At 43.9% G+C, this 48,498-nt stretch carries 44 protein-coding genes, 2 tRNA genes and 1 pseudogene; 38 read left to right on the top strand and 9 right to left on the bottom strand.

Going from position 1 to position 48,498, the window contains the following annotated elements:
- The 8 genes from Q4B79_RS06350 to mscL form a co-directional block, all read left to right on the top strand.
- A partial coding sequence (locus Q4B79_RS06350; RefSeq protein WP_303085585.1) for a Uma2 family endonuclease occupies positions 1–245 on the top strand: 245 nt, incomplete at its 5' end.
- Positions 242–889, top strand: a complete 648-nt coding sequence (locus Q4B79_RS06345) for a DNA repair protein RecO (RefSeq protein WP_303085584.1) — start codon at positions 242–244, stop codon at positions 887–889. The genes Q4B79_RS06350 and Q4B79_RS06345, both read left to right, overlap by 4 nt.
- Before the next feature lie 16 nt (positions 890–905).
- Positions 906–1,640, top strand: coding sequence for a pyridoxine 5'-phosphate synthase (locus tag Q4B79_RS06340; RefSeq protein ID WP_303085583.1), 735 nt, complete (start codon positions 906–908; stop codon positions 1,638–1,640).
- A 293-nt stretch (positions 1,641–1,933) separates the two neighbouring features.
- Positions 1,934–3,217 carry an OmpA family protein gene (locus tag Q4B79_RS06335; protein WP_303085582.1) on the top strand — a complete coding sequence of 428 codons (1,284 nt, stop codon included), beginning with the start codon at positions 1,934–1,936 and terminating at the stop codon, positions 3,215–3,217.
- Positions 3,218–3,437: 220 nt separating this feature from the next.
- The gene (typA, locus tag Q4B79_RS06330; RefSeq protein WP_303085581.1) at positions 3,438–5,285 is read left to right on the top strand and encodes a translational GTPase TypA; all 1,848 of its coding nucleotides are present in this window, start codon (positions 3,438–3,440) and stop codon (positions 5,283–5,285) included.
- A gap of 126 nt (positions 5,286–5,411) precedes the next feature.
- The gene (locus tag Q4B79_RS06325; protein WP_303085586.1) at positions 5,412–5,753 is read left to right on the top strand and encodes a 2Fe-2S iron-sulfur cluster-binding protein; all 342 of its coding nucleotides are present in this window, start codon (positions 5,412–5,414) and stop codon (positions 5,751–5,753) included.
- A 24-nt stretch (positions 5,754–5,777) separates the two neighbouring features.
- Positions 5,778–6,155 (top strand): hypothetical protein, encoded by a 378-nt coding sequence (locus tag Q4B79_RS06320; protein ID WP_303085580.1) that lies wholly within the window; start codon positions 5,778–5,780, stop codon positions 6,153–6,155.
- Between the two features lie 542 nt (positions 6,156–6,697).
- Positions 6,698–7,129, top strand: coding sequence for a large conductance mechanosensitive channel protein MscL (gene mscL, locus Q4B79_RS06315; RefSeq protein WP_303085579.1), 432 nt, complete (start codon positions 6,698–6,700; stop codon positions 7,127–7,129).
- A 332-nt stretch (positions 7,130–7,461) separates the two neighbouring features.
- Here mscL and rlmD read toward each other — a convergent pair whose 3' ends face one another.
- Complete coding sequence (gene rlmD / locus Q4B79_RS06310; protein ID WP_303085578.1) at positions 7,462–8,877, bottom strand: 23S rRNA (uracil(1939)-C(5))-methyltransferase RlmD; 1,416 nt, start codon at positions 8,875–8,877, stop codon at positions 7,462–7,464.
- An 84-nt stretch (positions 8,878–8,961) separates the two neighbouring features.
- Here rlmD and Q4B79_RS06305 point away from each other — a divergent pair, with 84 nt between their 5' ends.
- From Q4B79_RS06305 to Q4B79_RS06255, 11 genes are all read left to right on the top strand, one after another.
- Positions 8,962–9,141, top strand: a complete 180-nt coding sequence (locus Q4B79_RS06305; RefSeq protein ID WP_303085577.1) for a hypothetical protein — start codon at positions 8,962–8,964, stop codon at positions 9,139–9,141.
- The gene (locus Q4B79_RS06300; protein ID WP_303085576.1) at positions 9,138–9,707 is read left to right on the top strand and encodes a hypothetical protein; all 570 of its coding nucleotides are present in this window, start codon (positions 9,138–9,140) and stop codon (positions 9,705–9,707) included. The genes Q4B79_RS06305 and Q4B79_RS06300 overlap by 4 nt, the downstream gene beginning before the upstream one ends.
- 29 nt (positions 9,708–9,736) lie before the next feature.
- Positions 9,737–9,821, top strand: a tRNA-Leu gene (locus Q4B79_RS06295).
- A gap of 369 nt (positions 9,822–10,190) precedes the next feature.
- A tRNA-Met gene (locus tag Q4B79_RS06290) sits at positions 10,191–10,267 on the top strand.
- 220 nt (positions 10,268–10,487) lie between these two features.
- Complete coding sequence (rimP, locus tag Q4B79_RS06285) at positions 10,488–10,985, top strand: ribosome maturation factor RimP (RefSeq protein WP_303085575.1); 498 nt, start codon at positions 10,488–10,490, stop codon at positions 10,983–10,985.
- Positions 10,986–11,058: 73 nt separating this feature from the next.
- A complete protein-coding gene (gene nusA / locus Q4B79_RS06280) occupies positions 11,059–12,540 on the top strand; it encodes a transcription termination factor NusA (protein WP_303085574.1) in 1,482 nt (493 codons plus the stop codon).
- Positions 12,541–12,685: 145 nt separating this feature from the next.
- Positions 12,686–15,445 carry a translation initiation factor IF-2 gene (infB, locus tag Q4B79_RS06275; RefSeq protein ID WP_303085573.1) on the top strand — a complete coding sequence of 920 codons (2,760 nt, stop codon included), beginning with the start codon at positions 12,686–12,688 and terminating at the stop codon, positions 15,443–15,445.
- Between the two features lie 185 nt (positions 15,446–15,630).
- Entirely contained in the window at positions 15,631–16,482 is an 852-nt protein-coding gene (locus tag Q4B79_RS06270; RefSeq protein WP_303085572.1) for a hypothetical protein, read from the top strand.
- A gap of 12 nt (positions 16,483–16,494) precedes the next feature.
- On the top strand, positions 16,495–17,649 hold the full coding sequence (locus Q4B79_RS06265) for a hypothetical protein (RefSeq protein ID WP_303085571.1): 1,155 nt from the start codon (positions 16,495–16,497) through the stop codon (positions 17,647–17,649).
- A 403-nt stretch (positions 17,650–18,052) separates the two neighbouring features.
- Positions 18,053–18,235, top strand: coding sequence for an EndoU domain-containing protein (locus Q4B79_RS06260; protein WP_303085570.1), 183 nt, complete (start codon positions 18,053–18,055; stop codon positions 18,233–18,235).
- A gap of 13 nt (positions 18,236–18,248) precedes the next feature.
- A complete protein-coding gene (locus Q4B79_RS06255; RefSeq protein ID WP_303085569.1) occupies positions 18,249–18,671 on the top strand; it encodes a hypothetical protein in 423 nt (140 codons plus the stop codon).
- A gap of 7 nt (positions 18,672–18,678) precedes the next feature.
- Here the strand turns inward: Q4B79_RS06255 and Q4B79_RS06250 are convergent, their stop codons facing one another.
- A complete protein-coding gene (locus tag Q4B79_RS06250; RefSeq protein ID WP_303085568.1) occupies positions 18,679–18,813 on the bottom strand; it encodes a hypothetical protein in 135 nt (44 codons plus the stop codon).
- 8 nt (positions 18,814–18,821) lie between these two features.
- Here Q4B79_RS06250 and Q4B79_RS06245 point away from each other — a divergent pair, with 8 nt between their 5' ends.
- From Q4B79_RS06245 to Q4B79_RS06235, 3 genes are all read left to right on the top strand, one after another.
- Positions 18,822–19,256: a hypothetical protein gene (locus tag Q4B79_RS06245; protein WP_303085567.1), complete on the top strand. Its 435-nt coding sequence runs from the start codon at positions 18,822–18,824 to the stop codon at positions 19,254–19,256.
- A gap of 14 nt (positions 19,257–19,270) precedes the next feature.
- Entirely contained in the window at positions 19,271–19,627 is a 357-nt protein-coding gene (locus tag Q4B79_RS06240) for a hypothetical protein (RefSeq protein WP_303085566.1), read from the top strand.
- A gap of 336 nt (positions 19,628–19,963) precedes the next feature.
- Positions 19,964–20,482, top strand: coding sequence for a DUF2247 family protein (locus Q4B79_RS06235; RefSeq protein WP_303085565.1), 519 nt, complete (start codon positions 19,964–19,966; stop codon positions 20,480–20,482).
- A 129-nt stretch (positions 20,483–20,611) separates the two neighbouring features.
- Here the strand turns inward: Q4B79_RS06235 and Q4B79_RS06230 are convergent, their stop codons facing one another.
- Positions 20,612–21,892 (bottom strand): dicarboxylate/amino acid:cation symporter, encoded by a 1,281-nt coding sequence (locus Q4B79_RS06230; RefSeq protein ID WP_303085564.1) that lies wholly within the window; start codon positions 21,890–21,892, stop codon positions 20,612–20,614.
- Positions 21,893–22,089: 197 nt separating this feature from the next.
- Between Q4B79_RS06230 and Q4B79_RS06225 the strand changes: the two genes are divergently transcribed.
- Positions 22,090–22,839: a TSUP family transporter gene (locus Q4B79_RS06225; protein WP_303085563.1), complete on the top strand. Its 750-nt coding sequence runs from the start codon at positions 22,090–22,092 to the stop codon at positions 22,837–22,839.
- Between the two features lie 13 nt (positions 22,840–22,852).
- Here the strand turns inward: Q4B79_RS06225 and Q4B79_RS06220 are convergent, their stop codons facing one another.
- From Q4B79_RS06220 to Q4B79_RS06210, 3 genes are all read right to left on the bottom strand, one after another.
- The gene (locus Q4B79_RS06220) at positions 22,853–24,478 is read right to left on the bottom strand and encodes a HAMP domain-containing sensor histidine kinase (RefSeq protein WP_303085562.1); all 1,626 of its coding nucleotides are present in this window, start codon (positions 24,476–24,478) and stop codon (positions 22,853–22,855) included.
- 56 nt (positions 24,479–24,534) lie between these two features.
- Positions 24,535–25,257 (bottom strand): response regulator transcription factor, encoded by a 723-nt coding sequence (locus tag Q4B79_RS06215; protein WP_303085561.1) that lies wholly within the window; start codon positions 25,255–25,257, stop codon positions 24,535–24,537.
- 132 nt (positions 25,258–25,389) lie between these two features.
- Positions 25,390–26,511: a biotin/lipoyl-binding protein gene (locus Q4B79_RS06210; protein ID WP_303085560.1), complete on the bottom strand. Its 1,122-nt coding sequence runs from the start codon at positions 26,509–26,511 to the stop codon at positions 25,390–25,392.
- 269 nt (positions 26,512–26,780) lie between these two features.
- On the opposite strand from Q4B79_RS06210, the gene Q4B79_RS06205 reads away from it, so the two are divergent.
- The 14 genes and pseudogenes from Q4B79_RS06205 (at position 26,781) to Q4B79_RS06140 (ending at position 45,007) form a co-directional block, all read left to right on the top strand.
- Positions 26,781–27,128 carry a PleD family two-component system response regulator gene (locus Q4B79_RS06205; protein ID WP_036388546.1) on the top strand — a complete coding sequence of 116 codons (348 nt, stop codon included), beginning with the start codon at positions 26,781–26,783 and terminating at the stop codon, positions 27,126–27,128.
- A 61-nt stretch (positions 27,129–27,189) separates the two neighbouring features.
- Positions 27,190–27,552, top strand: coding sequence for a PleD family two-component system response regulator (locus tag Q4B79_RS06200; protein WP_303085559.1), 363 nt, complete (start codon positions 27,190–27,192; stop codon positions 27,550–27,552).
- Positions 27,553–27,555: 3 nt separating this feature from the next.
- Complete coding sequence (locus Q4B79_RS06195) at positions 27,556–28,086, top strand: chemotaxis protein CheW (RefSeq protein WP_303085558.1); 531 nt, start codon at positions 27,556–27,558, stop codon at positions 28,084–28,086.
- A 158-nt stretch (positions 28,087–28,244) separates the two neighbouring features.
- On the top strand, positions 28,245–30,305 hold the full coding sequence (locus Q4B79_RS06190) for a methyl-accepting chemotaxis protein (protein WP_303085557.1): 2,061 nt from the start codon (positions 28,245–28,247) through the stop codon (positions 30,303–30,305).
- Between the two features lie 34 nt (positions 30,306–30,339).
- Positions 30,340–31,200: a protein-glutamate O-methyltransferase CheR gene (locus Q4B79_RS06185; RefSeq protein WP_303085556.1), complete on the top strand. Its 861-nt coding sequence runs from the start codon at positions 30,340–30,342 to the stop codon at positions 31,198–31,200.
- A 76-nt stretch (positions 31,201–31,276) separates the two neighbouring features.
- Positions 31,277–39,517, top strand: a complete 8,241-nt coding sequence (locus Q4B79_RS06180) for an Hpt domain-containing protein (protein WP_303085555.1) — start codon at positions 31,277–31,279, stop codon at positions 39,515–39,517.
- 13 nt (positions 39,518–39,530) lie between these two features.
- Positions 39,531–40,598 (top strand): chemotaxis protein CheB, encoded by a 1,068-nt coding sequence (locus Q4B79_RS06175; protein WP_303085554.1) that lies wholly within the window; start codon positions 39,531–39,533, stop codon positions 40,596–40,598.
- A gap of 14 nt (positions 40,599–40,612) precedes the next feature.
- On the top strand, positions 40,613–41,113 hold the full coding sequence (locus tag Q4B79_RS06170) for a hypothetical protein (RefSeq protein WP_303085553.1): 501 nt from the start codon (positions 40,613–40,615) through the stop codon (positions 41,111–41,113).
- A 92-nt stretch (positions 41,114–41,205) separates the two neighbouring features.
- The gene (locus Q4B79_RS06165; RefSeq protein ID WP_303085552.1) at positions 41,206–41,724 is read left to right on the top strand and encodes a cytochrome b; all 519 of its coding nucleotides are present in this window, start codon (positions 41,206–41,208) and stop codon (positions 41,722–41,724) included.
- Positions 41,725–41,896: 172 nt separating this feature from the next.
- Complete coding sequence (locus Q4B79_RS06160) at positions 41,897–42,214, top strand: helix-turn-helix transcriptional regulator (protein ID WP_303085551.1); 318 nt, start codon at positions 41,897–41,899, stop codon at positions 42,212–42,214.
- 70 nt (positions 42,215–42,284) lie between these two features.
- Positions 42,285–42,584 carry an LLM class flavin-dependent oxidoreductase gene (locus Q4B79_RS06155; RefSeq protein WP_303085550.1) on the top strand — a complete coding sequence of 100 codons (300 nt, stop codon included), beginning with the start codon at positions 42,285–42,287 and terminating at the stop codon, positions 42,582–42,584.
- Between the two features lie 3 nt (positions 42,585–42,587).
- Positions 42,588–42,815, top strand: a pseudogene (locus tag Q4B79_RS06150) (DMT family transporter); the annotation flags it as partial.
- Between the two features lie 226 nt (positions 42,816–43,041).
- On the top strand, positions 43,042–44,154 hold the full coding sequence (locus Q4B79_RS06145; RefSeq protein WP_303085549.1) for a hypothetical protein: 1,113 nt from the start codon (positions 43,042–43,044) through the stop codon (positions 44,152–44,154).
- 193 nt (positions 44,155–44,347) lie between these two features.
- Positions 44,348–45,007, top strand: coding sequence for an NAD(P)H-dependent oxidoreductase (locus Q4B79_RS06140; protein WP_303085548.1), 660 nt, complete (start codon positions 44,348–44,350; stop codon positions 45,005–45,007).
- Between the two features lie 350 nt (positions 45,008–45,357).
- Here Q4B79_RS06140 and Q4B79_RS06135 read toward each other — a convergent pair whose 3' ends face one another.
- Together Q4B79_RS06135 and Q4B79_RS06130 are read right to left on the bottom strand one after the other, a co-directional pair.
- A complete protein-coding gene (locus Q4B79_RS06135) occupies positions 45,358–45,582 on the bottom strand; it encodes a hypothetical protein (protein ID WP_303085547.1) in 225 nt (74 codons plus the stop codon).
- 56 nt (positions 45,583–45,638) lie between these two features.
- Positions 45,639–45,875, bottom strand: coding sequence for a hypothetical protein (locus Q4B79_RS06130; protein ID WP_303085546.1), 237 nt, complete (start codon positions 45,873–45,875; stop codon positions 45,639–45,641).
- Positions 45,876–46,284: 409 nt separating this feature from the next.
- Between Q4B79_RS06130 and Q4B79_RS06125 the strand changes: the two genes are divergently transcribed.
- On the top strand, positions 46,285–47,439 hold the full coding sequence (locus tag Q4B79_RS06125; protein WP_303085545.1) for an NADH-dependent flavin oxidoreductase: 1,155 nt from the start codon (positions 46,285–46,287) through the stop codon (positions 47,437–47,439).
- 51 nt (positions 47,440–47,490) lie between these two features.
- On the opposite strand, the gene Q4B79_RS06120 is transcribed toward Q4B79_RS06125, so the two are convergent.
- Positions 47,491–48,399, bottom strand: coding sequence for a LysR family transcriptional regulator (locus Q4B79_RS06120; protein ID WP_303085544.1), 909 nt, complete (start codon positions 48,397–48,399; stop codon positions 47,491–47,493).
- Positions 48,400–48,498 lie beyond the last annotated feature (99 nt).

Raw genomic sequence — 48,498 nt, 5'->3', positions numbered from 1 at the left:
AGATTTTTTCTAGCAATCGTGAAAATGATGTCAAAAAATTGGTGCGTTATAAAAACTGTCCGTCCATTAGCGAGATTTTGTTGATTGAGCAAACAAAGGCACAAATTATCGTGTATCGGCGTGGCAAATTTGGGCGGTGGTCTGACCAAATGTATCAAAATGGCGATGAAATTTTGCTGGACAGTATCAATTTCACTTTAAAAGTTGATGAGATTTATCAAAAAGTGGTTTTTGACAAACAATGACCCCCACCCTTTTAACAGGCTTTATTATCCATTCTCGCCCTTACCAAGAAAAAAGGGCGATTTATCAGTTTTTTAGCAAAGAATGGGGTGTGGTGCATGGCGTAGGTAAGCACGGATTGCCATCTTTTGTGGTGCTTGAACTTTTTGTTGGTGGTAAAAACTCGCTCAAAAATTTTAGCCAAATTCACCCAAAATCCACCTTATCATCGCCATCATTTGGACAAAGTCAGTACGCACTTTTGTACCTAAATGAGCTGATTTGTAAGCTCATTGCTCTTGAAAACCCTTGCCCTTCGCTTTGGTGTGCTTATCAAAAAAGTGTGTCAGATTTACAAAAAGCCAATGATTTGACTGCCATTAAGCGGATTTTGCGTGATTTTGAAACCAGTTTGTTTGATGAACTGGGGGTCAGTATTGATTGGCAAACGGACAATTTGGGGCAAGCCATAGAGCCGACCACCCATTATCAATTTACCCTCAATCAAGGCTTTGTCAAAACCCCCATTGGTATGATGGGCGAGGCAATTTTAAGCCCTGATTTGATGCTACTGGGGCAAATCCACCGCCAATTGATTGATTTTTTGCTGGACTATAAACCCTTAAACAGCCGAAAATTATGGGCGGAGCAGTTAAAATACCGTTAATTAAAAGGAAAAAATGATGAATACCCCCAGACTTGGCGTAAATATTGACCACATCGCCACCCTTCGCAACGCTCGGGGCGTGGACTATCCTTGCCCTATTAAAGGAGCATTGATTTGTGAGCAGGCAGGGGCGGACGGCATTACCTTGCATTTGCGTGAGGACAGACGGCACATCAAAGACGTTGATGTCTATGCAATGAAACAGGCGATAAGTGTGCCGATGAACCTAGAAATGGCGGTAACCGATGAAATGCTTGCCATCGCGACCGATGTCCGTCCAGCGTGGGTGTGTCTTGTCCCCGAAAAACGCCAAGAAGTAACCACCGAAGGTGGGCTTGATGTCATCAACAATGAAAAATTACCTAAGTTTATCAAAGACTTACAAAACTCAGGCATTAAAGTCTCGCTCTTTATTGACCCTGACACCACCCAAATCGCCAAAGCGATTGAATTGGGGGCAAATGCCATTGAGATTCATACAGGGGCGTATGCTGAGAGCTGGCTTGATGGCGATAAAGATAAAATCTCCCATGAGTTAGAACGAGTAAAGGCAGGCGTGGCGTTTGCTCTATCACAAAATCCTGACTTTATCGTCAATGCAGGGCATGGCTTAACGGTGGACAATGTTGCTCCCATCGCCCAAATTGAAGGCGTTCATGAACTTAATATCGGTCATAGTATCATTGCTGATAGTGTGTTTGTGGGACTTTTTGAGGCGGTGAAAAACATGAAAAACGCTTGTTTGGGTTAATGAGTGTTGCAGATATTTATTGTAAAATTTATCAGACTTTATGTAATAAACTGTATCTTTGCTCAAAAATCGGTTGTCAAAATCACATTTTGTCGTTAAGCTATTGTCATAATTTGGCAGAAAGTTAAATTTTTTATTGAAAAACATTTAGGCTTAATGTTAAAATACAAAGTGATAGTCTAGGCTTATCCTACTTTTAATTTATTTATGTCATGCTGATGAGTGTGTTGTGTGTGAAACTAAGTGGGATATGTCTTGTGTTTGACTTTATCAAATCATCCTTTGGAGGAATTATGAAACTTAACAAAATTACCCTAGCGGTACTTGCTACCGTTGCGACCGCTGCTTCTGCTGGCGTTACCGTAACTCCACTCGTTGGTTATCAATACCAAGACGAAGCCCACGACAAACAACGTGGCGTTTTCCATACTGGCAAACAGCTAAACAACACCGCCAACCCATCTGACACCGCTAACCCACGTAACGGTGGCGTTGCCCTAGAAAGTGACCTATACACTGGTCTTGCATTGGGTGTTGAACTAACTCCTGCTACCCAGTTCCAAGTAGAATACGGCATTACTGACACCGAAGCTAAGGCTTCTAAGCACTCAGCTAGCCTAGACCCAGCGAACACTTTTGATGCCAAAGAAGAAATCATCTCTGGTAACTTCCTAATTGGTCTAGACCAATTCACAGGCTACACCAACAGCAAGTTCAAGCCATATGTGCTTATCGGTGGTGGTCAAGCTAAATACAGCGTAGAAAACCAAGTTGCTTATAACACTCTTGCACTTGCAAACTCTGCTAACGGTGCAGGCGAGCTAGTACCAGCAGGTACAGAAGTTGCTGAGTCAAAAGACACCATCGGTAACATCGGTCTGGGTGCTCGTTACCTAATCAATGACGCTCTTGCTGTGCGTGGCGAAGTACGTGGTGTTCACAACTTCGATAACGAATGGTGGGAAGGTCAAGCCCTAGCAGGTCTTGAAGTAACACTAGGCGGTCGTCTAGGTAAAGCTGCTCCTGCGGTTGTTGCTCCTGTTGTTGAGCCTGTTGCCCCTGTTCAAATCATTGAAGATGTGGTTGTTGATAGCGACATGGACGGTGTTGCTGACCACCTAGATGCTTGCCCAGGTACACCACGCAATGTAGTGGTTGATGCTCGTGGTTGCCCAGTTGAGCGTCAAATCAGCGAAGAGCTACGCATGGAACTACGTGTATTCTTTGACCGTGATAAGTCAAACATCAAACCACAATTCCGTGAAGAAGTTGCTAAGGTTGCTGAAAAAATGCGTGAATTCCCGAACGCAACTGCTGCCATCGAAGGTCACGCTTCTAAAGACAGCAAACGTTCTAACGCTCGTTACAACCAACGTCTATCAGAAGCTCGTGCAAACGCTGTGAAATCTATGCTTTCTAACGAGTTCGGTATCGCACCTAACCGTCTATCTGCGGTAGGTTATGGCTTCGACCGCCCAATCGCACCTAACGACACCAACGAAAACAAAGCTCTAAACCGTCGTGTTTATGCTGTAATTCAAGGTGCTAAGGTAACTAGCGTTGTTGAAACCAAATAATCTTTATGATTGATAAAAGCCACCCTATTTGGGTGGTTTTTATTTTGTGTAAAATCATGGGTTTTGGGTAAAATTTGTGCTATAATGGTGCGTTTTCTATTTGTTCTTTTGTGTATTGACAAATCAACATGGTCTAATTTTTTAAATTGTACGCCCAAAATTAATATTGTGCGTTTAGGCTTAGTGTAGATTTTTCATGCCCCCAATTTTTTGAGTTTTTATGTCAAACAACATTCAACACCTACGCAACATCGCCATCATCGCTCACGTTGACCATGGCAAAACCACGCTGGTAGATAAACTTTTACAGCAGTCTGGTGCTTTGGGCGAACGTGCGGGCGAGATTGAGCGAGTCATGGACTCCAATGCCCTAGAAAGTGAGCGTGGTATTACCATTCTTGCCAAAAACACCGCCATCAAATGGACGGATAAACGCTCAGGCATCGAATACCGCATTAACATCGTGGACACCCCCGGACACGCCGACTTTGGTGGCGAAGTTGAGCGTGTATTATCGATGGTGGATTGCGTACTACTTTTGGTGGATAGCCAAGAAGGTCCAATGCCACAAACTCGCTTTGTTACCCAAAAAGCCTTTGCTCGTGGCTTAAAGCCGATTGTTATTATCAATAAGATTGACAAACCCGCTGCCCGTGCCGATTGGGTCATTGATCAAGTGTTTGATTTATTTGACAATTTGGGCGGTACGGACGAACAGCTTGATTTCCCCATTGTCTATGCCTCAGGCATTAACGGCATTGCAGGGCGTGAAGCGAATAACCTTGCCCCTGACATGACTCCACTTTTTGAGACGATTGTGGACATTGTTGAACCACCAAAAGTGGACGCAGACGGTGCGTTTCAAATGCAAATCTCATCACTAGACTACAACAGCTTTGTGGGCGTGATTGGCGTGGGTCGCATTCAGCGTGGTAGTGTCAAGACAAATACCCCTGTGGTGGTGGTTGATAAAGACGGCAATAAGCGTAACGGTCGTATCCTAAAAATCATGGGCTATCATGGCTTGGAGCGTGTGGACGTAGACAGTGCATCTGCTGGCGACATCGTGTGTATCACAGGCATTGATAACCTGAATATCTCGGACACGTTGTGCGACCCCAAAGAAGTCGAGGCGTTGCCACCACTTAGCGTGGACGAGCCAACCGTATCGATGACTTTCCAAGTAAACGACAGCCCCTTTGCAGGTAAAGAGGGTAAATTTGTTACCTCTCGCAATATCCGTGAACGCCTTGACCGTGAACTTATTCACAACGTGGCGTTGAGAGTGGAGGATACTGACAGTCCTGACAAATTTAAGGTGTCTGGGCGTGGCGAACTGCACTTGTCGGTACTCATTGAAAACATGAGACGTGAGGGCTTTGAGCTTGGTGTGTCTCGTCCTGAGGTCATCATCAAGGAAATTGATGGCGTTAAGTGCGAACCCTTTGAAAACGTTACTTTTGACGTTGAGGAACAACATCAAGGGGCGGTCATGCAAGAGATGGGTAACCGCAAAGGCGAGCTGACTAACATGGAAGTGGACGGCAAGGGTCGTATCCGTATTGAAGCGACCGTGCCATCTCGTTGTTTGATTGGTTTTCGTTCAGAATTTTTGACGATGACCTCTGGTACTGGGATTATGACATCTAGTTTTAGCCACTATGGTCCGATGAAAGAAGGGTCAGTTGCCAAACGCCAAAACGGCGTACTCATTTCGATGGTAACAGGCACGTGCTTGGGCTATGCTCTGTTTAGCTTGCAAGAGCGTGGTCGCCTATTTGCCAAGCCACAGCTTGAAGTGTATGAGGGCATGATTGTCGGCATCAACGCTCGTGGCGATGATATGGTGGTAAACCCCACTAAGGCAAAACAGCTGACCAACATTCGTGCATCAGGTTCAGACGATGCGATCATTCTAACGCCTGCCCTAGAATACACGTTGGAGCAAGCCCTAGAATTCATTGAAGACGATGAACTTGTAGAAGTAACACCAAAATCTATCCGTATCCGCAAAAAATATTTGACAGAAAACGACCGCAAACGTTTTGGTCGTAAAAAAGCTGATTAAATCAAATGAAACCACAAAATACCAAGTGTTTTGTGGTTTTTTGTTGTATAATAAAACAAGGCATATAGAGGGAGCGGAAATGACGGCGTATCGAATACACTTGATTGCACCAAGTAGGAGAGAGAGATTTCTTTTGATTGTTCTGATGATGAGACGATTTTAAATAGGGCGGATAAGATTGGTTTTGAATTGCCCTATGCGTGTCGCAATGGTACCTATACAAGCTGTGTGGGTAGACTAAAGAGTGGCGAGGTAGACCAAAGCGAACAGATGTCCTTAAATGATGGACAAATCCAAAAGGGCTTTGTATGCCTGTGTGTGGCTTATCCACGAAGTGATTGCATTATTTATACTGAGCAAGAGAAGCTGTTAGATGGCTTAACTGCTTGGGACTTGTATGATTACTATCAAGAAGGGGCGGGCAAAACTCGTACCCTAGATGACCTTGCAATGACTCAAAGGGTGTGAAAATTAGTAGTAACACCCAACACATTGGGCAAAAAGAATGGTCGTAGTGTGCAAGGGGATTTTATCAACCAAGTTTTGGGCGGTAGCAGAGACTTTCGTAATGCCTATCCTGGGGATTATTGGCAGGATATAGGGAGTGCTGAATGGGGGATTGGTGGTTTTACCTTGTCGGGGAGATTTGAAGGTGGCGTGGTGCAAATCGGAAATGGATACTACCTAAAAGGCGACATCTATTATGATGTTCATGATAGGTTTACTGATCCTTACAATTTGTTTAATATAAATTCTCCGTGGGGAGAATGGAATCCTGATGGTGTGTCATACGATATCATTGGTGGGTGGAAAGAAAGTATCTTGCACCCCATCACACCAGAACAATACCGTAAGTTCAAAAATAGATAATCACATGTCGTGCAGTGTTTACTTATTTACGTTTTTGCCGTATTGGTTAAACTGTGTATTGTTGTGGTGTCTTATGCCACTTATAGCAATAGGGGGCATTGCTTTTTTGGCACCTGGCATGCCTTTAAGGTATGGTGTGCCAGCTTGCATAGCCTTTTGGGTCATATTTACTTTCTGTGTTTTGTATTTTCGCCACTCCAAGAGGTGGTGGATGCGTATACTGTATTTTGGTACGATGACATGTGTATGGCTGATTGTAGCTTGGTTTCTTGTTATGTGGGCTGGTAGTGGATTTGGGTCTTTTGATTTAAAATTGTGGGTGCTAATCATCTGCATTGTTATGGGAGTGGCGATAGGTGTGCTAGCCAAACATGTGTTTGATGTGCTGTTGTCATATAGACGTGATTAATGGGTAATTATCAGAAGCCATCTTGTGAATTGTAATATAACACAATAAAATTGTTGCGTATTGTAAAAATGATTGTTTTATGTGGTAAAAGTGATTAAAATGAGCGACTTTTTAACCTCCATTTGAGTTTTTTATGAGTATTATCCAAGAATTTAAAGAATTTGCCCTCAAAGGCAACGTGATGGATTTGGCTGTCGGTGTCATCATCGGCGGTGCATTCGGTAAAATTACCACCTCTTTGGTTGAAGATGTGATTATGCCGATTGTGTCGTTTATTGTTGGTGGCGACATTGACTTTAAAAACATGTTTATCACGTTGGGCGAAGCACCAGAGGGCGTGGCGATGACCTATGATGCCCTAAAAGAAGCTGGCGTGCCTATGCTTGCGTACGGTAGTTTTATCACGGTATTAATTAACTTTGTAATTTTGGCGTTTATCATCTTTATGATGGTTAAAGGCATGAATAAAATGCGCAAACAAGCCGAAGCCGAGCCAGAAGCCCCAGCAGAACCATCAGAAGAAGTGCTACTGTTGCGTGAAATCAGTGCCAAACTGGACAAATAACCTCATCAAGTTACCAAGCCCATCTTTTTGATGGGTTTTTTATGGGCAGCGTTTTTGTTTTAAAATATATATCCACAATAGTGGAGATTTAATACAGTCGCCAGACCAAATAAGGCGAATAAATTTTCGTATTTATCTAATGATGTCAATAGGTTATCTTATTGTTAATGGATTGGGTATTAAGTGAATTTGTGGCACTTTTTGAGTGTGGAGGTATATTAAAATCATAATAAACTAAACTAAATAAAAACCATAAAAATGAAAAAAAAGGGGGGGGGGGGGCGTACCATTGGCTGATTTTGTCTTGATAATCAAGGTTTTTTGGAGTTGATCTAAACCCTCTCAAACCGTGCAATACTCTCCACATGCCCCGTATGGCAAAACATGTCCATGACCCCTGCGTGCGTCAGCCGATAACCCTGCTCGGCGAGGCGTATGCTGTCACGGGCAAGTGTGGCAGGGTCGCATGAGACATAGACGATACGGCTGGCGTTGAATTTACCCAGATAATTCATCACTTCCCACGCTCCTGTGCGTGGTGGGTCGATGAGTAGGGCGTCCACCTCGCCCACCCATGTCTCACCTGAGAAATCTTGGGTCAAATCTTGGGCGTAAAAGGTGGTGTTGGCAAGTCCATTATCAGTTGCATTCATCTTGGCACGCTCAACCATGTCCGATGAGCCCTCTACGCCCACCACACGACCTGTGTCGCCCACCAGTTTTGCCATGGCTAGGCTAAAATTACCCAGCCCACAAAACAAATCCAGCACCCGCTCACCCTGTTGTAAATCCAACAAATCACATGCCAACTTGACCATTTGTCTATTTACCGATAAATTCACCTGCGTAAAATCGGTCGGGCTACTTTGCAGGGTCAAGCCAAAATCAGGCAACTGATAAAATAGTCCGCCTGTCGGTGGTGTGGTGTGGCTCATGGGTAGCTTGGTTGTATCCGTCTCATCAATGCGGTGAATGCTGTCCGCTCCATGCGGTTGCAAAAAAATCTGCCAATGGACTGATTTGCCAAAGCCAATGAGCTGGGCGGTGTCTTTGCTGGACAAGGGTTTGACGTGGCGGACGATAAGGGCGACACGGGGCAAATCGCTTTGACCCATATTTTCACCAACGGCGATTTCTAGGTGGGTAATGTCGTTTTTACCCTTTAAGGCAGATAAAGTGGCTTTCAGGTTTGGCAAGGTATCATTGACCGCTTTGTCCAAAATCGGACAAGTGTCAATATCGGTCAAAAAGTTGCTCGCCCGCTCACGAAATCCCACGATGAGTTTATCCGCCTTTGGCAAATATCGCACTCCCAAACGGGCTTTGGTGCGGTAATGTGTCCGCTCACCGATGATGGGTGTTAGCCAGACATCGGGGGCAAGTCCTGCTTTGGTGAGGTGGTTTTGTAAAACAGATTGTTTGTGTTTGAGCTGTTCGTCCACATCAAAATGCTGTAAGGTGCAACCACCACACACCCCAAAATGCCGACAAATGGGGGCGGTGCGGTGTGGACTTGGGCTGATGAGGTGGGCGGTGTCAGCTTCGTCAAAGGATTTTTTGCTGTGGGTGAGTGTGGCTTGGACGGTCTCATCAGGCAGGGCAAAACTCACAAAAACCTTTTTACCTGCCTTATCGCCCTGTGTCTCATCATAGGTCGCCACCCCACGTCCGTCATGGGTGAGGGCGGTGATGGTGAGCGTGATGGGAGTGGGGTGGGGCTGTTTTTGTTTGGGGAACTTGGGTTTCATGATTGCCTGCCAAAAGGTGGGTGGCTTATTATATTGTGTTTTTGGGATTTTGTCTTTATAATGCTTTTATTTTTGGGGAAAATCATGTGTGAGCTGTGCCTATCGCCTTTTATTATCCATAGCACGAGCGATGTTCGTCATCACGATGAACAACAAGGCGATAAACATGAAAAAGACAAGAGCGACCACGAGCCGTCAACCACCATTCACCAAGAACCGCCCAGCGTGTCAGCCTCTGCCGTGCCACCTGTTGAGATGCTATGATGTGGGCGACTCATGAGCCATTTTTGCAGTCAAAGGCTCAGCTTTTGGTGCTACCGATGAGTGCTGATGGCAACATTTTTCACCCTGTGGCGGCACGCTGTAAAAGTCAGTTTTTGGACAATTATGATGAGTATCATAAAAAAGCGGTGGCAGGCGAGCTCAATGTGGGCGATGTGTGGATACATACGCTTACCAAGCAACTGACAGGGCTTGGCGTACAGACAAACAGGGCAGAATACATCGCCAATATCATCGCTCAAAAATCCCCCAAACACCCCATTAGCGTACGAATGTTTGAGCGGTGTCTGGTGGGTTTAAAACCACAAATTTACAACCTCATGCGATACAAGGGACTAAGGCGTGTGGCGATATTGGGGTCAGCTTTACTCATCGGTGATGACAACCCAAACCCAAACAGCCAAATCACATGGCTCACCCCTGAGCACATCTTACAAATCTGTCATCAGGTGCTGGGCGATGTCCCCAAACTGACCGTTGAAGTGCATTTTGGCAAAGATACACCCCTGCCAATTTTGCAAAATGCACAAAAAACACTTGAAAATTAAAAATGCTTCGGCTATAATGCACGCCACTTGCGAACGTGGTGGAATTGGTAGACACGCTATCTTGAGGGGGTAGTGCTTCACGGCGTGAGGGTTCAAGTCCCTCCGTTCGCACCAATGATGTTGTTTTTGGTAGGCAACATCGGTGTTTGTTCCAATATACAAACAATGTTGCTTTGCTGTATAAAGCTTGTGGAATGTTCTCATTCACTTTCCTGGTAGTCATGAGAACCGTGTTTTTAAGGTAATTTCAACAATGGTTGTACTCCGTACTGGATAGCCATGAAATTTGCTTTGATGACATAGACGGCTACCGAATTAGAATGGGGTCTAGTTTGGCTCTCTCAAATAGTACCGCAGGATTGGTAGTTGCTAGCCTCATTGATTGGGGCTTTCCCATTTATTTAAGTTTGAATTTTTTTATTTATTTTTAAAAATTTTCTTGACAATACCCAAATTTTTGCTATAATGGCAATCCTAAATTGATGCGGGGTGGAGCAGTCTGGTAGCTCGTCGGGCTCATAACCCGAAGGTCGTTGGTTCAAATCCAGCCCCCGCTACCACTTTTAAATCCTTATGATATTTTAAAAATAAATAACATAAGGTGTCTTATTTCAAATGCTAAGTAAGACATCGGCGAGCAAATAATCATTAGCCCACCAACTTGTTTTGTGGGTTTTTTTGTATTTAAAACTTGCCAAAAGTAGCTTATCAAGGCGTGCATGGTTAATGCATGTACACGTTGATAACTTCGTTTTAAATGATAGGATAAATCAAGCCAAAATGAAACCATCTAGCAAGATTGCTGAACTTACCCAAATCATCGCCCCTGCCGTGAGTGCGTGCGATGTGGAACTTTGGGGGATTGAATTTATGCCACAGGGTCGTCGCTCCTTGTTGCGTGTTTATATCGAAGCATTGCCAGAGGCTCGTGAACGTGGCGAACACGTAACCATCGAGGATTGCTCGGCGGTAAACCACCAAGTCTCAGGCGTGCTTGATGTGCATGACCCGATTGCAGGCGAATACATACTTGAAGTGTCAAGCCCTGGTTTTGACCGTCCGCTCTTTACCCCAGAGCAGGTGGGGCGTTTTGTTGGCGAAGTCGTCAATCTGCGTTTGATTCATGCCATCGGTCAAGGCGATGCCAAACGCCGTAAGGTGGTGGGGCGTCTTATCCAAGTGGGCGATTTTGGCATGACGGTGCTTACTGATGATAAGCTAGAATTTGACATTGCTTTTGATAATGTCGATAAGGCTCATTTGGTGTACCAAGACTAAATGCCCTAAGTTTACCAAGTTTTACTGGCAAATTGCCGTGTTTATTTTATTAATTTATGCCTGAGGATAACAAATGAGTCGTGAAATTTTGACCGTTGTAGAGACCGTCAGTAACGAAAAAGGGTTAGACCCTGAGGATATTTTTGGTGCGATTGAGCAAGCTCTTGTTTTTTCAACCAAAAAGAAGGTTTATACCGAACAGCCAGAAGTTGCCCTACGTGTGGCAATCGACCGTAAAACAGGCGATTATGATACTTACCGCTACTGGACAGTAGTGGCGGACGAAGACCACGAAATGCCAGCGTGTCAGCTTGCCATTAGTGATTTGGACGAAAATGAGTACCAGATTGGCGACATTGTCGAAGAACAAATCGAGTCTATCGAATTTGGTCGTATCGCTGCTACCCAAGCCAAGCAGGTCATCATTCAAAAAATCCGTGAGGCGGAGCGTTCGCTGATAGCAGACGCTTTTGAGGCACGTGTGGGCGAGCTTATTACAGGCGAAGTCAAAAAAGCAAGTCGTGACGGCTATGTGATTGATTTGGGCGATGGAGCAGAAGGCTATCTTGCCAAAGATCAAGCTCTGCCACGTGAAATACTTCGTCCAAAAAGCCGTGTTACCTCTATTTTATCCAAAGTCAATCGTGATGGGCGTGGTAGTCAGCTTGTGTTGTCTCGTGCCAGCAATGACATGCTGATTGCACTTATGTCAAAAGAAGTACCCGAGATTAGTGAGGGCATCATTGAGATTCGTGATGTGGCTCGTCTACCGGGGTTGCGTGCCAAAATTTCCGTCAAGACGGGCGATGGACGCATTGACCCTGTTGGAGCGTGTATCGGCATGCGCGGCACTCGTATCCAAGCGGTACAAAGCGAGCTTGACGGTGAGCGCATTGATGTCGTGGTATGGAGCGATGACCCTGCTCAGTACATCATCAGCTCGCTAGAACCTGCCGACGTATCTAGTATTGTGCTAGATGAGGATAATCGCACGGCTGACATTATTTTTGCTACCAACGACCAGTTGGCTCGCGCCATCGGCTCACAAGGGCAAAACGTCCGCCTTGCGTCTGATTTGACAGGCTACAAGCTCAACATGATGCTCGAATCAGAATATGCCGAACGCCAAAAGAGCGAATCTGAGGCAATCATCAATCTGTTTTATGAGCGTCTGGAAGTGGACAGAGATTTGGCGGAGGCACTGGCTGAGATTGGTTTTACCACCATCGAAGAAGTGGCGTACGTCCCTGCTGAGACTTTCTATGACATTGAAGGGCTTGATGATGAAGCCATTAGCATGATTCAAGAGCGTGCCAAAGAAGTCGTTATCAGCGATGAACTCATTAAGCAACAAAACATTAAAGAGCCTAGTGCTGAGCTTTTGGCATTAGAGGGTATGACGACCGCCATCGCTTATAAGCTGGCTGAACGTGATGTACTAACGCTCGATGATTTGGCAGAGCAAGCTGTCTTTGATATTGATGATATTGAGGGCTTGGACAGTAAACTGGCCGGCGAGCTGATTATGAACGCTCGCAAATCGTGGTTTGAATAACCATGCGTGCAATTTATCTAGGCGTATCGCAATGAGTACGCCAACTCATTAAATTTTTTGCCAAAGACCGATGGGAATTTGGCAAGGCGTGGGCGGTTTCATTGCACCAACCGCCCCGTGTCAAATTCATCAATTAGGTAATATTATGGCAGAAAAAACCGTCAAAGCGTTGGCAAAACTATCCAACAAAACCTCCGAAACTTTGCTTACCCAGCTTAGAGAGGCAGGACTTCAAAAACAAAGCGAAAATGACCTTGTTAGTGACAGCGAGCAAGAACAACTGCTTGTATTTTTACAACAAAGTCATGGACAAACCCAAAAATCTCGCATCAGTCTAAAAACCAAAACCACCGCCACCGCCAAAATCACAGACACCAGCGGTAAAGCCAAAAACATTAATGTTGTCAAATCCAAGAAAAAAGTCTTTGTCAAACCTGATACTGACAAAATCGCTGAAGAGATTGCTGAAAAGGCACGCCTTGCTGAAGAGGCTCGTTTAAAAGAGTTGGCAGTCAAGCAAGAAGAAGAACGTAAGAAAAAACAAGCCCAAGAGCAACAAGAGGCGGTGCTTGCCTCCATGCGTGCCAATAGTGGTGCTAGCCAAAAATCCACTCAAACTGCTACCGCTTCTGTGGTGGTGAAAAAAGCCAAAAAAGAAGAAGAGGCTTCTGACAGCGTGGTAACAGCCAGCGTGGTCAAAAAAGGAGATGTTGCAAAGGCGGACAAACCCAAAAAAGCCCCTGCCAAAACCGAAAGCCCTGCCGATAAAGAGGCTCGTAAGGCTCGTGAAGCTGAGGAGCAAAAACTGCGTGAAATCGAGGCAGAGAATCGCCGTAAGCTTGCCGAAGAAGCCCAAAAGCGTACGCTTGAACAAATGAAACAAATGGCGAGCCGTTATAGCGACAAAGAAGACGCTCCTGTGGCGGTGGTACGCAAAGACGAACCGCTTGCTAAGGGCTTGGTGGGTGCAGCGTTAGAGGAATCCTTTGAGCAAGAACGCCGTGAGATTAAGCGTGGCGGTGGTAGTGCCAATGCTCGTGGCAAGACCGCCAAGAAAAAAGGTAAAGAAGAGCTTGAAATCAAAACCAAATCCCGCGCCTTAAAATCCTCTCAGGCAAACAAGCATAAATTTGAAATGCCTGTTGAAAAAATCATCCACGATGTTGAAGTGGGCGAGTCTATCGTCGTGTCTGACCTTGCCCAAAAAATGGCGGTCAAAGTCCGCGAGGTCATCAAATCACTCATGAAAATGGGTGAAATGGCACGTGAAAGTGATGTCATCGACCAAACGACAGCAGCACTAGTGATTGAAGAGTTCGGGCATAATTTTATTGCAGTTAGCGATACTCAGTTAGAAGATGACCTGCACGAAGCTGCCAGCGAGCGACAAGGCAACGTCCAAACCCGTCCGCCTGTCGTTACCATCATGGGGCACGTTGACCACGGCAAAACCTCACTTCTTGATAAGATTCGTGAAACTAAGGTTGCCAGTGGTGAAGCGGGCGGTATTACCCAGCACATCGGTGCTTATCACGTTACCACCGATAGAGGCGTGATTACATTCTTGGATACACCTGGACACGCTGCCTTTACCGCCATGCGTTCTCGTGGGGCACAAGCGACTGACATTGTGGTGATTGTTGTGGCGGCCGATGATGGCGTGATGCCACAGACTGAGGAAGCAATCGACCACGCCCGTGCCGCTGGTGTACCGATTATCATTGCTATGAATAAGATGGACAAAGATACGGTAGACCCTGAACGTGTGCTAAACGAGCTTTCTGTCAAAGAAATCATTACCGAAGCGTGGGGTGGCGACACTTCATTGGTTAAGGTTTCTGCAAAAACTGGCATGGGCATTGATGAGCTATTAGAAACCATCAGTATTCACGCAGAAATCATGGAGCTTACCGCCCCCATCGATGGTGCTGCTCAGGGCGTGGTAATTGAGTCTCGTCTTGATAAAGGACGTGGTGTGGTGGCAAGTTTGCTGGTCAAAAAAGGTACGCTAAATCAAGGCGACCTAGTACTGGCGGGCGAGTTCTACGGTAAAGTGCGTGCCATGACGGACGAAAACGGTCAACGCATTAAATCAGCAGGACCATCAATTCCTGTGGAGATTTTGGGCTTGCCTGACGCTCCTATGGCAGGTTCTGAATTCTTGGTGGTCTCTGATGAGAAAAAAGCTCGTGAAGTGGCGGATTTTCGCATTGCCCGTGAGCGTGAGCGTGTCTTGGAACGCCAAAACAAAATGCGTCTTGAAAACATGTTCGACAGTCTAGGTAAAGAAGAGGCGGCTACACTCAATATTATCCTAAAAACAGATGTGCGTGGTTCGCTAGAAGCTTTGCTTGGAGCATTGGACGAGTTGTCTACCGATGAAGTTAAGGTGCGTGTCATCAGCTCTGGCGTGGGTGCTATTACCGAGTCTGATGTGATTTTGGCAGAGTCTAGCGAGGCGGTCTTGCTTGGCTTTAACGTGCGTGCGGATAACGCAGGCAAACGTAAAGCGGACGAGGCAGGGCTTGACATTCGTTATTATAGCGTCATTTATGGTCTGATTGATGATGTCAAGATGGCGATGAGTGGTATGCTTGCCCCTGAACACCGTGAGCAGATTTTGGGTATTGCTGAGGTACGTGAAGTGTTCCGTTCTAGTAAGTTTGGGGCGGCGGCAGGCTGTATGGTACAAGAAGGTACGATTTATCGCAACAAGCCAATCCGTGTATTGCGTGATGATAAGGTCATCTTTACAGGTCAGCTTCAATCACTTCGTCGCTATAAGGACGACGTTACTGAGGTTAAGGCTGGTATGGAGTGCGGTCTTGCTGTTAAAGGCTATGAAGTGGCGGTGGGCGACTTGATTGAAGTATTTGAGATTCACGAAGTCAAACGTACGCTGTAAGCCATATTGATAAATACCCCAAAGTTGGTTCGGCTTTGGGGTGTTTTTTGAGCCATACAAATAGAAGTGTTGATTGCAGTTGACTTAAAAATTTATATACACCAAATTTTCACTTGCCAATCCGTTTTTTGTTTTGATACAATGGGGATGTTATCTAAATAAGACTTGTTGTTACCCATAACATTATGAAAAATCTATTTTTACTATCAATGGTAGGGGTATTATTAACCGCCTGTGGCACACTCACAGGCATTCCCTCTCATGGCGGCGGTAAGCGTTTTGCCATTGAACAAGAACTGGTATCGGCCTCATCGCGTGCGACCGTTAAAGACATGGATTTGTCTGCTCTAAAAGGCAAAAAGGTCGCTTTATATGTATCCACCATAGGACATGAAGGTTCGGGTACGATGTTGGGTGGACGTTATTCTATCGATGCACTCATACGTGGAGAATACGCCAACTTACCCACCACGCGTACAGCCCATACCTATCCTACCTACCAAACACTTGCACAAACACAAAGTGGTGATATCACAGGCACCACCCAATCGCAATCCGTTTTAAACGCCCCAAGTTATAGTAATACCAATAATGATGGTCGTAGTGAACGCGGTCAACTCGGGCTTAACATCAATGGTATGGGAGAGTATCGCAACGATACCATGTTTGCCAACCTTGAAGACGGCTCATTTTTAAGCAATCTGATTCACACCATGTTCTTTTTACGGGGTATTGAGATTGTACCCAACCAACAAGCCGACGCTCATGTGTTTGTCAATGTCGATGTGTTTGGCACAATCAGAAGTCGTACCGAAGCTCATATTTATAATGCAGAAACACTAAAAGCACAAACCAAGCTAGAATACTTTGCCATAGACAAAACCCAAAACAGCCTATTAATACACCCCCAAACCAGCAGTTATGAAGCCACCTATAAGGAAAAATACGCCTTTTGGATGGGACCTTATCGCATCAAAAAGACCGTACAGCCTGCCGACCCCTTAATGGTGGATTTTGCTGATGTCATGCCGTATTAAGCGAGGCATGATATGTTTTATTTCATACGTTTATTAAGTGCTTTTGCAATATTCTCATTCATCATTAGTTTATCGCCAACCTCATTTGCAAACTCACTACCACCGCCCAAGATCGATGAAAATGGTAGATTAATCCTACCAAATCCTATACAATTATCTAAACTACCAACAAATTCTGAGCAATTCTTTAAAAACAACAATGCCTATGAATATGGGGCAAGATTATACATTCAAGAAGTTGGCGAGCAAGACAGAACACACGGTTACACAATATACAGTCAGCGTGCCTACAACGAAATAGAAAGTGTCTTGGGGCATACCCCAAAATGGGAGAGTTGGGCTGATAAAATAAAAGCACATGCAGAGTCTGATGGTTCTATCCAAATTGCCGGTCATTTAACCACAAATGGCGTACAGAAAAAGGGTGACTATTCAGGCTCAGCTGCCTTTCGCACCATCAGCAAGAATAGCCGTGATGGCACAAAAAATCATGCCTTTACCGAAATCCTACCTGAAATCAGAGCGCGCAATTATTTCATTGACCAGCTAGACAATCTTAATCTATCGCCACAAGATCGTGTTTGGCTCCATCAGGCGTACTTGGATCGCAGAGAACAAGCACAGCCGAATGAACATCGTGCACCTTATGGCTATGATTTTGAGAATCAAGACAAACCACAGCGAAAATCTCGTAATGACAGATATTCAGAACGCCCAAGACCAACTGATTTTGGCGATCTAGATGATAATGGTCAATACCCAAAACCAATCGATGATTTGATTAATCTTAGGGTGAATCGCGAATTGGAAATCGGATATACTGCTGGACTGGGTGTGATTGGACAAATGTCCTCTGGTTATGCAAGAGATACTAGTGGAAATGTATGCAAAACAGACACGGCTTGTATCGGTATCGGTCCGATGGCGGAAGTTTCTGTTGGTGCCAGCGTGCATGGAAATACAGGTATGCTCACAGAAAATAGTAGCAGTTGGTCTGTTACGGCGACTGGCGGAACACCAACCATCGGTTATGGTGGCGGTTTATCTGGCTCTGTGGGAATAGATGGTTCAACATCAGTTGGAGGAGGAGTCAAAACTGGTTTTGGTGTAGGCGCTTCCATATTAGCTTGCAAAAAGGAGATTAAAGAATGTCAAAAATTACAATAGACCTTGAAGTAGAAAAGAAGAGAATGTTTAAATACTTCTTTTATTTGGCGGTACATTTTGGTTTGAGTTTTTTGGTGAACGTATCTGACTATCCTGTGCTATATCGTTTTATGTTTTATAGTTGGATTATTATTCTTTTATATTTTCATTACTTTATCCTTGTCCCCTGTGTGGTGCTATCATTAAGAAAATTTAAAAAAGATATGTTTGGGTAATGTAGGGGTGTATATTCATTGGGATATTCAACAAAATGATGAGGATAAAAATGAACAATCAAGATTATGAACTACTTACTGTTGCAAGACATGTTGTGCGTTATCAAATAACATCTATTGCATATTGCAATGTTATGGTCTGCTGGATTTGTTACAAAATTTATCAAACTTGAGGTATATTCAGACCCATGACCAACCACTCCATGTTTCCTGCTCATTGGGATGAAGCGAGAATTAGAAGTGAGGTAACATCGGCGTGGGAGAGTAGACAGGTTGATGGTGATAAATGGGAGGGTAGGTCAGATTCTGGCGTTTTGATACGAGGGTACACTACTCCAAAAGGTACAGCATTTCCTGTTTATGATGAATAGTTAGGAGATTTATATGAGACATAAATATATTTTTAAATGTTTTTATCGACAACAAGGCAATCATGATGTGTGGAGTTCATGCGCATTCGTAGATGAAAATGGTAATAGAATTCATAATCCCAAAATATACGAATACCTAATTTATGTTATGACTGGAGATCTTTATTTAAAGAAAGATATAGATGAAAATTTAGATTTGATTTGCCAAGCTGAAAATAATCCTAACGAGGTTTTTTGGGGGGCAGGTCAGGGATTTGAGTGGAAAATTTCTGCCGAGAAAGTTACCTTTTACCATAACGAATTTGACGAAGAAGATGGCTGGCCTGATTTAAGCTGTTCTTTATCCATGTTTAAGAGTGTATTGATTGCATGGAATGCTTTTTTACAACTTCCTAAAAGCATCCATTCTGTATTAACCACAGAAATCAAAGAGTAAGTCAGCTTTATACGGCAAACAACCCAAATTCTGCACAAACCACCCAACTTGGCATTAATGTTGGCACAACAGCAGTAGGAGCTAGGGCGGGGCTACCCAAAGGAGTGGGTGGGGGTAGTGATGTGATGGGGGGGGGGTGCAAGTTTAGGTGTGCCACCTATTGATGAAAGGTTGGCAGGTAGCAATAAACCTCTTAAAACATCTAGCAACCATAATCAAGCACATAATTCACAATCTGGTCAAGCAGGTTTGGTAAATTATGATCCACATGAAGCAGTCAAACAATCTTTAAAAGGTGGTAGGGCTGATTTAGGCGTACTCAAAGCAATGATACCTAGTGATACTCCTAATACTTTTGCCCCTTCAGCGACAATTTCTGCTGGGTATAAGTATTCATTTGATATAAATGGTACAAAAGTAGAAATTAAATGGCATTCGCCAGATGTTAATGCAGCACAAAAGTATCCAAATAGTAATTCGGGTAGAGAGTGGACTGCACAGATTAAAGTGGGGAATAAATTATTGGGAAGTGATGGCAGGTTTTATAGAAAGCCAAGTAATATAACTCATATTCCCTTACAATAAATGGACGATGTCTTATGAGAAATATTGAAAATTTTTCCGATATTATCACTTATGATTTTTCAAATGATTTGTTTGAGCAGTTATATGAGCTTTCTGATGTGCAGTGGCATGAATATAACAAAATCTGTGATGATGTAAATGATAAGTTATCAATTTGGATTTTAAAGAATTTAGGTAATATATTGCAGTCAATTGATAATGTTGAAAAATTATCTTTTATTATAGGTGCTTTGGGTTTATCTAGTGTTTATGATTTTATTTATAATAATATAGAGATACTTGTTTTAAGCAATGATGTAAAAGTGGAGTTATTGGAAATGCTCTCTGAATTTAAAGATGATATTGATGATTGTTATAGCGGTATTAAGTAGTTTATAATATTTTTATAATACATAAAACTATGGTACCACCCAATCGCAATCCGTTTTAAACGCCCCAAGTTAGGTAGTGCTTTAAAAGCAGGTGAACTGCATGCTTTTAACAATATTATTGATAATTACGCAGGAAATGCAACCAAGTTCGGTTTAAAAGGAGGAGATGGCGTTGAGCGTGATTTGTATCAGATTGAAGGCTATCTTAATGGCAAAAGAGGAGTTTTTGAATGGATAATTGATCCAGATCCCACAAAAGGCGTTGTTCATCGCAGATTTGTTGGAGATGTGCAAATAACAGGAAGCCAAACGCAAGACCTCTAAAATAGGAGAAAAATGTACTCACTTTCCATTTTCAATGAAATCAACATGCCTTTGGATTGGTTTATTATATATTTTTGCATAGAACAAAATTTATTTGATCCAAAGATTGTAGATGAATATTTAGTGTGTAAAATAAATTCTGGAAATGTCTTGAATGATGATGAGACTGATCTTCTATTGTTGGATAGTTTTGAAAAAGAAATGGTTTTGATTGCTTTAGGTCAATTAGATGATTTGTCAAAAAATTTTGATGATAATATATTGATTGCGAAAGATAAAACAAAATTTGCAATAATTTATCATTTAAGAAAATACGAAAGTAACTTATCCAGATTGTTTATGGAAATAGATAATTTATATGCTAATTTTGGCTACCCAGAAGATATGGAAAACTTTGTATCTTATATGCCAATTGATAAAAAAATTTCTGAAAACTTTCAAAGTCATAAAGACTTTGAATTAAATATTCTAAAAAATATTGATAAATTTTTATCAGTAAAATCAGCTGGGTATCTCAAAGTAGAAAACTAAAGTATTCGAAATCCACGAAGTCAAACGTACGCTGTAAGCCATATTGATAAATACCCCAAAGTTGGTTCGGCTTTGGGGTGTTTTTTTTGTGATTTTAAAAGGTGGTTTGTTGTTTTGGTGTGAGTGGGATTAGGACTGCCACACCTTTTCATCAAGCGTTTTTTCCTGCTTGGCGACAACCACCGACCCTGCGACATCGCCGACCACATTCATTGAGGTGCGACCCATGTCAAGCAGAGCATCAATCCCCAAAATCATACCATAAGCAATCGCCACGACCGAGCCAGCTTCCACAGGCAAACCCACAGATTCAAGCACCATCAGTAGCATAATTGCCCCAGCACCAGGCACGCCTGCCGTACCAATCGCCCCAAGCACCGCCGTCAGTGTGATGGTTGTCATTTGGCTTGCGTCTAATGGCACGCCCACCGCATTGGCGATAAAAATCGCACATACGCCCAGATACACTGTTGTACCGTCCATGTTCATCGTGGAGCCAACAGGCAAGGCAAAGCTATAAATGGACTTTGGCACGCCCATGTTTTGCGTGGCTTGGATAGACACAGGCAAAGTCGCTCCCGATGAGCGGGTAACAAAAGCCGTAATCATCGCAGGGCGTACTTTTTTCAAAAAGATAGCAGGCGACAACTTAAACAACGCACAAATCACACAGTATACAAGCACCACTTGCAAAACAAGCCCCACATAAACCGACAAGGTAACGCTAGCAAGCGAACCAAATGCTACCGCCCCATTTTTAGCAAACACCGTAAAAATCAGAGCAAACACGCCAATCGGTGCGTACTGCATGACCCAGCCCACGATTTTAAACATCGCTTGGCTAACCCCATCGACAAAATAATAGACGATATCCGAGCTTTTCTTAACCTGCTCATCATCACTATCACGCCCAAAGGCAAGAGCAATACCAAACGCCAAACAAAAGAAAATCATTGGCAACACTTGACCGCCAGAAATCGCTCCAATGGGGTTGGTGGGGATAATGTCCAACAAAATCTGAATGACAGTCGGTGCTTCGGCGGTTTTGCCTTCGACAGTAGAATCCGCCACGAGATTGAGTCCACTGCCAGGCTTGAGCAACGCCCCCACACCAAGCCCAATGACAATCGCAAAAAATGAAGTAACCGTATAATACATTAAGGTCTTAATCCCAATGCGTCCAAGTTGGGTTGGTGTAATAGAGCTTGCTCCCACAATCAAAGTAGACGCAATGACAGGCACAACAATCATTTTTAACAGTCGCACAAAAATCTCGCCAAGCGGAGCAAGCACCGCCATCACGCTTGGGGAATTACCAATCACAAGCCCACCAATAGCCCCAAGAATGAGTGCCACCAAAATGCGGATTAGTAAGTTGGATTTAAAATAAAGTTTAAAAATAGATGACATATATCGTCCCGTCGTGTCGTTTGGTATAAAAATAAGCCATTACGCTAATTTGGTAATGGCTCATGAATAATGGCAAATTTCCATGTAAAAATTCTAGCAAATTTATATAAAAAGTCAATAAGTTTATAAAAAATTTTGATAATTATATCTATTGTGGCTCAAATGCTATAAAATAGCTCATTTGCACCGAGCATAACATGGAACTCACTTTTCAACTAATTGCCCTTTTTTTTATGGTGGCTTTGTTTGCAGGATTTGTGGACGCAATGGCAGGCGGGGGCGGGCTTTTGACCATTCCTGCCTTACTTTTGACAGGGGTTAATCCCATTTCCGCTCTTGCCACCAACAAACTGCAAGCCACCGCAGGGTCATTTTCGGCAAGCCTAACCATGATAAAAAAAGGCATCGCCCATCCCAAACACATCAAAACCGCCTTGATTTTTGCTTTTATCGGTTCGGCGGTGGGGACGATTTTGGTACATTTGTCGCCCCCAGAATTTTTAAAAATTGCCATTCCCATCATTGTTGCCGGTATGGGGCTTTATACGCTGTTTTCGCCCAATTTGGGAGCAATGACCCAACAGCCAAAAGTCAGCGAACACACATGGCAAAGTCGCATTGTCCCTGCCATTGGTTTTTATGATGGTTATTTTGGGCCGGGTACAGGGACATTTTTTTCACTGGCAAATGTTGTTGGGCGGGGCATGGATTTGGTAACGGCAACAGGCAATGCCAAATTATTAAACTTTGCCACCAACATTGCTTCTTTGATTTTCTTTATTTTGGGTGGAAAAATCATTTGGACGATTGGACTTGCCATGATGGCAGGGCAACTAATAGGAGCAAATTTGGGGTCGCATATGGTTGTTAAAGGCGGAGCGAAATTTATCCGCCCTGTGATTGTGTTGATGTGTTTTTGTATGGTGGTAAAATATGTGTTTTGGTAAGTTGTGCCATGCCCTACATGGAGGATTTAGGCTGTGTGGGTAGCACCACCAAAAAGCGAGTCTTGCCTTGCCATGTATCTGTGATGATGCTTCCGCCATGAGCCTCAGCGATTTGGGCAACTAACGACAAACCTAGTCCTGAGCCTTTTTTCTCTTGTTTTAGGCGAACAAAGGGGCTAAAAATATCCTCTCGCTTATCCTCTGCGATGCCAGCCCCTTGGTCAACAACCGATAAAGCGACATAGACAGGCTTTATGTCGGCATCTGCATGTTTGTGTCGAGATAGTAGTTTTAGAAATTTTGGTTTTTTGTCGTCTGTTTTTGGGTCGGTTTCAGCGACATCTAAATGAGTTGCCAATTCATCGCTGTGTGTGCCATCATGAGCGACTGACATGATGTCTTGTGATGTTTTGTGGTCTTTGGCGAGATCGGTTAGCTCTTTGGGGATAAAGCTTGCCTCGCCGAGTGTCATCGCCTCGTAGACATAGACTTCCACAGGAGGAACGCCATGAATGAGGGCGTTATTAATGAGATTTCTGATCAAGTGCGTCAGGAGTTTGGGCTGACCTATCATGTGAGCAGGCTTACCAAAGAGTAGCACTTCGGTATAATGTTGACATTCGCTATTGACAAGCTCGGTAAAGTCCACATCTTCGCTATCTTGTAGGGCATGACCTGCATCGAGGCGACTGACGAGCAAAATACTCTCCACAAGGTCATTTAGCCCTGTCAAGTCTCGATTGATGGCGTTGGCACGTTTGTCGAACTTGGCTTTGTCGTCATCGGATAGCTTTTGGGCGAGCATGTCCATCATCTCAATTTGCAAGCGAATGCGAGTGATGGGCGTGCGAAATTCATGGCTGGCGTGAGCCAGTAGTAGACTGTTGGCGTTGATGAGCTTTTCGATTTTTTCGGCGGATTGGTTAAAGCCGTATGCAAGCATGGCAATTTCGTCATTGCCACTTTGATTGACTCGCACGCTAAAATCGCCATCACCCATTTTTGTCATCAATCGACTCATTTGGTTAAGTCGCCACGTCATGTTATGAGCGATGCCCCACAAAACCGCCGTCATCATTAGTACAAGTAAAATCGTCCCTGTCAAAAAATTAAACATGCCAAGCATGGGGCGTTCTTTGGGGGGTCTGCGGTTTTCGTACCAGACCCAGTACCCTGTACCAGTCTTAATGATGATGTGTGGCGGTTCTCTGCCTGATAGAGTGGGCAGCGTTTGGGCAAGCCATGATGGTGTGGGTGGTAGATGTTCTGGTAGGTCGGTGTTGTTGGTTTGAAGGATAAGCCTGCGGTTTTTGTCGTACAATCCGATTTTGGCATTGAGGCTTTCATCAAAAATATCAAAGCTCTTTTTTACTACTGCCAGCACGAATCTTGCTTGTAGGCGGTTATGCCCCGCTTGTGCTTCTTCAACTTCAACCAAAAATGGCTCAATCTGCCCCACCACTTGCTCAGCGATGACTTTGGATTTCATGCCATCAGAATTGCTATGAATGAGCTGGGCAAGCAAAATCATGGCGATGGCAAAAATGATAATCACCAAAAACACGCTGATAAACAGCCGTGCAAATAACGAATGAAAGCCAAAACTAGGCAGGGGGGTATTTTTTGAGGGCATGGTCATTTTAATACTGTTACCCCCTAAATGCATTGATGGTATTTAGGGGGTGCTAATGAGTGTCATACTTGATCGGTGGCAAACTGATAGCCTACACCACGCACGGTGATGATGCGTTTGGGTTGGCGAGGGTTATCCTCAATCAAGGCGCGTAGGCGTGAAATATGCACATCGATGGCACGGTCGATGTTGTCCGAGCTGTCATCGTTGGGCATGGCTTGCCAGAGCTGTTCACGGTTTAGTACTTTGCCAGCGTGGGTGGCAAAATAGTGCAAAAGTTGGAACTGATGGGTGGTCAGACGTACCAGCTTGTCATCGATGGTAACTTCATGGCTGTCAGGAAATACCGTCAATCGACCAAAGGTTAAACTGCCTAAGTTGGTGTCGGCTTGGTTGGGGGTTTCATGACGGCGTAATACCGCACGAATGCGAGCGAGTAGTTCTCGTGGCTCAAAGGGCTTGGAGAGATAATCGTCCGCTCCCATTTCAAGTCCTAGCACACGGTCGGTGGTATCGCCTTTGGCGGTAAGCATGATGATGGGGACTTTATTAATTAGGGCGTTTTTGGAGGCACGCACTTTTTGGCATACTTGCATGCCGTCCATATCAGGAAGCATGAGGTCAAGCATGATAAGGCTGATGTCTCGCTCTTTGGCTTCTAGGATGTCCAGCCCGCCTTGTGCGGTGGGGGCGTGATGTACCTCATAGTAATTCATGGATAGGTAGTCGCTGATGAGTTCCGCCAAATCTGGGTCGTCTTCGATGAGTAGTAATTGCTTGGTCATGGTTGCCCTTAAATCATAAATGTCTTGGTAATATATCTTGCCAATATTTGTGGGTTTTGGCAAGTGGTAAATTGTTATTTGGCTAAAAATAACCCTACGATTTTTTGTGATGTTTGTAACCATTGTTACAGATTATTTTAAGTGGACTTTTTTGCCGTTTGCACTTTTGGGTAGATTGGCAAGCACCATCAGCCCATTGGGGGAGATGCCAGCGACCAGATATTGGTTGTAGGTGGGTAGATATTCTACAACAAACACTTGCGATAAAATAAGCCTTCCATCTTGACCGATGCTCCACACCCATGCAGGTAGAGGCGTGGTGGGCTTGTGTGGGCTTTTTAGGAGGTGGGATAAATCCATAACATTCATCGAATCATCAAAGATGGCAAAACTTGGCAATAATACCCCCATGTCAATCTGCCCGTATTCTACATAGCCCCCAACTCGCTCGCCTAATGTTAGCCCAGCTTTTGTGGCTTCTTTTGGGCTGATGGCGACGTGGATTTCCATCATGTTTTCGCTGGCGGGGTTGGGCGTGATGCGTGCAATTTGACCGCTAAATCCTCGTCCGTCTTCGGTGCTAAAACTTACCGCACTACCCACCGACAAAAAACTGGCAAAATCAGCAGGCAAAGGACTGATGAACTTGACAAGTTGATCATCAAATAGTACCAGAATCGGACTGTCTTGTTTGTGTAAATCCTCTGTATTTGGAATGAAAATTGCACCAACTTTACCAGTCATGGTGGCATGCACCTCAAAAAACTCTTGAATGATGGTGGGTGTGTCATCATCGTCATGCTCATCAATGACTTCATTATTTGTATCGTGTGTGTCATCAGAAGTGGATTTGTCATCAGGTGATGGTGTGATGAGAGTTTCTTGATAAAATTGAGCGAGCGTATCTCCCTTTTGAACCATATCGCCTGATTTGACAAGTAAATGGTCGATTTTACCGTCTTTGGGTAAGATAACGGTGTCTTGTTTGTGAGGGGTAATTACACCCTCTAAGCGAAACGCAGGCTGGTAACGTTCAGACTTGATGGGGATGACGTGGGCTTTGGCAAGAGTAACTTCGTCTGAACTGATGTGGATTTTGGCGTTATCTGCATCGGTGGGTGGACTGATGGCTTGACTGGCAAAAACAGACTTATCTTGTGCCATGCCATCGGAGGCTCGCTGGTCGGTCGGTTTGCAGGCGATGAGCGTGGACATGCTTATTATGAGCAAAAATCTGGTGGTTGAGGTACTCATAAAAATAATTTACCAAACACAAATGGTTATCGTACCATAATTTTTACTTTAAAGCATGATTTTAGGTCATAAAACCCTCTGTTTTGTCAAAAAATAGTGGAAAATTTGCCGTATTTGTGCTAAAAAGTAAAGTAGGTTTTTACTGACTAAAATTTGGCGTGATTTGGTGTTCACTTTCACGTCATCTACAACACAGTAAATACTAAACTTATTTTAAGCAATCTAAACAAAAGGATAACTCCGTGAGCGAATTTTCTGGCCTAAAAGTCATGATTATCGATGACTCCAAAACCATCCGCCGTACTGCCGAAGCCCTACTCCAAAAAGAAGGCTGTGAAGTGATTACCGCCGTTGATGGCTTTGATGCACTCTCAAAAATCGTAGAGACCAACCCTGACATTATTTTTGTGGACATCATGATGCCACGCCTAGATGGTTATCAGACTTGTTCTATGATTAAAAACCACCCAGAATACGCCCAAAAACCTGTCATCATGCTGTCGTCTAAGGATGGTTTATTTGACAAGGCTCGTGGTCGTATCGTTGGTTCAAATGAATATTTGACCAAGCCGTTTAGCAAAGAAGATTTGTTTGCGACCATCAGCCGTTTTCGCTAATGTACTCTCCCCACTTCTTAGCGATTTTAGAAGTTTGATTTTTTGATAACAGGAGAAAAGCATGGCAAAAGTGCTAGTTGTGGACGATTCGCCCACAGAAATGATGAGATTTCGTGAAATCTTAGTAAAGCATGGCTTTGAGATGTTTGAGGCTTATAACGGCGAAGATGGTTGTGCTAAGGCAATCGAGGTGCTTCCAGATGTGGTTTTGATGGACATTGTCATGCCTGAGATGAATGGCTTTCAGGCAACTCGCAAAATTACCCGCGAACCAAAAACTGCACATATCCCTGTGGTGATTGTCAGTACCAAGAACCAAGAAACCGACCGTGTGTGGGGCAAGCGTCAAGGTGCCAAAGAGTATCTGACCAAGCCTATTACCGAAGAAGAATTAATCAGAGTGATTCACTCTGTATTGGAGTAAGTCTTGGCATCGTCTGGTTTTATTGAGTTATTGCGACTTGCCGACCTTGCCAAAGCAAGAACGACAGGGCGACACAACTCTGACTATACGCAGTGGGTAGGCATCGCTTTTTCGGTGGGTGGACAAGAATTTGTCGCACCGATGGGGGAGGTTTCTGAAATATTGGCGATGCCTGAGCTGACTCCCATTCCCTTGACTAAGCCGTGGCTTTTGGGTGTGGCGAACGTGCGTGGGCGACTCCTACCGTTGGCGGATTTGGCAAAATTTTTAAACATTGAAAGTCATGAACGCCTAAAAAACAAAAAAGTCATGGTAATCGACCAAGACGGTGTGTTTTCAGGCATCTTGGTGGATCAAGTCTTGGGTATGCTCCAATTTTCTGGGAGTGATTATAAAGACGTGCCATTGTCTGAGGACTCGCCATTTGCCCCATATAATCACGGCAAATTTGTCAAAGATGATAAGGATTGGTATGTGGTCATGCCGTCCTTGCTGTTTAGCGACAGCAATTATCTAAATGCAGCCATAGGCTAATTTGTGCCAGTCCAACAAGGCGGCTATTGGGCTGTGCTTTGTGGTTGTGGTGTGGTTTATTGGGCCAAGTAAGCCCTTGATGGTTTTAGACAAATTAATTAACGCAATAAAAAACGAGCAAAGTGGTCGTAGGCTCGGTTTTTAAAAGGATAAGTAAAATGAATGATGTGAGCCAAGTCTCAGAGCAATCCTTGGAGATTGCAAGCACCACGTCAGAAAAAAAGTGGTGGACACTGTTGATCATCTCTGGGGTTATCGCCATGTTCAGCTTGGCGTATTTGGTGTATTCCCTTTTAAAAGTAACTGACTATCTTAGCGATGTCAACCAACTAGAAGTCAGTGCTGCCAATATCGTCAAAGATGTCAATGATGCAACTTTTTCTAGGGATTTTGAGGTCAGTAAAGCTGCATACACAAAACTATCTCGTGATGTGCAGGCTTATGACTCGGCACTCATGCGTCTACAAGGCAATAAAATGATTGGCGATGGTTCAATCATTAATGCAGTCAGTGGCGAATGGCAAGCCAAAAAGGGTAGTGTCGACTATGTAGTCGAGCATCAAAATGATGTCAATGCCTTACAAGACCTCCAAAAACAAATCCAAGATGCCACTCGCCAAATGCAAGAGCATTATGCAGGAGCAACTGACCAAATCATGAGGGTGGGCGTGTCGTCAGCGACACACAAAGAAATCCAAGAGCAGATTTTGCGTCTTGAGCGCATCAACAAAGAGATGGCAGCACTAACCACCAGCACAGGCTCAAATACTGATGAGTTTAAAGGTGAAGTTGCAAGATTTGCTCAGACGCTTGCGGGTCAAAAGTCCGCCTTAGGACAAGTTGCACCCGCCATTCAAAATATCGATGCAACTTACAAGCAAATGGTTGAGCCTGTCATCACTCAACTGACCGACCTTAGCAATCCTGCCATCAAATCTCGTGAGTCTGCTCAGGCACTTGCCGACCTTGCCAGTAAAACCCAAGAGCTATTGGCGGATATTGACAGAGGTATCATCACTCAAAAAAGCATTCTAATCCCAGCATTTCTTTTGTTGATTGGTAGCTTTTTATCGGCTTTTTCTCTTTTGCAACTGCTTCGCCAAAGAAGCAACCAAGAGCTTCGTATCAGTGAAAAAGAAAGCATGCGTCAAAGCCAAGAAGTGCAACGAGAAGCAGAGCGTGCTCGCAAAATCCAAGAAGAAAATGAGCGTAGCCAGATGGCGATTTTGCGTTTGCTTGACGAACTTGGCGACTTGGCAGAAGGTGACTTGACCGTGAACGCCACTGTATCTGAGGATTTTACAGGGGCGATTGCTGACTCTGTAAACTTCGCCATTGACCAGCTCCGTCAGCTGGTACTTGCCATTAACACCACCGCCGACCGAGTTGCTCAGTCTTCCCAACAAACTCAGATGACGGCGGTTGAACTTGCCGAAGCTTCCGAACACCAAGCCCAAGAGATCGCAGGCGTGTCTGCAGCGATTAACGAGATGGCGGTGTCCATCGACCAAGTATCAGCCAACGCCGCCGAGTCAGCGTCTGTTGCACAGCGTTCGGTTGCGATTGCCCAAAATGGTGCGGACGTGGTACAGCGTTCTATTGAGGGCATGAACACCATTCGTAACCAGATTCAAGAAACCTCTAAGCGTATTAAACGTCTGGGAGAATCATCGCAAGAGATTGGTGATATCGTTGGATTGATTAACGACATTGCTGACCAAACCAACATTCTGGCCTTGAACGCTGCGATTCAGGCGTCGATGGCAGGTGAAGCAGGTCGTGGTTTTGCGGTCGTTGCCGACGAGGTACAGCGTCTTGCGGAACGTTCTGCGGCTGCAACCCGTCAGATTGAAACGCTGGTTAAGACGATTCAGGCGGATACCAACGAAGCGGTATCATCGATGGAATCTACCACCGCTGAGGTTGTAAAAGGTGCTAAACTTGCCAAAGACGCAGGCGAGGCACTTGAAGAGGTGCAAACCGTATCGAATACGCTTGCCGACCTCATCCAAAACATCTCGAACGCTGCTCGTCAGCAGGCGACATCGGCAGGTCATATTTCTAGCACGATGAACATTATTCAGGATATTACGTCCCAAACTTCATCAGGTACGATGGCAACCGCTCGCTCGGTGGGTCGTCTAAATGAAATGGCGGCAGCACTACAAGAGTCTGTATCTGGCTTCAAGCTGTCCAATGATGATGTATTTACCGAATAATGTACTGATGGTGTGATGATCAATGAATCAAGGCATGGTAAATTTCCCTTTGTGGCAAAATTATGTGGAGCAAGTTTGTGGATTTGTACTGCCAGAGGTTCAGCACAACTGGCTTGCTCATGCCATTAACGTTACCGCCAAAGCTCATGATGTTGTGGTAGATGAGCTGTACCAAGCCTTGATTGACGAATATCACACTAAGGGCATATCAGAACTGAACCAATCATTGCTTGATAATTTACTCATTGCTGAGAGTCGGTTTTTTCGCCATGAACCGTCAATGATGTTTATTGGAGAGCAGTACAAAAACGCCATTCACACCAAAAATCGAGCCATCAGAGAGGGTAAAACAGACGCATTATCTGACTTTTTGGTGTGGAGTGTGGGTTGTTCCACGGGGCAGGAGGTATACTCGGTGGCAATGACGCTTGGCATGATCTCTGGACAGACAGCAAACACCTTACCGTTTATGATTTATGGCTCTGATTTGAGTATGCGGTCGCTTGATGTTGCCAAAAAGGGCGAGTATTTTGATAGACAAATTAGAGACATTCCTGAAAATTATCGCTTGCACCTGACATCATCGCTTGATGAGCATCATCAAACCATATGGCGAATTGATCCAAAACTCAAAGAAAACACTCAATTTTTTTGGCATAACATGTTTACCAAAGAGGCGGTAGACTTACCAAAACAGCAGGTAATTATTTGTCAAAATGTGCTGATATATTTTCGTAAATTTGACCAACGTGATATTTTGGCGTATTTTGTAAAAAATTTAGCAGTTGGTGGTTGGCTGATTCTCGCTCCAAACGAGGCGATATTTTGGCAACACCCAAACATGAAACGAGTCGACAACGAACAAATTAATGCATGGCAAAAGATAAGTGAATAATTGTTTGTGTTATTGTCATGACTTGCCCAAAACAGATACGGCGTAAGCCAACCCATATTAGATGTAGGATAAAATGATGACCACGCAGTCCAATGAATTAGTTGCATTAGAATGGCTGATTGACCCTTTAAATAAACAGCTTGACACACTGCATGGCAGTAGTGCAGATTCTGTTACTGAGCTTTTGCAACATTTTGCTCATGAATATGAATCAGTGAGTAACGTCATGGTCATGGCAAAATTGCCCGAATTTGCACGTCTTGCCAAGACCATCAGTGAGACAGCTGGTTATTTTGCTAACCTTAAAAATCCTATTGCGGTTTCTCCTAAGGTCATCTATGCCAGTCGGTTATTGCAACATGAAATTAACCGCCATGCAACCACAGGGGTCATGCGTCGAGACATTCTAAATGCGCGTATTCATTATCTAAAATTGGTGCATTCTTACATTGATAATAACAGTATTGACAGCCAAAATGTCTTGCAGTCGGCAGTCAGCGAGCTATTTAGCAGTCAAATTAGCCTGAATACTTCTGTGGTCAAGCCTCTTGATGATCATAGTTATCAGGAGATTAATCAGGCATGGCGAGCGTTGTCCAAGCAAATCATTGAAGAGGATATTAACAGCGAGCAACTACTCAAACTGCGTAATCTTAGTACGCATCTTGCGGGTGCATCAAATGATGCCATGCTACAAAAATTGTGGCTGTTTGCGGTAATCTGGCTAGAAAACTTGGTCAACAACAATGAGCCAACTCCCAATTATTATTCGCATATCTTAGGCGAGCTTGATCGTGCCATTCAGTTTCAGCAGTCCAAACTTGCCATGACCTTTGAGATTAGCGTATGGCTAGAAAGTGTGATTGTGGATATGTACATCATTCTTTCGGATTTGGCACGGGTAAGTGAGCCAGCCCAAAACCTCTTTAAACGTCTCAATGATGGTCTTGTTGATGACCAGACATTTTTCCCATATGTATTATCCACCATTGAGGGTTTGGTGTTTGCCCTAGCGGATAACAAACTTGAAATAGATGTCCTACACACCCTAAAAGAACAGCTCTCTGCACGAGGTTGGTCGTTTTATGCTCGTTATGCAGAGCAAATCCTTGATGATGCTAAACTAGCAAAAAGTAGCGATGAAGCGTTTGCAAGACTGCATTGGCAAATCAATACCCAGCTTCAAGATTTATACACCGCCATCTCTGGCACAGCCGAGACCATCAACGCCAAAGAAAAGCAGTATGGTGCGTTAAGTGAAGATAAAGATGTGTTGCGAGAGGTGCGAATCTTAACCGAGGAGATTAAGGATGGTTTTGCCTTATATCTACAAAATAAACAGATTGAGGATCTGCCTTCTGCCAAGCATTTTGATGAGTTAACCCAGCATTTTAATGGCATGTCATTGTTCGAGGTGTCAGAAGTTACCACCAAAATGGCAGGGGTGTTTGCTTCACTCCAAAACTATGCACCAGCTCGTGTGCGTTGGCAGTTGGCACATAAGATTGCAGAGTGTGTTTCTCTTTTTGAGGGCTTTTTGGATAATTTGGCTGGGCAGGTCTTTGACCAAGCCATCTTGACACGTGCCGAAGAGTGTATTGATGAGGCGACACGTCTGCTTAGTGAGTCTACCTCTGATGAAATGGAGCTTTCACAGATGGAAGATGAGCGTAAATCTGCTCATCGTTATATGGTGTTGTATGATGACGCTGGCGAACATGCACCTGCTTTGGAGGCAGAAGTGGAGTTGCCAGAGGCTGCTTTTGAGCCTTTGATTGATACTGGCTTAGGAGACGCTTTGCGTATTGGCGATATTCACAGCACTGATAATGTTGAGGTATTTGATGAGCAATCTTTGAATGTTCAAATGTCATCTGAGCAAGCAGAGCAAAGTGACTTGGGAATCAAGCAAGATGATGAGCTAGAATCGGTGTTTGATGAGGAGATTGATGCGGACGTTGTGCCTATCATTTCGGCTGACAAAGTAGATGGCGATACGGTCTTTCTGGAAACACAAAGCCAAAAAATCCAAAGCGATAATCAGGACGATATTTTTGATGACTTTGACATTGAGTTGGAGTTAGGTGGCCAGCCTACCAAAAATAACTCAGAGGTAGCGTCAAATGATGGGCAGGACGATCTTGATGTTTTTGATGAATTTGATTTGGATTTAAGTGGCGCTCCCAGTACCATCCATGAGCAGACATCAGATGTCCAGCAAGCCAAAAACGATGACTTGGATACGGTTTTTGATGATGTATTGGCATTTGATGAAGCCAAGGAGCAAGACAACGCATCATTGGAGCAAATGCAGACCGACCAAGAATTTGAGGGTGTGGATGCTAAGGCCACTAACGATGACGATGTCGTTACCGTTGATTTCGATGATGGAGTATTTGATTCTTTTGAGATTCCTGATGTTGATAGACAAGTCTTTGATGATGAGATTGAGATTGAGTATGAAGAAGAAAAATCACAAGAGGCGACATCATCTAACAGCGAGACCGATGATGAATTTACGGTGGTTTTTGATGATTTTGAAGATGCCAGCGTCAATGAAACAGTAATAAGCAGTCAAGACGAGGTAGAAGTATCCTTTGATGATGAACCATCGCAGGTGCTTGCACCTAAGCTAGACGGTCAGTCCAGCGAAGCTGTGGAGATTGATTTTGATGGTGTCAAGAGTGATTCTCAGGTATTGGCGTTATTTGATGAGGCTTTGGCGACAGCTGCAGATGATGAGCAAGACCCATTTGGTAATGATGGGGCTGTTGAGCTTGACTTAGGCGATGACACAGAGGATAAAAATAACCTCGTAGCCGACGAGAGTGTCATTGCAAGTGATGTGCAAGATGATGTCTTTGATAACAACGCCAAAGATGATGAGTCAGCTGCTCAAAATGAGATTGAGCTTGATGGGTTGGACGTTGCTCAAATTGATGAGGACATTGAAGATAAAGATGGGCTTTTTAAGAGCGATGTTGAGGACACTTTTGTTATCAGCGAAGATGAGAAAAGTGATTTAGATATATCTGTAAATGATGATACGCTCATCGGCGAAGACGACAGCACTGATGATAATGTCTTAATCGGCGAGGATGAGGAGGCTGACAGCCAAGCAGAAAGCGACTCCGACGATGAGGTGGCAGATGAAGTTTGGGACAGCGAATCTGTCTTAGATGAGACTGATTTGTCAGGGTTAAGTGAAGTGTATCTGGCGGCTAAGGCAAGCCTAAAAGATGATGATTTTAGCCATGATGAGGAGTTTCGTGAAATTTTCATTGAAGAGGCTGATGAAGTCTTGGAGGAAATGCACACTCATCTTCCACAATGGCAAAGCAATCCTCAAAACCTAAAACCACTCAAAGAAATTCGTCGTAATTGGCACACCCTAAAAGGCTCAGGGCGTATGGTGGGAGCATTCCAAGTGGGCGAAACCGCTTGGGCGATTGAAAACATGCTAAACCGTGTGCTTGATGAGACGATACCTGTGAGTGCCGATGTGGTGGATATCGTGAATGATACCGCCCAGATAATTCCTGTGATGGTGCAAGATTTTGCTAATGGTCAGCCCCCAAGTGTTGATAATGCATTGGTGGTTATGCGTGCTAGCAATATTTTGGCGGGTAGACCGATGGATGAGGGGGCGCCTACTTCCAATAATGATGTGATGGTAGACGAGCAGGCTGATGATGAAGTTGTAACACCCAAAGATGCTTTGCTTGATGACACGTCCATCGGCACAAATGACGCTGACGATAGCGAAAATATCCTCATCAGCGAAGATGATGACAATGTCTTAATCGGTGAGGACGAGGAAGTTGACAGCCAAGTCCAAACCGAGCCGAATTTGCATGCTACCGATGACGAAGTGGTTGAGCAGGATTCGGCAGTGGTATTGGAACAAGGCATGCCTGCGGTGCTATTGCCCTTTATTGAAACTGCCAATGCCACAACACATGAATCTATGGAGGTGGATGAAGAGATTCGCGAGATTTATATTGAGGAGGCAGGCGAGGTTCTAGAGAACATCACACCTTTATTTGAAAAATACCAAACCAACCCTGATAAGGGTGTACTGACCGATGTGCGTCGTGGTTTTCACACCCTAAAAGGCTCAGGGCGTATGGTGGGAGCGTATGAATTAGGGGAGCTTGCTTGGTCCATTGAAAACATGCTAAACCGCGTGCTTGATGATACTGTGCCGATGGACGATGGCATGCAAGCATTGATTGGCGATGTGCTTGTTGAATTCCCGTCTTTGGTGGCGATATTTGAAGCCAAATCTGATGACTATCCTGCCAAGCTAAAACTATGGGAGGCGGTGGCTCACGCATACAGCAAGGGTCATGGCAAGGAGTTTGATTATCGTACATTAGTTGCCACCGAGCAGATGACCCAAGAGGTTGAGGATGCAGACGATGATGTCGTGTCAGAAATTTCTTCTGCTGATGAAGTAGCAATAGAGGAAACGCTTGATGAAGTGGCGGATACTCAGCTTGCCGATGTGCTTAATTTAAGCAAGCAGGTTGAAGAGCTGATGTCTGATGGTACGCCAAACAGTCCTGTTGATGATGAAGAAGACATGTTGTGTCAGGTCTTTATCAGCGAGGCAAAAGAGCTGTTGGCAAATGTGAGTGCCTATCTTGATGAACATGATGGTAAGAGCGAAGTTCCTGTGGACAACAGCGTGGTACGAGCATTTCATACCTTGCGTGGTGCTTCGGGACTTGCACCTTTGGTGTCTGTTGGCGAAGTGGGGGCTATTATCGAGCAGGGTCTACAAAACCTGCAACACCACGATGCTCCTATGAGCGATAACCATGTTCAGGCACTAAGAAATGCAGTGGCGGTCATCCATGGTCATCTAGATAATTATACTGGCATTCACAAAGATGAGACTCATCAACAAACACTACATGAGGACAAACAAGAAATCCAGCAACTCATGCTCGATGGGGCGGATATTTATCATGTTGAGCAGTTGATTGATGGCATTGATGATTTGTTAGATGCCGAGCTTGAACTTGAAGACATCAGCTCGCAAGATGAAACAGTCATTGCAAATTACGCCAAAACTCAGCTTGGTCAAATTGAACTTTTATCGTCTCGTACGCACGATCTGCCAAAATTCCAAAGTCTGCTTGCTTCCCTAAAACCGGCCTATGAGCTGATGGCAGAGCATACCGAGCAGGCCCAAGATGATAAGTTTATTGATTCGCTCTTGATGGTGCATCATGAGCTGATTGGGTTGTTTGATGCGGTGGCAGGTAGCATGACTTTGGAGGTGGATAAGCACACACTAAACACCCTAAACGCCATCACGCTTGAACGTGAAAACTACTACCAAGAGCTAGGTGCTAGTCTAAAAGAACAAAAATCAGATAAAGTTGATACTGCACCAACGACATTACCCACCAAAGATATTCGTTCGTTACGCCTTGAAACGATTAATACCGATGATGAGCTTTTGGATATTTTCTTGGACGAGGCGTTGGAGCTTGATGCGGAAGTTACTAATGTCTTTGGGCAGTGGAGAGAGGACAAAGAAAACCTTGAACATCTAAAAGTTTTACAACGCCACCTGCACACCATCAAGGGAGGGGCAAGGCTCGCTGGTATTAGTAGTATCGGCGATTTGACGCATGAGGCTGAGAGTGTCTATGAGCGTTTTACCAATCAGCAAATGACTGTTACCGATGCGTGGGTGCGTACCATGCAACGTGTGCAAGACGTGTTGTCTTTACAGCTTGATTCGGTCAAAAATACCAAGCAATCATTCTTTGCTGATGAAACCATCGCTGATTTGCAGTCCTATCTGCATGCTGGTACCATTCCAGAGGGGGCATCGATTGCTGTGCCAATGCTTGATGGGGGTGCAGACAAGCCAGCAGAGGTGGCAGAGCCTATCGTCGAAGAGAGTATCGATGAGGAGGCACGTTACCAGAGCTTTATTAGCGATTCGTGGCAAGGCAATCCTCCTGATAAAGACATTCTTGGAGTGTTCTTAGAAGAGGCCAAAGAGCTGGCGGAGAGTAGTAGTGAGGACTTCTCGGCGTTCCGTAATAATACCTCAGACATTGCCAGCTTGCAGTCATTGCAACGCAAGCTACACACCATTAAGGGTGGTGCCAGAATGGTTTCTGCCAATGGCGTGGCTGACCTTGCTCATGAGATGGAGACGGTTTATGAGGACTTGGGTAACCGTCGTTTGCCTGCAACACGTATGGTGGCAAACCTACTCTTTGCATGTCATGACTGGATTAGTTCAGCGGTTGGGCTGCTAGAAAATAACTACAACCCACCACGCCCAACACCGCTTATTGAGGCACTACATCGCTTCATCAGAAATCCTGATAGTCTAAACGAAGTACCAACCGTTTCGCTTGAAAAAGAAATTGACTTCATCAATGAATATCAAGCCTTCTTATTGTCCTCAAAAGGAACTCGTGATATCAGTCGCATGCCACCGATGAGAGGTGTGTTTGCTGAACATGTTGAGAACAGTAGCAGTAACGAGATGATTCGTATCTCAGCACCGCTACTAGAACGCATGATTAACTTGTCAGGGGAAGCGGCGATTAACCGTGCCCGTATTGACATGAATTTGGCGAGCATTACAGGTAGCATTGAGGAGATGGGTGTTACGGTTCAGCGTTTGTTTGACCAGCTTCGCCGTATGGACATCGAGCTAGAAGAACAAATTTTGGCTCAGATTGACGATGCCACCCTAGATGAGGGCTTCGACCCCCTAGAAATGGACCAATACTCATCGCTTAATCAGCTGTCAAAATCATTGTCAGAATCAGCATCGGACTTGCTTGACATTAAGGCAACCATGCTAGAAAAAACACGTGATGGCGAAAATTTATTGCTTCAATTATCACGTACGCAGACTGACCTACAAGACAGTCTCATGAATTCTCGTATGGTACCATTCTCACGTCTGACCCCACGACTACAACGTATCGTGCGTCAAACCGCCAGCGAACTTGGTAAAAACGTGGATTTGACCGTCATTAATGCTGATGACGAAATGGACAGAAGTATCCTAGACCGCATTACCTCACCGCTAGAACACATGCTTCGTAATGCGGTGGACCATGGGGTTGAGATGCCTGCCAGACGTAGTGAGCTAGGTAAGCCACTCATGGGTCATATCACGCTTGAAGTGTTGCGTGAGGGTGGCGAGATGGTGATTCTCTTGTCCGATGATGGTGCAGGGGTAAACGTTGAGGCGGTGCGTAATAAAGCCATCAGTCAAGGACTGATTAGCCCTGATGAGAAGCTCTCTGACAGCGACATCATGCAGTACATCTTTAACGCAGGCTTGTCGACCACCAGTAAAGTTACTCAAATCTCAGGGCGTGGCGTGGGTATGGACGTGGTGCGTACCGAAATTCGTCAGCTTGGTGGCTCGGTATCAGTTGAGTCGGAGTATGGTAAGGGTTCTCGCTTCATTATCCGTGTGCCACTGACGGTTGCGATGTCGGATGCTCTTATTGTGCGTGTGGCTGACCGTCAGTATGCCGTTCCGCTTGTGCAGATTGAGCGTGTGGTACAGATGAATGCCAGCGAGCTTCTCGCTTATCATCAGTCAGGCGATAGCACCATGAAGATTGATGGTAAAAATTATCGTCTGCGTTATTTAAATGAAATTTTGACAGGGCATTATTTTAATGAAATCGTCTCAGGTCTAACCCTGCCTGTGATTATCATCAAAACCCAAACAGGTCAGCCACTGGCCTTGCAGGTCGATGAGATTGTTGGTTCTCGTATTGAGATTGTGGTTAAGCCATTGGGTCGCCAACTATCTAATTTGTCGGGCATTTCGGCGGCGACCATCATGGGCGATGGTTCGGTTATGCTTATTCTTGACCTCTTGGCTCTCATGCGTACCGCTCAGACCAAACGTGAAGTTAAAGAAGTTAAAGCGATTAGCCAGCGTCGCCTTATCATGGTGGTGGACGACTCTGTTACGGTGCGTAAAGTTACCTCTCGCTTCTTGGAGCGTCAGGGCTTTGAGGTTATCGTTGCCAAAGATGGTGTAGATGCCATCGAGATTCTCCAAGATGCGATGCCTGACCTGATGTTACTTGACATCGAAATGCCTCGCATGGACGGCTTTGAGGTGGCAACACAGGTGCGACACAGTCCACGTCTGAGTCATTTACCCATCATCATGATTACCTCACGAACTGGCGAAAAACACAGAGAGCGTGCTTTGGAGATTGGGGTAAACGACTATATGGGCAAACCTTTCCAAGAGGCGGATTTGTTGGAGCGTATCGGCAAGCTTATCGGTGTACAAGCCTAAGTTAGAATGAATCATGAACCCAAACAACAACAGTCAGATGAGCGTGGTACAGCAGTATTGGCATGATAGGTTTTATGCCAATAAAGAGTCTCATGCTGACTTGACTCCCAAAAGCGAGGAGATAAACCCAAAACACATCAAAGTCATTGTGGTTAGTGATAGTCGTACTCAGCGTTTGGCGTTTGATGATGGGCTTAGGGACTTTGGCTTTGATGTGATTGGCTGTTTTAGTACCCAGCAGCTTGATTTGATGGTAAAGTCCAAACTGCCAAAAGGCATGGTATGGCTTGTGGATTCTCCTTTGTCGGAGGGTTTGCAGGTTATCATTGATAGCCATCAGCCACGCCTTGTCTTGGTGGGTTTTCGTGAAGCACCAAACCCTCAGCATGATGAATTTTATCAAAAATGGCAGCGTTCATTACTTCGTCGCCTAAATGATTCTTTGGGTCTTAAATTTTCCAACAAAAAACGCACGCAGTCCCCATCAACCCCATGGCGGTATGTGTTATTTTTGGGGGCGTCGATGGGGGGACCTGATGCCGTCAAAGAGTTTTTGGATAACATCTCGCCGACATTGCCTATCGCTATTTTAATTGCTCATCATTTTGATAAAGACATGATTCATGGTCTGCCTAAGATTTTGACACGCAATAACCAGTGGCGATGCCGGGTCGTTACCGCCAGTCAAAGTTTGCAGTCTGGGCTGTGCTTGGTCGCTCCCATTGAGCATCAAATCGTCTGCGATAGTGAGGGTAGGGTGATTTTGCTTGACAAAAAATGGGAGGGCGAATATCAGCCAAGCATCAATCAATTATTTAAAAATGTCAGCGATGTTTATGGTGGGGAGTTGATTGGGATTATATTTTCTGGCATGGGCGAAGATGGTTCGGCACATCTTGACCAAATCGTTCACAACAAAAGCCATCTGTGGGCCCAAAGCCCTGAGAGTAGTGGTTGCCCTAGTCAGCCTAAGGCTGTGATTGATTCGGGGCTCTGTCAGTTTATTGGCTCGCCATCAGAGCTTGCAGGGCGGATTACTCACATGTTGCGTGGTTTTGGGTATCGCCAATTATCCTTTTAAAGTGGGAATTATTCATGAATAAAATACAAAAACATCAGTTTGAGCCAGTAAGCTTGCTTACCGTTGAACACGGTACGTTGGAGGTTACCGCCATTCCTGCCATCGGTCAGCCTGATTGGCTTGTGCCAACAGCACTGATTATGAGTGTTGAGGAGTATCAGGAGCGTATTTGGACGTACCTGTGGCGAGGGCAAGAAGTGGCGGTGTATCATCTTATCCCCAAAGACATTGAGGCGGATAAACTCATTGTCTTGGAGGGTAATACCGATGTGCATAGATTGGCGTTGCAGACAGTAGGCGAGCTAACTACGAAACGTGTGCGAATTTCTGATGTTAAGGATACGATACTGCAAGAAGAGGAACTTGCTAGTATTCGCTTGTCAGTAAGCGCCCTGCCAAACGCCAAAGAGAACCCAGAAAACTATCTTTATCAAGCGGTAACACTTGATGGCGAGACCTATGTTGTACCTGATTTGGACTTGATTGTGCATCACTTGGTGGATTTGGACAGTTAATTTTACTAATTTTCACAAATTTACCGCTGTTTTTAACGACAAACTTCGTTATCATTAACGAAGTTTAATTTTATCAATATTTTGGAGTTTTTATGACAACGCCAGTCGCCAGCCCCAGTTCGGGCAAATACACGCTCGCTACTCGCATTTTTCATTGGGTGGGGGCGTTGCTCATCGCAGGAGCGTGGGTCGCTATTGAGCAAGGTGATGATTACATCAGTTTGCATAAATCAATTGGGGCGAGTTTTTTGATTTGGACGTTGCTACGAATCATCAACCGCTTTGTTAGCAAAGCACCGCCACACCCACCCATGCCAAAATGGCAAACGGGCGTGGCACATCTGACGCATTTGGGCTTGTATCTTGCCATGCTTGCCATGCCCATCACAGGCATGCTCATGAGCATGTATGGTGGTCGTGGCGTCAGTGTGTTTGGATTGTTTAGTTTCCCCAGTGTGGTCGGCATTGATAGAGAGATGGCCAAGCTGATGAATGGCATTCATACGGGGGCAATGTTTTATGTGCTGATTTTCCTTGTGGTGGCTCATGTGGGTGGGGCGTTGTACCATCAGTTTGTGATGAAGGATAATCTCATCAGTAGAATGAAGTGATGAACAGTGTGTCACAAAACTCATTTTGCGGTGTTATTCGTTGATGATCGCAAGGTTAAGATTGGATATTTTTCTTGCCCCTTGCTGGTGTGGGCGATGATTGATGATGAAAAATGGGAGTTTTGATTGGTGAAAATTGACATTTCTAAAAATATAGATATAATAACGTGCTATGCAGACTTTAATTGATACCTTTAAAGCCTTAGGCAACGAACACCGCCTACAAATGCTGATTTGGCTACACTGCCCCACCCAGCATTTCCCTGATTTTTCGCCCGAATGCACCACAATGCAAAACGGTGGTTGGATTTGTGTGGGTAAAATTGCTGAAAAAGCAGGACTGGCTCAGTCAGTCGTTTCAGGCTATTTAAACACTTTAAAATCAGTCGGTTTGGTGGAAAGCCAGCGAGTGGGCAAATGGACTTATTACCGCTTTGCCCCCAATGCCAAAGCCGATTTGATGGCAAAATTAGACCAAACTTTCCCCTAATGCCGTTTTTAATGGCATTTTTTACCCATTATCAAATCTAATTTTTTAGATATTAGTAAAAGTGAAATTTATGAAAACCCCCAAACTCTCCGCCCTAAACCTTGCTCCAATGCGACAAGGACAAACCGCCAAAGATGCCATCGACGCAATGGTGCGTTTGGCTCAGCATTTAGAAAGCCTTGATTTTACACGGTTTTGGATTGCCGAACACCACAATATGCCCCATTTGGCAAGTTCCGCCACGCAAATTCTCATCGCCCACACGCTGTCGCAAACGCAAAAAATCCGTGTCGGTAGTGGCGGCGTGATGCTCCCCAATCACAGCCCTTTGCAAGTGGCGGAGCAGTACGGCACATTGGAGACTTTGTAGATGGGCGTGCCATACATCATCATTATGGTGCTGGCGGTGCAAAAGATTGGCACGGCAACGGCAACCATTGCGGTGATTTTTGGGCAACTTTTGATGGGAATGCTGATTGACAGTTTTGGTTGGTTTGGCAATGCTCAAATTGAATTTTCCTATTATCGCTTGGGAGCGGTGGTTTGTCTGGGCGTGGCTTTGTATTTTATTTATCAAAGTAGTAAACCGAAACAGGCATAGGGAAATAAAAACACCGCTTTGTGATTGGAGCGGTGTTTTTTTCTTGACAGCGCTACCAAAATAAACTATGATATGCCAACAGGGGTCGCCCTTACTTTGGCATATGAGTAGAAACCGACATTTTATCCCTAAAAAATCACTTCAACTTTAAGTTGTATTTTTCCATTTTTATTGACTAACAAATTTACCATTAGTCATATGCTATTTATAAAATTTGTTTGTCAAAATGAAAATTGGAGTTAATATGACTTTATCTCAAATTTGTTTTGATGTTCATACTGAACTAAAAACCTTTATTCCCAATATTAAACGCTCACAAGTTTATGAATTGCTATCTGCAAGGTTAGGTTATTATACCTACAAACACTTTTGCCAAGATGCGGTTTTATTGTTTGACTTAGATGAACAAAACCATAAAGCAAATAATAACGATTTGCTCAATAAACGCATTAAAGATTTTGACTTTAATATTAGCAAAGAACAATTAAATAAAATTATGGCGTTCATTGACATTCGGTTAGAGCAGACACAAATTTATGCCCCTACTGTTAAGGATTTTAGCCATCAATTATTAAAATCTATAAATTATCGGCAAGGTTTTGATATTTTGGTTAAAAATGACCTTTATCAAGAGTTAGATAAGGCGTGTTTTTGCGAAAAACCCAATTTTAATGCCATTATTTTGCATTTATTTCTTTTATCAAGAATTATCCCTGAGTGGGACGAGAAACAAAAGACAGAGCAAAGAAAGCATAAGGTTATTGAGCAAGCAATCAATATTTTTGGCAAAAAAGCAATATTGCCTTATTTGATTGCCTTTCATCTAACTAAAAATGATGACATTGATTTTATTAAAGCGTTTTATAGCCAAGAAACTTTAAGAGAGGTAATTGAGCAATGTGTTTTAAATCAAGACACAAAAAAGGCACACGCTTGGTATAATTTAGCATTGAGATTTGGTTATAATAATATTTTAGATGGCAAACAATTTCGCATATATACCGAAGAGACAACTTATCAAAATCGTGGGCTATATAGTTTTTATGATGACGGTGAGTGGTTTAATTATTATGAAGATGAAGGTTATGACCCTATTGATTTACCAAAATTAGATAAAACTTTATCTCAACAAGCCAATCAGCTAGCCGATGAATTTTATCAAATTTATCAAGATACCCAAAAAGTCATTGAATTTACTATAAATTCTTTTCCCTTAAAGGGATTTCAAGATGAACCGATGGATTATTATTGGTACAACCCGTACGAAGATGATTGGGATTTTGATGATGAAGACTTTTCAGAAGAATATTATGATGATTTTTGGGAAGACGAAGAGTAATTAAGGCAATAAAAAACACCATTTTATGAGTTAAGATGGTGTTTTTTATTTTAAAAATAAAGTTTCAGGCTGCCTGAAAAATTACTTATCACTTCAAATAATATCTACCTATCAAAACTATCAATTATACATAATAACCCAAATCTTTTATAATACGCTCCAATTTTCAAAATCCTTAATTTTGGAGCGATTTATGACCATTTTTAGCAAAGACGACCTGATTAGTGCCTTTCATCGCCGTGCATCCACCCGTTCGTATGACGGCAATAAGAAAATCCCTGCTGATGATTTTAATGCCATTTTGGAACTTGGGCGTTTGTCGCCAAGCTCGGTGGGTTCTGAGCCTTGGCAATTTTTGGTTTTACAAAATGCTGACTTACGCCAAAAATTAAAGCCTGTTTGCTGGGGCATTCCTACTATGGAAACCGCCAGCCACATTGTCGCCATTCTTGCCAAGAAAAACGCCCGTTATGACACGCCCTATTTTGGCGAAATTATGGACAGACGGGGCTTAACTGGCGAGGCTCGTGAAAAAGCGTTGGCGGTGTACAAAAAATTCCAAACAGAAGACATTGCCATTTTGGAGACTGACCGCAGTCTATACGACTGGGCGAGCAAACAAACCTACATCGCCCTTGCCAATATGATGACGGGGGCGGCAATGCTTGGCATTGACAGCTGTCCGATTGAAGGCTTTGATTATAAAGAAGTGAACCGCATTTTGGCAGAAGAAGGTTTATTTGACCCTGCCGAATGGGGCGTATCGGTAATGGTAACTTTTGGTTATCGTGATAAAGAAATCCGCCAAAAAGCCCGTAAAACTTTTGATGAAGTGGTGAAATTCATCGAGTAATTTTGATTTAAGCACACCGCTCTTTCAAATTGGGGCGGTGTTTTTTTGGAATTTTTTTAATCATGAAAATCAAATTTTTAACTGCTATTTTAGCCAGTTGCCTGACAATGACCACTTGGGGAGGGTTGGTGGGAAGCGAAAAATTTAAGACGTGAGTAAACCAAGCCCATTTTTCAAAAAAATATACAGAAAAATGGGTATCATGGTTTGAATTTTATTCATCATTAAGTGAACACAATGGTTTGTAAGCTCATAAAAAAACCTGCATAATTTTGTAAAAAAACCTGCATGACCTAAAAAGCAAATCATGTAATTTTGTGCATAATATGCACGTTTTTTTATAACACAAACTACACCCCAAACTCTCCTCGCTCCCCCTTTGGGGCTTGACCTGTGACGTGATGAGTTCGATGGTCATAATAGACCATATCGCCCACCTCTGCCTGACCATTTAGCACGACAAACACCCCACCGAGTGTCTGTCCCACCACCACACCAGACCCCTTTTGCCCTGTGATTTGTGCCACGCCTTTGGGGGTGGCAAAGAGCTTGTTAAACGTTTGATATAAATTCATGTTTTTTCTTTGAATGATTGACTTTTTAGAGTATTAATGTATGATATAATAGGATATTATTTTCCCATATATCTATCCAATCCCACTACCTGCCACACCGTTGGCACGCCGGTTATCAGTCCTTGCCATGTGTGCTGATAAGGATTGCCAATAAGATATGGCGTATTGACATAAGTCTCCACACCATCAGCGACATAGACAAAATGACGCACCGCCATGTCATATCCACTTGCCACGCCCCACACATCGCCCCTTGATGGGCTTTTAAACGGTTTTAAATGTCGTTTAAACACCCATCAAAAACCAATCATTTATGCACATTTTTTCATCATTTTCCTATCACTTTTCATCAATTTTTATCATTTTGTTTTGTGCATATTCTTGACCGCCCACCTGCCCACAGCTTAGGTGTATCAATGGCTTGGGCTTCATCTGGCTTCTGGTCTAGTCTATGCAGGTTTAATCAGTCCCCCACAGGTTTTGATTTATGGCGATTAAAATCATTTGTTTTAAAATAATAACGGTGCAAATATCACAAAACTATATCCCAATATAGCTTTATAGTAAAGGTTGGATTTGTGGGGAAATATTAAGAGTGCACCGATTATTGATTGTGTTATTTATAAAAAATGATACAATTATTTTTTACATTAAATTTAAAAAAACATCATATTTTTATTTACTTGTTTAAAAGGTAATCTTATGACCGATTTATTTACCCCATTTACGCTAAACAATGGCATAGAAATCAAAAACCGCCTTGTGGTCGCTCCGATGACCCATTTTGGCTCCAACCCTGACGGCACGATTTCAGACGCGGAACGCCAATTTATCGGCAACCGTGCCACAGATTTTGGCTTATTTATCACGGCAGCGACTTTGGTCAAACAAGGGGGCAAATCCTTTGCAGGCGAGCCAGAAGCCACAAGCACAGCGGTATTGGACAGCCTAGCCGAGACCGCCAAAATTATTAAAAATCAAGGGGCAAAAGCCATTTTGCAACTGCATCACGGTGGCAAAAAGTGGAATGCCGACATCAATCAAGGCTTTGACGCCATTGCTCCAAGCGATTATGTCAAGCCTGAAAATGAACAGTCCGACAACCATTCTGCCCGTGCGATGACGGGGGCGGAAGTGGACGAGATGATAGCAGCGTTTGCTCGTTCGGCAGAATTGGCGTTGCAGGCAGGTTTTGACGGGGTGGAAATTCACGGGGCGAATGGCTATTTGATTCAGCAATTTGTCTCGGGCGACAGCAACACCCGCACCGACAAATGGGGTGGCGACATTCACGCACGCACGGCATTTCCTTTGGCGGTGATTCAAGCCGTGAATGAAGTGAAAGCCAAACACAATCGCCCCGATTTTATTGTCGGCTATCGTTTTTCGCCCGAAGAACCCGAAGAAAACGGGCTGACAATGGCGGATACTTTTGTTTTGCTGGATAAATTGGTGGAACAACCCCTGCAATATTTGCACATTTCCTTGTGGGATTTTTATAACAAGGCAAGACGCGGTGCGGACACGACAAAATCTCGCATTGAGCAAATTCACGCTCGTATTGGCGGAAAATTGCCGCTCGTTGGCGTGGGCAATTTGCTTTCAGGCAGCCAAATTCGTGGGGCGTTTGATACAGGGTTTGCTGAATTTATCGCGGTGGGCAAGGCGGTGCTGATGAATCCGAATTTGGCGACTTTGCTTAAAAACAATCAAGACGAGCAAATTGCCACGCGACTTGATTTAAGTCAGCCTGAAAAATACGGCTATCCACCAATTTTATGGCACATTCAACAAAATAAACCTGCCTTTTTACCGCCTGTGGTGGGCGATGAGAATTGGCAGGCGGTTAATATTTAATTGTCAATTATCCATAAAAACACCATTTTTTATAATGGTGTTTTTTAATGTTTATTTTTCGCCAATATCTTTCATCATCTCCACCACCAAATCCCTTAACCACCGATGGGCAATATCGTGGTGCGTGCGTTCGTGCCAGCTCATTAGCATTGTAAAACCGTCTATGTCAATGGGCGGTGTTTGCAGATGAACATTGGGTAAAGTTTTAGCAAGACATTCTGGCAACACCGCCACCAAATCCGATTCTTGTAATAACGATGGTAATAATAAAATGTTATTTAAAGACACCATCACTTTTCTTTTTAATCCCAATTTTTGCAATGCCAAATCGGTTGCTCCGCTAAACTCCCCACCATTATACGAAAACATCGCAAAAGGCAATTCACAAAAAGTCTCTAAGGTTATTTTTTTATCTGCCATCGGATGCGTTTTACTCATTGCACAAATATAGCGTTCGTCATAAAGTTTTTGTTGGTACATATCGGGCGTTAAATTATTTTGACTGACAAATGCCAAATCAATTTTGTTTTGTTCAAATAAGGTTTTAACATTTTGCCCTTGTACGGGCAATAATGCCACTTGCACATTGGGGGCAAGTCGTCTTAATTTTAAAATTAAGGGGACAACAATAATCGCTTGCACATAATCGGTCGCCCCAATCCGCAGCGTCATCGTCAAATTTTCAGGCTCTAAAATGGGCGGTTGTAACATTGAATTGATATCAGTTAAGATTTGCCGTGCGATTTTGCCAAGCTCCAACGCTCTATCGGTCGGTTGCATTCCGTGCTGAACTCGGACAAATAAGGGGTCATTAAAACTTTCTCGCAAGCGATTTAAAATGCCACTCATCGCAGGCTGAGTAACGGATAATCGCTGTGCCGAACGACTGACATTGCATTCGTCCAATAATACGACAAAGGCTTTTAATAAATTTAGGTCAAGTTTACGAAGGTCGGTCATATTACACCTCTCCCCCAATTCCTTTAAATTTTTCCACAAACATTGCAATTTTCTGAAAAATACTTTGTTTGGCGGTCAAATAATTGGGATTGAGCGGAC

This window comes from Moraxella sp. (genome assembly GCF_030525845.1).
Lineage (GTDB): Bacteria > Pseudomonadota > Gammaproteobacteria > Pseudomonadales > Moraxellaceae > Moraxella.
This window is presented reverse-complemented; position numbering and strand designations above follow the sequence as displayed.

Bases quoted from the DNA above. Each gene is read 5' to 3' on its own strand.
- Q4B79_RS06345 (WP_303085584.1), top strand. From the start codon at position 242: ATGACCCCCACCCTTTTAACAGGCTTTATTATCCATTCTCGCCCTTAC.
- Q4B79_RS06340 (WP_303085583.1), top strand. From the start codon at position 906: ATGAATACCCCCAGACTTGGCGTAAATATTGACCACATCGCCACCCTT.
- Q4B79_RS06335 (WP_303085582.1), top strand. From the start codon at position 1,934: ATGAAACTTAACAAAATTACCCTAGCGGTACTTGCTACCGTTGCGACC.
- typA (WP_303085581.1), top strand. From the start codon at position 3,438: ATGTCAAACAACATTCAACACCTACGCAACATCGCCATCATCGCTCAC.
- mscL (WP_303085579.1), top strand. From the start codon at position 6,698: ATGAGTATTATCCAAGAATTTAAAGAATTTGCCCTCAAAGGCAACGTG.
- rlmD (WP_303085578.1), bottom strand. From the start codon at position 8,877: ATGAAACCCAAGTTCCCCAAACAAAAACAGCCCCACCCCACTCCCATC.
- Q4B79_RS06305 (WP_303085577.1), top strand. From the start codon at position 8,962: ATGTGTGAGCTGTGCCTATCGCCTTTTATTATCCATAGCACGAGCGAT.
- Q4B79_RS06300 (WP_303085576.1), top strand. From the start codon at position 9,138: ATGATGTGGGCGACTCATGAGCCATTTTTGCAGTCAAAGGCTCAGCTT.
- rimP (WP_303085575.1), top strand. From the start codon at position 10,488: ATGAAACCATCTAGCAAGATTGCTGAACTTACCCAAATCATCGCCCCT.
- nusA (WP_303085574.1), top strand. From the start codon at position 11,059: ATGAGTCGTGAAATTTTGACCGTTGTAGAGACCGTCAGTAACGAAAAA.
- infB (WP_303085573.1), top strand. From the start codon at position 12,686: ATGGCAGAAAAAACCGTCAAAGCGTTGGCAAAACTATCCAACAAAACC.
- Q4B79_RS06270 (WP_303085572.1), top strand. From the start codon at position 15,631: ATGAAAAATCTATTTTTACTATCAATGGTAGGGGTATTATTAACCGCC.
- Q4B79_RS06265 (WP_303085571.1), top strand. From the start codon at position 16,495: ATGTTTTATTTCATACGTTTATTAAGTGCTTTTGCAATATTCTCATTC.
- Q4B79_RS06260 (WP_303085570.1), top strand. From the start codon at position 18,053: ATGACCAACCACTCCATGTTTCCTGCTCATTGGGATGAAGCGAGAATT.
- Q4B79_RS06255 (WP_303085569.1), top strand. From the start codon at position 18,249: ATGAGACATAAATATATTTTTAAATGTTTTTATCGACAACAAGGCAAT.
- Q4B79_RS06240 (WP_303085566.1), top strand. From the start codon at position 19,271: ATGAGAAATATTGAAAATTTTTCCGATATTATCACTTATGATTTTTCA.
- Q4B79_RS06235 (WP_303085565.1), top strand. From the start codon at position 19,964: ATGTACTCACTTTCCATTTTCAATGAAATCAACATGCCTTTGGATTGG.
- Q4B79_RS06230 (WP_303085564.1), bottom strand. From the start codon at position 21,892: ATGTCATCTATTTTTAAACTTTATTTTAAATCCAACTTACTAATCCGC.
- Q4B79_RS06225 (WP_303085563.1), top strand. From the start codon at position 22,090: ATGGAACTCACTTTTCAACTAATTGCCCTTTTTTTTATGGTGGCTTTG.
- Q4B79_RS06220 (WP_303085562.1), bottom strand. From the start codon at position 24,478: ATGACCATGCCCTCAAAAAATACCCCCCTGCCTAGTTTTGGCTTTCAT.
- Q4B79_RS06215 (WP_303085561.1), bottom strand. From the start codon at position 25,257: ATGACCAAGCAATTACTACTCATCGAAGACGACCCAGATTTGGCGGAA.
- Q4B79_RS06210 (WP_303085560.1), bottom strand. From the start codon at position 26,511: ATGAGTACCTCAACCACCAGATTTTTGCTCATAATAAGCATGTCCACG.
- Q4B79_RS06205 (WP_036388546.1), top strand. From the start codon at position 26,781: ATGATTATCGATGACTCCAAAACCATCCGCCGTACTGCCGAAGCCCTA.
- Q4B79_RS06200 (WP_303085559.1), top strand. From the start codon at position 27,190: ATGGCAAAAGTGCTAGTTGTGGACGATTCGCCCACAGAAATGATGAGA.
- Q4B79_RS06190 (WP_303085557.1), top strand. From the start codon at position 28,245: ATGAATGATGTGAGCCAAGTCTCAGAGCAATCCTTGGAGATTGCAAGC.
- Q4B79_RS06185 (WP_303085556.1), top strand. From the start codon at position 30,340: ATGGTAAATTTCCCTTTGTGGCAAAATTATGTGGAGCAAGTTTGTGGA.
- Q4B79_RS06180 (WP_303085555.1), top strand. From the start codon at position 31,277: ATGACCACGCAGTCCAATGAATTAGTTGCATTAGAATGGCTGATTGAC.
- Q4B79_RS06175 (WP_303085554.1), top strand. From the start codon at position 39,531: ATGAACCCAAACAACAACAGTCAGATGAGCGTGGTACAGCAGTATTGG.
- Q4B79_RS06170 (WP_303085553.1), top strand. From the start codon at position 40,613: ATGAATAAAATACAAAAACATCAGTTTGAGCCAGTAAGCTTGCTTACC.
- Q4B79_RS06165 (WP_303085552.1), top strand. From the start codon at position 41,206: ATGACAACGCCAGTCGCCAGCCCCAGTTCGGGCAAATACACGCTCGCT.
- Q4B79_RS06160 (WP_303085551.1), top strand. From the start codon at position 41,897: ATGCAGACTTTAATTGATACCTTTAAAGCCTTAGGCAACGAACACCGC.
- Q4B79_RS06155 (WP_303085550.1), top strand. From the start codon at position 42,285: ATGAAAACCCCCAAACTCTCCGCCCTAAACCTTGCTCCAATGCGACAA.
- Q4B79_RS06145 (WP_303085549.1), top strand. From the start codon at position 43,042: ATGAAAATTGGAGTTAATATGACTTTATCTCAAATTTGTTTTGATGTT.
- Q4B79_RS06140 (WP_303085548.1), top strand. From the start codon at position 44,348: ATGACCATTTTTAGCAAAGACGACCTGATTAGTGCCTTTCATCGCCGT.
- Q4B79_RS06135 (WP_303085547.1), bottom strand. From the start codon at position 45,582: ATGAATTTATATCAAACGTTTAACAAGCTCTTTGCCACCCCCAAAGGC.
- Q4B79_RS06125 (WP_303085545.1), top strand. From the start codon at position 46,285: ATGACCGATTTATTTACCCCATTTACGCTAAACAATGGCATAGAAATC.
- Q4B79_RS06120 (WP_303085544.1), bottom strand. From the start codon at position 48,399: ATGACCGACCTTCGTAAACTTGACCTAAATTTATTAAAAGCCTTTGTC.